Genomic DNA, 56223 nt, shown 5'->3' with positions numbered 1-56223 from the left:
ACGTCCCGCCGTCGTCGCCGGCGGCACGACCTACGACCTGACCGGGCTGACCCCCGATCTCGACGGCGGGTTCCTCGCCGGGGGAGGGATCACGGCGGTGCGGGCCGCGCTGGAGGCCGGTGAGCTGCCGGAGCTGCCGGACGCGGAGTCGCGGCGGGTCGGCTCGCCGGTCGCGCGGCCCGGCGCGATCATCTGCATCGGCATGAACTACGCCGAGCACGCCGCCGAGTCGGGCTCGGCCCCGCCGGACGTGCCGATCATGTTCCTCAAGACGCCCAACACGCTGGCCGGGCCGGACGACCCGGTGACGATCCCGCCCGGCAGTGAACGCACCGACTGGGAGGTCGAACTCGGTGTCGTGATCGGCAAGCGCGCCCTGTACCTCGACTCGCCGTCGCGGAGCCTGGAGCACGTCGCCGGGTTCGTGATCGGCAACGACGTCTCCGAGCGGCAGTACCAGCTCGCCGACTCCGGCGGGCAGTGGAGCAAGGGCAAGTGCGCGCCCGGGTTCAGCCCGCTGGGGCCGTGGCTGGTGCCCGCGGACGAGGTGGACCACACGGATCTGCGGCTGCGCAGCTGGGTCAACGGCGAACCGCGCCAGGACTCCACGACCGCGGACATGATCTTCGGTGTCGAGCACCTGGTGTGGCACCTGAGCCGTTATCTCGCGCTGGAGCCGGGCGACGTGATCATGACCGGCACGCCGCAGGGTGTCGCGTTGTCCGGGAAGTACCCGTACCTGCGGCCCGGGGACGTGGTGGAGCTGGAGATCGAGGGCCTGGGCAGGCAGCGTCAGGAGTTCGTCGCGGCGGAGGTGGCGTGATGGGCGAGTTCGACGGGCTGGTCGCCGCGGTCACCGGCGGGGCGTCCGGGATCGGCGCGGCGGTCGTGGCGGCGCTGCGGGAGCGGGGCGCGCGGGTGGCGGCGCTGGACCTGACCGAGGTCCCGGACGGTCTGCGGGTCGACGTGACCGATGACGAATCGGTGCGGCGGGCGATCTCGGCGGTGGTGGAGCGGTTCGGCGGGCTGGACATCGTGGTGAACAACGCCGGCGTCGGGGCGCAGGGCACGGTCGCCGACAACGACGACGCGGAATGGCTGCGGGTGCTGGACGTGAACCTGCTCGGCATGGTGCGGGTGAGCCGCGCGGCGCTGCCGCACCTGCGCCGGTCCCGCGCCGCGGCGATCGTGAACGTGGGCTCGATCGCGGCGACGGCCGGGCTGCCGCAGCGGGCCCTGTACAGCGCGTCGAAGGGCGCGGTGGCGGCGCTGACGCGGGCGATGGCCGCGGACCACCTGCGCGAGGGGATTCGGGTCAACTGCGTGCACCCGGGCACCGCCGACACGCCGTGGATCGGGCGGCTGCTGGAGCGAGCGGAGGACCCGGAGGCCGAGCGGGCGGCGCTGGAGGCGCGGCAGCCGCACGGCAGGCTGGTGTCGCCGGCGGAGGTCGCCCACGCGGTGGCGTACCTGGCCAGCCCGCTGGCGAGGTCCACGGCAGGCGTGGGAGTGGCGGTGGACGGCGGGATGCAGGACCTGCGCCTGCGGCCCCGGTGAGCGCGGGGGCGAGCCGAGGCCGGTCGCCGCGTGGCGGGCGGTTCGGTGCCCACGGTGAGTGGCGCCCCGGGCGGAGCGGGCGCCCGCCTTCGGTGGGCACCGCCGGGCGCGCACGTTGAGTGGCCGTGCCAGCCTGCGAGTTGCCCACCTTCGGCGGGGCATCCGGGGCGCGCACGGTGAGTGGCCGTGCTGACCCCGCGGGGCGCCCGCGTTCGGCGGGACGTCGTGGTGCGCACGGTGAGTGGGCATCGGCGCGTGGGCGCCTGCCTGGGGCAGGCAGCGCTGGGCGCCTTCGGTGGGTGGCGCCCGTGCTGGCTCGGCGAGTTGCCCGCCTTCGGCGGGGCATCGCCGGGCGCCCACGTTGAGCGGCCGTGCCGGTCCGCGAGGCCCCGCCTTCGGCGGGCGGTGGTTCGGTGCCCGCGGTGAGTGGGCGCCTGTGCTGGCCGCGCGAGTTGCCCGCCATCGGCGGGGCATCGCCGGGCGCCCACGTTGAGCGGCCGTGCCGGTCCGCGAGGCCCCGCCTTCGGCGGGCGGTGGTTCGGTACCCGCGGTGAGTGGGCGCCTGTGCTGGCCGCGCGAGTTGCCCGCCATCGGCGGGGCAGTGCCCGGCGCCACCTGGAGTAGCCGTCTAGCCTCGCGGGGTCGCCCGCCTTCCACCGACGGGCGCGGGAGTGCGGGCCGCCCGGCGCTGGGTTACTCCACCAGCGTCTGGCGCAGCCACTGCTCCACGCCGGCGATGTGCACCGTCGCGGCGGCGCGGGCCACGTCGGGCTGCCGTGCGGTCAGCGCGTGCAGTATCGCGCGGTGCTCGGCCAGCGTGCGCTCCGCCACGCCCTCCTGCGTGATGCCCCGCCACGTCCGGGCCCGCTGCGTGCGGCCGGACAGGCTCTCCAGCAACGAGGCCAGCACCGGATTCCCGCAACCGCCCGCGATGCGCCGGTGGAACTCCAGGTCGTTTTCCACCAGCTGGTCCACCGTCGGCCGGTCGCCCAGCGAGTCGAGCAGCTTCGCGAGGTCCTCGAGGTCGGCATCCGGCATGCACCGCGCCGCCATCTCGGTCACCGCGGGCTCGATCACGCGCCGCGCCTCCAGGAACTGCAGCACCGTGTCGTCGCGGTGGAAGTCCACCACGAACCCCATCGCGTCCATCAGCAGCGACGGCTCCAGGCTCGTCACGTAGGTGCCGTCGCCGCGGCGGACGTCCAGCACGTGGATGAGCGACAGCGCGCGCACCGCCTCGCGCAGCGAGTTGCGTGACAGGCCGAGGCGGTCGGCGAGGTCGGCTTCGCGGGGCAGGCGGTCGCCCGGGCGCAGCTCGCCGTCCACGATCATCTGCTTGATCGCCTCGATGGCGTCGTCGGTGACGGACATGCCGCTCAGCGTTCCACCACATCGGAGGGGATGGACCGGTGCACGGCCTCGTGGTCCGGCTCCGAACCCGGCGTCAACTCCGTGTGCAGCGCGATCTCCGGCATGCCCGCTCCCTGTCTGTCACGTAGGGGCAGGATACATCGGATCTTTCGCCGCACGATGCACCTGCAGCACGCCCGGCCGGGCGGCCACCAGGCCGCAGACGAGTTCGGGCACCACCAGCAGGAGCAGCAACCAGATCGAGGCGTGCCAGCCGCCGGTGAGGGTGTGCAGCAGCCCGAACGTCAGCGGCCCGGACGCGGCGAGGAGGTACCCGCCGGACTGGGCCATGCCGGACAGCCGCGCGGTGGTCGCGGCGTCGGGGGAGCGCAGGTTGAGCAGCGTCAGGGCGAGCGGGAACGCGCTGCCCGTGGCGATCCCGAAGATCGTGGTCCACACCCACCCGGCGCGCGGCGCCAGCAGCAGGCCGCCGAGCCCGATCACCATCAGCGCGGCGACCCCGAGCACGAGCGGCCGCTGGTCGCGCATCCGGGCGGCGACGACCGGCACGACGAACCCGAGGGGGATGCCGATGACGATGATGACCGAGTTCATCGTCCCGGCGGTGGCGGCCGGAACCCCGTGCTCGCGCATGATCTGGGGCAGCCACGAGGTCAGCGTGTAGAACATCAGCGACGCCATGCCCATGAAGACCATCACCGACCACGCCAGCGGCGAGCGCAGCAGCGACAGCTCCCCGTGCTCCGGGGCGGACGGGGGCCCGGCGGCGGGGCGCCGCGCGAGCGGGCCCCACGCCAGTGCCGCGACCAGCGCGGGCACCGCCCACACGACCAGCGCCAGCCGCCAGCCGCCGGCCTGCTCCAGCGGCACGGCCAGGCCCGCCGCGGCGGCGCCGCTGACGGACATGAGCATCATCGCCAGGCCGGTGAGTGTTCCCGCGCGGGTGGGGTAGACGCGTTTGATGACCGCCGGCACCAGCACGTTGCCCGTCGCGATCCCCGCCCCGGCCAGCACGGTGCCGGCGAACAACGCGCCCTTGCCGGGGATCGCGCGCAGCACGAGCCCGGTCGTGAGCACCAGCAGCGCCACGGTGATCGCCGCCTCCGTGCCGATCCGGCGGGCCAGCGCGGGGGCGAGCGCGGAGAACAGGCCCACGCACAGCTCCGGCAGGGTGGTGAGCACGCTGAGTTCGACGCCGCTCAGCCCGAACACGCCCTGCAGCTCGCCCAGGACCGGCGGGACGCCGGTGATGGCCGCACGCAGGTTGAGGGTCAGCAGCACCAGGCTGACCAGCGCCCAGGCCGCCTTCACGGCCGCGACCGGGAGGACCAGCGGGCGAGCGCGGCGGCGACGGCGGTCACCACCACGGTCTCGGCGAGCAACGACAGCCACACGGTGAACATCGGGACACCTCCTGGTTCCACCGTGCGGCGCCGGACCGGGTAGGTCCAGGTTGCGTTTCCGGACATGACCGTGAAGAATCAGCTACATGATCGATCTGCGGAGGCTTCACGTGCTGCGGGCCGTGGACCACTACGGCACGGTGCGGGCGGCCGCGGAGGCCCTGCACTTCACCCCGTCGGCGGCCTCCCAGCAGATCCGCCAGCTGGGCCGGGAGCTCGGGGTGACCCTGCTCGAACCGCAGGGCCGCCGGGTGCGGCTCACCCCGGCGGCGCGGCGGCTGCTGGCGCACGCGGACGACATCCAGGCCCGCTGGGAGCTGGCCGAGCGCGACCTGCGCGCCGACGACGACGAACCCGCCGGGCTGCTGCGGCTGGCGGGGTTCCCGGTCGCGGTCACCGCGCTGCTCGCCCCGGCCGCCGCGGCGCTGGTGACGCGGCATCCGCGGCTGACCCCGCGGATCAGCGAGGCCGAGGCCGGGGAGTGCTTCGACCTGCTGTTCACCGGCGACGCCGACCTGGCCCTGGTGGAGGCCAAGCCGGACGAGCCGCCACGCGACCGCGCCCGGTTCGACCAGCGGTCGCTGCTGGACGATCCGTTCGACCTGCTGGTCCCGGCGGGCCACCGGCTCGCCGCTCGGGAGCGGGTGGACCTCGCGGAGGCCGCCCGCGAGCCGTGGATCGTGCCGAGCACGCCGTGCACGTGCCGCACGCACGTGTTGTCCGCCTGCGGCGCGGCCGGCTTCACGCCGGACGTCGCCCACGACGCGGTGAACTGGGACGTCACGATCGCGCTGGTGGCGCACGGCCTGGGCGTGGCGCTGGTGCCCCGGCTGGCCCGGGTCCCGGCGAGCGCCGCCGTGGTGCGGCTGGCGTGCGAGGGCGAGCCCCGGCGCAAGATCCTGACGGTCACGCGTCCGGGCGGCCGTGCCCGTCCCGCGGTGGCCGCGGCGCTGGCAGAGCTGGAGCGGCTGGTGCCCACCATGCTCGCGGTCTGACGGCGGGCCGCCCGCTGGCGTGAACCGGCCGGCGGCCGGATTGCTCGGCGTGCCACGAGCTGCGGCGTGCGCCGCCGTGGCGTGGCCGGCGCCCCGCGATGGCCGCGTCGCCGTGCGGTGAGCGTGGATGGCCGGTGGTTTCGGCGGGCGGTCCGCCGTGGAACGGCGACCTGCGGCGGGGAGCCGGCCGGGCTGCTCGCCGCGGCCGCTGCCCCCGCGCTGCGGCGTGCGCCGCCGTGGTGCGGGTGGCGCCCCGCAGTGCCGCAGGGCGAGTGGGCCGCCGGTCGGGCGGTCAGCTGTCGAGCGCCGGGAGGTGCTGCGGCAGGCCGATGAGCGGGGCGAGCGGGTCGCCGACCTCGGCGACGCGGTCCAGCACCGTGCGGACCGTCCAGCGGTCCGGGCGCAGAGCAGGATCGTCGAGTTCGTCCCACGTGATGGGGACCGACACCGGCGCTCCCGGCGCCGGGCGCGGGCTGAACGGGGCGACCAGGGTCTTGTTGATCGCGTTCTGCGTGTAGTCCAGGCGCGCCAGCCCGCCGCGCTCGTTCTTGTACCACCGCCAGCTCACCAGGTCCGGCAGGACGCGTCCGACGACCCGGGACAGGGCCTCGACCCAGGCGCGGGTGCCGGCGAAGGTGTAGCCGGGCGCCACGGGCACCCAGATCTGGATGCCGCGCCGCCCGGTGACCTTGGGCGTGCCCCGCAGGTCCAGGTGCTCCAGCGCGGTGCGGTACAGCCGGGCGAGTTCGACGATGTCGTCGAAGCCGGTGGTGGTGCCCGGGTCGATGTCGATCAGCGCCCAGCTGGGCTGGTGCACGTCGGGCAGCCGCGAGGTCCACGGGTGCAGCTCGACGCCGCCGAAGTTCGCCATCCACACCAGCGCCGGCACGCTGTCGAGCACCGCGTAGCACTGGGTCTCGCCGGGATCGGCTTCGGTGTTGTGCCAGCGGGTGAGCCAGTCCGGGGCGTGGCCGGGCACCTCCTTGTGCCAGAACCCGGGCCGGTCGACGCCGTCGGGGTAGCGGTGCGCGTTCACCGGGCGCCCGGCGAGGTAGGGCAGCATGACCGGGGCGATCCGCGCGTAGTAGCGGATGAGGTCCCGTTTCGTCACCGGCGGTTCGGCTTCGGTGCCCGGGAACAGCACCTTGTCCAGGTTGGTGAGCTTGAGCCGCCGTCCGGCGATGCTCCAGGTGCCGGACTTGCCGATCCCGTCGAGCGCGGCCAGCTCGCCGGCCGTCGGCGGGTCCCAGCGCGGGGCCAGGGGCACCTCGGCTTCGGCGGCCGGAACGTCGCTGCGCCACATCGCTTCGGGCGCGGCGGCGACCTCGTCGTTCGTGCGGCCCGATTTGACCGACCGGGGCAGCTCCTCCGGGTCCCAGCCGGGCCGGGCGTGCTCGTCGTGCTTGTGGATCAGCAGCCACTGCTCCTTGCCCCGCCGCGCGGTGCGGACGAGCGCGAACCGCCCGGCCAGCTTCTCGCCACGCAGGTCGAAGTGCAGCTCGCCGTCCTCGATCGCCCGCGCCGGATCGGTGCCCTCGGCCGGCTGCCAGGTGCCCCGGTCCCACACGATCACGTCCCCGCCGCCGTACTGGCCCTTCGGGATGACGCCCTCGAAGCCCGCGTACTCCAGCGGGTGGTCCTCGACGTGCACCGCGAGCTGCCGCACCCCCGGGTCCAGCGTCGGGCCCTTGGGCACCGCCCAGCTGGCCAGCACGCCGTCGACCTCCAGCCGGAAGTCGTAGTGCAGCCGCCGGGCGCGGTGACGCTGCACGACGAAGCGGCGGCCCGGCTCACCGGCCGCGCCGCCGCTCGGCTCCGCGGTCACCGAAAAGTCCCGCTTGGCCCGGTAGGGCGCGAGCCGGTCCGTCGTCCGCCGTGGTGGGCTCACCCCATCCGGGTACCCAGCGCGAGGCAGGATGATCCCTGCCGCGCGGGGCGCCCGCCGTGGCCGGCGGCTCAGCGCGGCGGGTCCAGCATCGGCACGAGGAAGCGGCGCGCGACGTCCTTCAGCTGCTCCTCGTCGTCGAGGTCGATCAGACGGCTCGGGGTGACCAGGAACGACGTGGAGATCCGCACCATCAGCTCCGCGACCAGGTCCACGTCCACCCCGGCGGAGACGTGCCCCGCGGCCTGTTCGCGGCGCAGCTGGCCCGCCACGAAACCCCGCACCGTCGCCATCGTCCGGCCGCCGTCGCCGATCAGGGACGGGACGACCACCTCCGGCTCCACGTCCATCAGCCCGCCGATCAGCGGGTTGTGCCGGATCGCCCGCAACGCGCTCGCGAAACCGAGGACCACCCGGTCGGCCACGCTCTCCGCGCGCCGGATGTCCAGCAGGAACTGGTCGAAGTAGCGGCGGAACTCGCGCTGCACGACCTGCTCGACGAGCGCGTCCTTGGTGGCGAAGCGGCGGTAGACGGTGATCCGCGAAACCCCGGCCCGCTTCGCGACATCCTCCATTGTGGACCGCCGGATGCCCACGCGGCGGAACTGCTCGTAGGCGGCCTCGAGCACGCGCTCGGTGGTTTCGTCGGTGTCCCCGGCGCCGGCCATGGCGTCCACGAAGGCGCGCTCCAGCAGCGATTCCGAGCCCGGAGAGGTCATGAGGGCGGATCGTACAGGTTCCACGCGGGCCCTTCCCGGTTCGAAAACGGCCCCCTTGATACAAGGAACCAAGTGCTGTATCACAGTATCAGTCGATGTCAGCCGACTCGAGGAGGAGTCCGGGCATGGAGCAGCTCAACAGGCGCAACGCGTTGATGGTCGGCGGAGCACTGGGCGCGCTGGGGGCGCTCGGCGTGGTGTCCCCGGCCCAGGCCCGCGCCGCGTGGACGTGGTCCCCGCAGGGCTCGGTCGCCGGCGCCGGAGCGGGCGCCGATCCGCGCGGGGTGTGGGACCCGGAGGCCGACCCCGTGGTCGCCGCGCTGCTGGACTCCGGTGACGTGCCCAGGGTGAACGCACTGCTGCGGACGTGGACGAAGAACGGCCAGCCGCTGCCGGCCGGCCTGCCCGCGGACCTGCGCGACTTCGTCGAAGAAGCCCGGCGGCTGCCCGCGTGGACCGATCACGCCAAGCTGGACCAGGCGTTCTCCTTCACCGAGCGGCGCGGGCTCTACCTCGGCGTGCTGTACGCGATGGCCAGCGGCATGATGAGCACGGTCATCCCCAAGGAGGCTCGGGCGGTCTACTACTCCTACGGCGGCGCCAATATGAAGGACCGCATCTCCAAGACCGCCAAGCTCGGCTACGACATCGGCACCCGCGACGCCTACGACCCGGGCGGCGAGATGATCGTCACCTGCGTCAAGACCCGCCTGGTGCACGCGGCGGTGCGGCACCTGCTGCCGCAGTCGCCGCACTGGACCGACGCCGCGCCCGAGGACATCCCGATCAGCCAGGCCGACATCATGGTCACCTGGCACAGCCTCGCCACCACGGTCATGCAGAAGCTGCTCGAGTGGCAGGTGCCGATCGCGGAGCAGGACTCCGTGGCCTACCTGCACTCGTGGCAGGTGACCGCGCACATGCTCGGCGTCCGCCACGAGTACATCCCCGCGTCCTGGCGCGAGGCCGACTCGCAGGCCGAGCAGGTGCTGACCCCGATCCTCGCGCCGACCCCCGAGGGCAAGAACCTCGCGCACATCCTGCTCGGTCTCGGCGCCGAACTCGACGGCACCATCCTCACCCGGCCGCTGCTCGGCTCGTTCACGCGCTACACCCTCGGCGACGAGATCGCCGGCTGGCTGGAGATCCCCCGGGAACCGGTGTTCGACCCGCTGATCCGGACGCTGTGGCGGCCGTTCATCGCCGCGCGGGAGTTCGGCCTGCACTTCCCCGGCGCGAAGGAGACCTACTGGCTCTTCGAGGAGTTCATCCGCAAGGTCGTGCTCGTCTACCTGTCCGAGGCGCGACCGATCAGCATCGAGATCCCCGTGGTCAACCGTCCCTCCTGAAAGGACTGCCGGACATGACGGACATCAGCAGGCGCAAGGCGTTGCTCTCCGGCGGGGCGCTGGGCGCGCTCGGCGCGCTGAGCATCGCCGCGCCGGCGCAGGCACGCGACCTGGTGTGGACGTGGGCGCCCAGCGGTTCGGTCGCGGGCACGGGCGCCGGTGCCGACCCGCGCTGGGTGCGGGACACCGAAGCCGACGCGCTGCTGGCGTCACTGATGCAGCGCGGGGTCATTCCCCAGGTCAACGAGCTGCTGTGGAACTGGGAGCGCAACGACCAGCCACTGCCCGCCGGGCTGCCCGCGGACCTGCGCGACTTCATGGAACGGGCCCGGCGGCTGCCGGACTGGGCCGACCGCGGCAAGCTCGAACGCGCGGCCGAGTTCAACAAGAGCCGCGGGATCTACCTGAACCTGTGCAACGGCCCGGGCGGCGGGATCCTGGCGACCGCGATCCCGCACGAGGCCCGCGCCGTCTACTACTCGGCGGGCGGCGCGGACATGGAGGACCGGGTCGCGAAGACGAGCCTGTTCGGCTTCGCCGTGGGCTCGCTGAACGCCTACCGCCCGGACGGCAAGTGCGTGGTCGAGTGCGTGAAGACGCGGCTGGTGCACGCGGCGGTGCGCACCCTGCTCCAGCAGTCTCCGCACTGGCGGGACGGGATCCCGATCAGCCAGGAGGACATGCTCGTCACCTGGCACACCCTGCCGACCTTCGCGATGCGCAAGATGCGGGAGTGGGAGGTGCCGATCGGCGACGCCGACGCCGAGGCCTACCTGCACGTGTGGCAGGTGACCGCCCACCTGCTCGGCATCGCCGACGAGTACATCCCGGCCACCTGGGACGCCGCCTACGCGCAGTCCGACCAGGTCCTGCCGCGCAACATGGGACCCACCCCCGAGGGCGTCGAGCTCACCGACATCCTGCTGGGCCAGCTCGCCGAGCAGACCAGCCCGGGCAGCATCAGCCGCCCGCTGTGCAACGCGCTCGCCCGCTACCTGGTGGGTGACCGGGTGGCCGACTGGGACGGCATCCCGCGCGAACCGGTGTGGGACCGGCTGCTCCCGCAGATGTGGCCGCTGCTGGTGAAGTTCCGCGAGGGCCTGGTGCCGCTGCCGCTGGTGCCGGAGGTCGCCTGGACCATCGACGAGGCCCTGCGCCGGTACATCCTGTTCTACCTCACCAAGGGGCAGGAGACGAAGATCGAGATCCCGACTCGCAACCGGCCGGAGTAGGGCGTGGCCGGACCACTGGGCAGGCGGCGGTTCCTGGGATACGTGCTGGCCGCGCCGACCCTGGTGACCGCCGCCGGGCTCGGCCGGTCCCCGGCGGCGGCCCCGCTGCCGTCGCCGGAGATCACCGGGATCGCCGACCTCACCGACCTGATGACCCTGGCGACCCTGCCCACGGCGGGCCTGATCACCGTCGAGGTCGGCCCCGACGGCACGGTGTCCTTCGCGCTCCCGCGAGCCGAGGTGGGGCAGGGGATCACGACCTCGACGGCCATGCTGATCGCCGAGGAACTGGGCACCGGCGTGGACCGGGTGCGGGTCACGCTCGCCGACGCCCGCCCGGAACTGGTGTTCAACCAGCTCACCGGCGGCTCCAACACCACGGTCGCCACCTACACCCCGGTCCGGGTGGCCGCGGCGATCGCCCGGCAGCGGCTGCTCACCGCGGCTTCCCGCGAACTCGGTGTCCCGGCCGGCGAGCTGACCCTGGAGAACGGCGTCATCTCCGCGCCGGGGCGCGGCGGCACCGGCATCGGGGCGTTCGCGGCGCGGGCGGCGAGCGCGCGCACCGAGCCGGTGCGGGTCGGGCTGCGATCCCGCGAATCGTTCACCGTCATCGGCAAGCCGCACAACCGCATCGACGCGCTCGCGGCGGTCACCGGCCGCAAGAAGTTCGCGATGGACCTCGACGTGCCGGACGCGCTGCCGACCATGGTGTGCCGCGCGCCTACGCTGGGCGGCCAGCCCGGCGCGGTGCACAACCTCGCCGAGGTCCGGGCCCTGCCGGGCGTCACCGACGTCGCCGTGATCTCCACCGGGGTCGCCGTGCGGGCGCGGACCTTCGGGCAGTGCATCGACGCGGTGCGCGCGCTGCGGGTGTCCTGGCGTGACGGCACCGCGGCGGGGAAGTCCGACGACACCGTGCTCGCCGAGCTGCGTGCCGCCGAGCTGCCGATCGGGCCGCGGCCCCCGTTCACGCAGACCGTGGACGAGACGTTCACGTTCTTCTTCCGCAGCACCAGCGCGCTGGAAACCAACTGCGCGATCGCCGACGTGCGCCCGGGCCGGGCCGAGATCTGGGCGGGCCTCAAGGCGCCGATCGTGGCGAAGCAGGCCATCGCGGCTCGGCTCGGGCTGCCCCCGGGCGCGGTCACCGTGCACGTCACCGAAAGCGGCGGCTCGTTCGGGCGCAAGCTGTTCTTCGACGCCGCCGCGGAAGCCGCCGAGGCGTCGAAGGCGTTCGGCAAACCGGTCAAGCTCATGTGGCACCGCGCCGACGACTCCCGCCACGGCCGCGCCCACCCGATGGCGACCTCACGTGTGCGGGCCGCCTTCACCGGGAGCACCGTCGTGGGCTACGACCAGCGGCACACCAGCGTCGCGACCGACCTGGGGCACGGGTTCGGCGAGATCGTCACCGCGTTCGCCGCCCGGCTGCCGGTCGCCGACCGCGGGTTCGCCCAGGTGTTCTTCCAGCTCTCCCAGGAGATGTCCTACGACTTCGGGATCAGCACGCGGCTGCTGTCCGAAACGGATCGCGGCTTCCACACCGGCAGCATGCGCAACGTCTACTCGCCGGACGTCACCTGCGCCCGGGAACTCGTCGTCGACCGGCTCGCCGCCCGCATGGGCAAGGACGCCTACCGGTTCCGGCGCGAGTTCCTCCGCGACGACCGGTCCCGGGCCGTGCTCGACGCGGCCGCCGAAGCCGGTGAGTGGGGCCGCGCGCTGCCGGCCGGGGTGGCGCAGGGGATCGCCTTCCACGCCGAGTACAAGTCGGTCAGCGCGTGCCTGGTCGAGCTGGACTGCCGGCCGGAGACGGTGAACCGCGTCGTCCGCGACGCGGTGACCGGGCCACGGGTGACCAGGGCGGTGATGGCCGTGGACGTGGGCCTGGCGGTGAACCCGCGCGGGCTGGAGGCGCAGATGACGGGCTGCGTCATGGACGGCATCGCGCTGGCCCTGACCTCCAGCCTGCACCTGCGCGACGGCTACTTCCTGGAAGCCAGCTGGGACAACTACTTCTACACCCGGCAGTGGAACACGCCACCGGAGGTCCGGGTCGTCGTGCTGCCGGACACCGGCGACCGGCCCGGCGGTGCCGGCGAGCTCGGCGTCGCGGCCTCGTTCGCCGCCGTGGCGTGCGCCTACGGCCGCGCGACCGGCGCCACGCCCCGCAGCTTCCCGATCAACCACGGCGTGTTGTCGTTCGAACCGAAACCGACCGTGCCGCCGGTCCCGCCGTCGCCTGCCGACGGCCTGAGGTGAGGAGTTCCGTGCCCGAACACACCTTCCGCGTCAACGGCGCCCAGGTCACCGTCGACGTCGACAGTGACGTCCGGCTCCTGTGGGTGCTGCGCGACATCCTCGGCATCACCGGGCCCAAGTACGGCTGCGGCATCAACGTCTGCAAGGCGTGCACCAGCCACCTCAACGGGAAAGCCGTCAACCCGTGCGCCATCCCGGTCGGCGACCTCGGGCCGGCGGACGAGGTCACCACCATCGAAGGCCTGGCGGCCACGGCCGGCCAGGAGCTGCACCCGATGCAGCAGGCCTGGCTGGACCACGACGTCGCGCAATGCGGCTACTGCCAGCCGGGCCAGATCATGGCGGCGGTCGCCCTGGTCCAGCGGGTCGCCGCGGAGGGCCGCACGATCAGCGACGCCGACCTGGACGCGCTGCGCAACATCTGCCGCTGCGGCACCTACCCCCGCATCCGCGCGGCGATCAGGTCGGCGGCGGCGAAGATGTGACCTGCCCGGCGCGTGCCGCGTCCAGCACGTACCCGGGCGGGTTCCTCGGCGCAGGCGCGTCACGGCCGGTCAGCATCGCGTCGTGGCGGGCGCACAGCCGGGCCGCCTCGTCTCGCCGGCCGTCCGTGCGCGCCAGCGTCGCCAGGCATCGGGTTGCGGATCCGCTCGAACAACTCCCGGGCGTTCGAGCAGCTCGCGCAGGTCGCCGCGGGCCGCGACCAGGTGCTCCACGTTGCCGGCCACCAGCGGCATCCGCTTGCCGGACAGTCGCTGGGCCAGCGGGGCAGCCGCGCGTTTCGCCCAGCCCGACCCCGCGGGTGATGGGGAAGGCGGCCGCGGCCCGCTCCAGCACCGCGAGCGCCACTCGCGTCTTGCCCACGCCGCCCGGTCCGGTCAGCGTGCGCAGCCGGGTCTCGCCCGCGCCGAGCAGTTCGGCCACCGTGCCGACGACGCCGTCCCGTCCGATGAGCGGCGTCAGCGGCCGGGGAGGCCAGCTCCTCCTGGTGCGGCGGGTGCCCGACGGCCACGCCGGACGTGCCGCGATCGCCATCCCGGTCGCGAGCCTCGTGCCATCGGGACTGGACTCTTCCGAGACGACGACATAGTGTCGGCCTCAGCCGCGGGAGAAGTCCGATGGGCAGACGGCTTTTCCCGATCGCGGCGCGGGCCACCGCTCCGGACCTCGGCGGTGCCACCCGGACTGTCCCGAAAGGAATTCGCGTTCGCTGTCCACTGTGGAGCGCACGGTCCGGGTCCGGTTGCGGGCGTTACCGGAGGAGGCGCACGACGTTGACCACCGTTTCCCACGAGCCAGCCAGGGACACCGCCGGGAGCCGGCCACCCGCCGAGCGTGAGCCGTGGTTCCCGGTCTACGGGGACGGCGGGCCGCCAGGTGCCGCCCGGGACCCGGAGTCGCTGCGCGCGACCCTCGCCACGGTCGCCGAGACCGCGGCCGAGCTGACGGCGCTGCTCGACGGCCTGCGCCGGGAGCAGACGCGCGAGCCGGCCATCCGGCAGACCCCGGTGTGCGTGGAGCTGGACCAGGCCGCGGCGGCCGCGGACGACCTGCGCGCCGCGGCGGAGAGCGCCGCCAGGGCGGTGGCCGGGTTCGAGCGCCGGGCGCCGCAGGTGCGGCTCCCACGCCAGGAGACGCCGCGATAGGCCCGTGCCGCCAGCCTGAGCGGAGGGAGGCTCGACAACGGCTTGCCCGGCCGGGTCCCGGGTGTCTGGACGCGGGCCTGGCGGACGGCTCGCCTGCCGGCGCGCGGCTACCGGGGCCGGGCGTTGGCGGCGAAGCGGGCGGGTGCCCGTGATGCGGGCCGGGCGGCGCCGCGAGGGGCTTGCGGGGGGATCGTCTGGCCGCGGAACCCGCCCGGCGGCCACGGCGAACCGGCGGGACCCGCCGGCGCCCCGCTACCCGCCGGCCGCGCGCTCGTACACCTTCCGGCCGGCGAACCACGTCTGCTCCGCCCGTGTGCCCGCCAGCCGGTCCGCCGGGACGGCGAACGGGTCGCGGTCGAGCACCACGAAGTCGGCGGACTTGCCCGGCTCCAGCGAACCGGTCACGTCGTCCACGCCCATCGCGCGGGCCGCGCCCAGCGTGTAGGCCTGCAGGGCCTCCTCGAGGGTCAGGGCCTGCTCCGGCCACAACCGGCCGGGGTGGGCGCCCGTGGGATCGGCCCGCGTCACCAGCCCCTGGATCCCCGGCCACGGGTCCGGCGAGGGCACCACCGGCCAGTCCGAACCCCCGGCCACCAGCACGCCCGCGTCGACCAGGTCGCGGTTCGGGTGCAGCCGCTCCGCCCGCTCCTGCGGCACGCACGCGCAGATCGCCTCGAAGATGACCCCCGGGAACCACAGCGCGGGCGACAGGTCCGCGATCACCCCGAGTCCGGCCATCCGCGGCACGTCCTCCTCGGCGACGTACTGGCCGTGCGCGATGTGGAACTTCGCCGCGCCGAACCCTTCGGCCCGCACCGCGGCCACCGCGTCCAGCGTCATCCGCACCGAGGCGTCCCCGGTGCAGTGGATCTTCGCCGACAGGCCCTGCCCGGCCACGCGCAGCAGCCAGCCGGTCAGTTCCTCCGCGGTCATTGTGGTCTCGCCGCGCCAGGACGGGCCGTGCACGTCGTCGGGCAGGTACGGCCGCAGGAACGCGGCGGTCTTCGACGTCGGCACCCCGTCCAGGAAGATCTTGACGAAGTCCGGGCGGTGGTGGCGCCCGCGGTAGTCCTCCCGCACGTCGATGAGGTCCTGCCCGAGCGGGTGCGTGCCGAAGATCTTGTCGTTGACCTGCAGCGACGTCACCACCCACGCGTCCAGCCGCCCGGTGTCGTCCAGGTGCTTGAGCGCCCGCAGCATCGGCAGCGACGCGGCGGCGTCCTGGAAGGCGGTGACGCCGAACGAGTGCAGGATCTCGATCCCCCGCAGGCACGCCTGGGCATCCTGTTCCACAGTGGACGGCGCCGAGGCCGCATATGCCCGCTCGACCGGGATCAGCGCGGACTCGATGAGCAGCCCGGAGCCGGGGGAGATCCCGGCGAGCGCCAGCGCGGCCGAGGACACCCAGCGGTTGTGGCAGCTGTCGTCGCGCAGCAGCACCGGCCGCCCGCCGGCCGCGTCGTCGAGCGCGGCCAGCGCTTCCGGCGTGGACAGCTCCGGGATCAACGTGCTGCCCCACCCGCCGCCGACCACCCAGCCGTCCGGCGGCAGGTCCGCCGACCAGGCCCGGATGGCGGCCAGTAGCCCGGGCAGGTCCTCGGTGCCGTCGAACTTCAGCTCGAACAGGTCGGCCCGCCCGGCGGTCAGGTGGTGGTTGTGGACGTCGGCGAGCGCGGGCATCAGGAACGCGCCGCCGTGGTCGACGACCTCGCCGTCGTACGACGACAGCAGCTCCTCGCCGCCGACGGCGGTGATCACCCCGTCGGTGACGACGAGGACCGCGGCTCGCGGCCGCGCCGGGTCGAGCGTGCGGATCCGGGCGTTGCGGTGGATCTGAACGGACATCGGGGTTTCTCCACTCAGTCGCAGCAGTGTGATCCGGCGGCCCGCGGCACGTCGAGGGCGGGGTTGCGGTCGAAGAACCCGACCGGCCTGAGCTTGAACCCGGTGTAGTCGACCGGCATGATCGGCCAGTCCTCCGGGCGCGGGAAGTGGGTGAGCCCGAAGGTGTGCCACACGACGAGGTCCTGCCCGTCGATGTCCCGGTCGTCCGCCACGTAGGCGGGCAGCCCGGCGCCGCCGGGGTGCTGGTTGACGAAATCACCGGCGGCGTAGCGCTGCGCGGGGTCGTAGCGGGTGACCCACAGGTGCTTGGTGGCGAAGGTGGCGCGGCGGTGGATCGAGGACTCCTCGTCGGCGAGCAGCTCGGGATTGCCCTCGGGGATCAGCGCGTAGGCGACCGGATCGCCGAGCCGGTTGCGGGAGCCGGGGTTGGTGATGTGCCAGACGCGGCCGCGGCGGGGGCCGGCGAGCCGCTGCGCCTCGGACTCGCGCCGCAGCGGGGTCCGCCGGTGGGTGAAGGCGTTGCCGCGCGGGTTGTCCGGCCCGATCGGCACCCGCTCGACCTCGACCTCTTCGACCAGGTTCGCCGGCCCGTCCACGGCCATGTCCAGGCGCGCGCTGAACAGGTGCTGGTGGTAGGGGGCGCCCAGGCCGGGGGCGAGTTCGGCGGCGTAGGGGTAGCCCTTGCCGGGGTAGGCCGAGGTGAACACCACGCCGGTGGCCTTGACCTCGCACTCGATGGTGCCGTCGAGGTAGAGGTACCAGTAGAAGCCGTAGTCGTAGTTGCCGATGGTGGTGAAGAAGGAGATCACCATGCGGCGCTGGCGGCGGGTCTCCGACGAGCCGGCCCACAGGTCGGTGTGCTTCCAGAGGATCCCGTAGTCCTCCTCGTGCAGGCAGATCGCGTTCGGCAGCACGCGGGGGTGGCCGAACTCGTCGGCGATCACCGCGTCCAGGTAGGTGATCTCGCCCAGGCAGTCGCAGCCGAGCTCGAGCGCGTTGGCGTAGCGGCCGACGAGGTATTCACCGGTGTCGAAGTAGTTCTGCCACGAGCGGATGGGGGAGGGGTCGGCGTAGGGCACGACCATCTCCGAGATCGAGGCCCGGTGCACGATCGGCCGGTCGCGGCCGCCGTCGCGGAAGGCGATCCCGTGCAGGACCAGCCCCTCACGCGCGTCGAAGCCGATGCGCAGCGACCAGTTCTCCCACCTCAGCAGGTTCCCGTCGAGGGTGAAGCTGGGGCCCTCGGGCTGGGTGATCTCCAGCGGTTTCTGCGAGGTGCGGAGCGGACCGGTGACCGCGGGGTCGTCGAAGTTGCCCGGCTCGGCGGGAACCGGGACCGGCCCCAGGTCGATCACCCGGGTGACCTCCCGGGCCGTGACGTCCACGTAGCCGACGAGCCCGTCGACGGGGTGGGCCCACGCGTGGTCCCGCGGGTGCTCCTGGACGAAGGCCAGGCCGCGCAGGATGCGCCGCCCGGTCTCCTCCGGGTAGCCGAACACCCCGGCCGACAGCGGCGCCACGCGCACCTTCGCCACGTCCAGGTCGCGGGCGGCCAGCGCGGCCAGCCACCGCTCGTCCCTGGCGAGCACCTCCTCGACCAGGGCGAACTCCTCGTCCAGCACGGGCAGCTGCCCGTCCACGGCGGGGTCGAGCGTGCGCTGCGTGAGCACGGACTCCGCGGTGAGCGACACCAGCACGTCCCGGCCACCGGTGACGTCGTGCAGCAGGACGCGCACCACGCGATCGGGGCGGACCGCGTCCTTGGCGGGCTCTTCGAGCCCCAGGTAGGCGACCCGGGCGGTGCCGGGGAAGAGGCCGGCGCTGGTGAGGATTCGGCGGGCGGTGGTGATCTCGTCGGCGGTCAGCGGCGCGAGCGGGTGGGCCGGAGGCATCGTCGGACTCCTTTTTTCTCCACGTGTAGACGAAAGGGTGAGGCATCGTCGCCGCGAGCGCAAGGGGCCGTTACCGTGAAGGCATGCCGAAGCAGGTGGACCACGACCGGCGGCGCGCGGAGATCGCCGGCGCCGCGTGGCGCGTGATCGCCGAACGGGGCATCGACGCGGCCACCATGCGGGCCATCGCCGGGGAGATGGGCATGGCCAACGGCGCGCTGAAGCACTACTTCCCGGGCAAGAACGCGCTCATCCGCACCGCGTTCACCCGCGTGGTCGACAACACCGACGCCCGCGTGCGGGACCGCCTCGGCGAGGCGACGGGACTGGCGGCCCTGCGCGTGTTCTGCCACGAGGTCATGCCGGTCGAGGACGTCACGCGGCTGGAGGCCCGGGTCGTCCTGCCGTTCTGGCAGCGCGCCCTCGCCGACGCCGAGCTGGAGGCGGTCTACGACGCGGCGATGACCGCGTGGCGGGCGCGGATCGGCGGGTTCCTCCGCGACGCCCGCGCCGCGGGCGAGGTCCGCACCGCCGTCCCGGACGAGGTGATCGTCGAGCAGCTGCTCGCCATGCTCAACGGGGTGCAGGCCCTGGCGCTGCTCAGCCCGGGCACGACCACGCCGGAGCTGCAACGGCGGATGATCGACGCGTTCCTGGACGGGCTGGCGTAGGGGAATCCTTCAGCGGGCGAAGGGAAACACCCAATGTCGCCCGGAACCGCCCGTGATTAGCGTTTTTCAGCAACGCTGGCGAAAATCACGGGAGGCGTTCGTGCCGTTGGACGAAGACCTGTTGCCCGAAGCGCGGAAATCGTATCGTTACCAGTGGTACGTGGTGGCGGTGTGCATGGTCGCCTACGTGTTCTCGTTCGTCGACCGGCAGATCCTGTCGCTGATGATCGAGCCGATCAAGCGCGATCTGCACCTGTCCGACACCCAGTTCAGCCTGCTCAACGGGCTGGCGTTCTCCCTGCTGTACTCGGTGATGGGCCTGCCCATCGCGATTCTCGCCGACAAGCGCTCCCGCCCGCTGATCATCTCGATCGGGGTCGCGTTCTGGAGCCTGGCCACCGCCGCCTCCGGGCTGGCGAAGGGATTCGTGCACCTGTTCCTCGCCCGGATCGGCGTCGGCGTGGGCGAGGCCGCGCTGTCGCCCGCCGCGTATTCCATGTTCAGCGACATGTTCCCGAAGAGCAAACTCGGGCGCGCGTACGGGATCTATTCGCTGGGCTCGTTCATCGGCGGCGCCGCCGCGTTCATCATCGGCGGTTACGTCATCAACCTGCTCAAGTCGGTCGACACCGTCGCGCTGCCGCTGATCGGCGAGGTGCGGGCGTGGCAGCTGACGTTCCTGATCGTCGGGCTGCCCGGGGTCGTCCTGGCGCTGCTGGTGTTCCTCACGGTGCGCGACCCGCGGCGCCGCGGGCTGCAGCGCGACGCCGACGGCGGCGTGCGCAAGGTCGCGCTGCGTCACGTGTTCGCGTTCCTGTGGGCCCACCGCCGCACGTTCACCGCGCACTACCTGGGGTTCTCGCTCTACGCGCTGGTGCTGCTCGGGATGATGGCGTGGACCCCGGCGTTCTACATCCGCACCTTTTCGCTGACCTCCACGCAGGCCGGTTACCTGCTCGGCGTGGTGGTGCTGGTCGCCAACGGCAGCGGCGTGCTCTTCGGCGGCTGGCTGGTCGACCGGCTCGCCCGGCGCGGCCACACCGACGCCGGGATGCGGGCGGGGGTGATCGGCGCGCTGGGCATGATCGTCCCGGTCGTCGCGTTCACCCAGGCCGGGCAGCTGTGGCTGTCGCTGGTGCTGCTGGCCGTGGCGATGTTCTTCGCGTCCTTCCCGATGCCGGCCTCCACCGCCGCCATGCAGGTGCTCAGCCCCAACCAGATGCGCGCCCAGGTGTCGGCGATCTTCCTGCTGATCTCGAACCTGATCGCGCTCGCGCTGGGCACCACCCTCGTCGCGCTGGTCACCGACCGGGTCTTCGGCGACCCGAAGATGGTCGGCTCCTCACTGTCCATTGTCTACGGTCTCGCCTCCGTGGCGACCGTGCTGCTGCTGTGGCGCGGGTGCCGGCACTTCCGGCACAGCCTCGCGGCCGAGCGGGAGACCGGGGAACGCGCCGCGCAACCGGAAGGAGTCAGCTAGATGAGGATCGCAGTGCTGGGCGGTGGCCACGGGTGCTGGGCCGCGGCGGCCGAACTGGCCGAGCACGGGCACGACGTGCGGTGGTGGCGACGCGACACCGCCGCGCACCAGGCCCTGCGCGACGCCGGTGCGATCACCGTGCGCGACCACCGCGGCACCCGGCACGTGCGGGTGGGTCAGCTGGTCACCGGCCTCGCCGAGGCGGTGCGCGAGGCCGAGCTGATCGTCGTCCCGCTGCCGTCGACCACCCACCCCGACCTGGCCGCCCGGCTCGCCCCGCTGCTCACCGACGGGCAGGTGGTGTTCCTGCCGCCGGGCACGCTCGGGTCGGTCCTGTTCGGCAAGGCGCTGGCCGACGCGGGCAACCCCGCCGACGTCGCGTTCGCCGAGACCGGCACGCTGCCCTACCTGGCCCGCCGCCACGGCGACACCGAGGTGGTGATCAGCGGCTACGCGACCCGGCTGCCCACCGGCGTGTTCCCGGCCCGGCTGGCCGGCAAGGCGTTCGACGTGCTGCGCGCGGCCTACCCGAGCGTGGAGGAGAGCGAGGACGGGCTGAGCGGGGCCCTGATGAACGCCGGGCCGGTGATCCACCCGCCGCTGATCCTGATGAACGCCGGGCCGCTGGAGCACTTCGACGCCTGGGACATCCACAACGAGGGCACCCAGCCCGCGATCCGGCGGGTCACCGACGCCCTGGACGCCGAGCGGATCGCGCTGCGCGAGGCGCTGGGCTACGGCGCGCCGCACTTCCCGCTGGCCGACCACTACGCCACCGACGGCGACGAGTGGATGTACGGCCGGGCCGCGCACGAGAAGCTGACCGACAGCGGCGACTGGCGGGAGAAGATCGACCTGCTCACCCACCGCTACATGCTGGAGGACACCCGGCTGGGCCTGTCGCTGCTGGTGTCGGTGGGCCGCTGGGCGGGGGTGCCGACGCCGGTCGCGGCCGGTCTGCTGAGCCTCGCCTCCGCCGTCACCGGGCGCGACCTCTACGCCGAGGGCCGCACCCTGGAGAGCCTCGGGCTGGCCGGGCTGTCCCGGCCGGAGCTGGCCCGCCTGCTGCGGGAGGGTTTCACCTCGTGAGCGACGACATCGCCGTGGTCGGGGCCGGCCGCATGGGGGAGGGCATCGCGCTCACCTGCCTCGCGGCCGGTTTTCCCGTGGTGCTGGCCGACGTCAAGGACCGCGCCGGAGACGAACGGAACGCCTACGCCGGCCGGGTCCGCGCGCGCCTGGCCGGGAAGCTCGGCGAGGACGCGCTGGCCCGGTTGACCGTGTGCGGGCGGGAGCCCGGGACGCTGTCCGGCGCGGCGGTGGTGTTCGAGGCGGTGCCGGAGGTCCTGGAGATCAAGCGGGACGCGCTCGCCTGGGCCTGTGCGCAGGTCGCGGGGGACGCGGTGATCGCCTCGACCACGTCGACGTTCCTGGTCACCGAGATCGCCGCGCTGGTCGGGCGGCCGGAGCGGGCGGTCAACGCGCACTGGCTCAACCCCGCCGACGTGATGCCGCTGGTCGAGGTCAGCCGCAGCGACGACACCGACCCGGCGGCGGTCGCCCGGCTGACCGGCCTGCTGGAGCGCCTCGGCAAGATCCCGGTGGTGTGCGGGCCCGCGGCGGGCTACATCGTGCCGCGGCTGCAGGCGCTGGTGATGAACGAAGCGGCCCGCATGGTCGAGGAGGGCGTGGCGAGCCCCGCCGACATCGACCTGGCCGTGCGGGCCGGGCTCGGCCCGCGGTTCTCGGTGCTGGGGCCGCTGGAGTTCATCGACTGGGGCGGCGGCGACATCCTCTACTACGCCTCCCGCTACCTGACCGACCGGCTCGGCGACCGGTTCCGGCACCCGGACGTGATCGAGGAGAACATGACGGCCGGCCGCCGCGGCCTGCGGGACGGGACCGGGTTCTACGCCTTCGACCCCGGCCGGGTGGCGGAGTACCGGGCGGCGCGGATGCGGGAGTTCGCCGAGCTGTTCCGCCTGCGCGAGCCGGAGTTGCGGCACGGCACCGAGGTACCGACGCGGGACTGAGCGGACGGGGCTCGTCGCGAGCGCGACGGGCCCGTCCTGCGGATCCGGGATGCGCCGCGATCAGCCGGCGAGGTTGCGCAACTCCGCGCCGAGGGAGTCGAACACGGAGGTCCTCCCGCGACGGCACTGCCTCTGCGCCCCGGGCGGGGGAGTACAGCCACCAGAAATTGCCCCACGGGTCGCGCAGGGTCCTCACCGCCGAAGAACGGCGCTACCTCGGTGACCACCACGGCGCCTCGCGCGGTGGCGCGATCGGGCACCGAGTCGCCGATCGCCACCTCGGCGTGGATCTGCAGCTCGACCGGTTCGGCCTCGCTTGACCCCGGGTACCGGTCCGGCGCCCGCGACGGCCAGGCGCGTAATGATTCGCCACCCCTGGCGACTCCCTTCGGTCACCGTGGGAAAGGGGACGACCGATGCCGCTCTACCTGTCCAAGTTCAGCTACACGCCGGAGACGTGGGCCCGGCTGGTCCGCCACCCCGAGGATCGCCGGACGGCCACCCGGTCCTACATCGAGTCCGTCGGCGGGACGCTCCACGGGTTTCTGGTACGCCTTCGGCACGCATGACGGGCTTCACCCTGTGGGAGGCTCCGGACAACGTGTCCATGGCCGCGGTCGCGCTGGCGCTGAGCAGCGGCGGGGCGATCAGTTCGCTGGACACGACGGTCCTCCTGACCGTCGACGAGACAATGGAGGCGATGAGCCGGGCCACCCAGGTGGGATACCGGCCTCCCGGGGCGTAGCCCTGGCGCCGCTCACCCGCCCGCGGCCGGACGCCGGCTGATCCTCACCGGCTCGCCTCCGGGACCGCCGCGGCCCGGCGGTTCGCCCGGAGCGCGCGGGCCGGCGCGGTCTCCGGCAGGCAGAGCAGGCACACCAGCGACAGCACCAGCAGCGCGGCCAGGTAGAAACCGACGTTCACCGCCTCCCCGGTGCCGGCGACGATCCGGTTGGCGATCATCGGCGAGATGCCGCCACCCAGCACGGCTCCGATGTGGTAGCCCACGCCCACCCCGGACTGGCGCTGCTCCCGCGGGAACAGCTCGGAGAAGAACGTGTACATCGGTCCGAAGAGGACACCGGTGGCGCAGAACCCGATGATCACCGCGGTGTTGACGGCGGCGGCCGTGCCCGCCGAGCTGAGCGGGAACATCACCAGCGCGGAGGCCAGCGACAGCACGGCACCGGCCAGCATCACCGGCTTGCGGCCGACCCGGTCGGACAGCCACGCCGCGCCCACGTTGCACAACGCGTGGCAGACCAGGGCGATCATCGAGCCGTTGACGATCGGCTGGCGGGGCAGCCCGAGGCCCTCCGGGGCGCGCGCCGTCGCGTAGGACAGCATGAACGTGGCCAGCGCGAACGTGCTGGCGGTGAGCCCGATGTTGACGCCCGCGATCAGGCCGAGCCGCCGCCAGTTCGACTTGACCACCGCCAGCAGCGGCGCCTTCGCGCGGGCGCCCTCCTGCTCGGCCATCTGCCGGAACACCGGGCTCTCGGCGACGCCCTTGCGGATCCACAGCCCGACCACGAGCACCAGGCCGCCGGCGAGGAACGGGATCCGCCAGCCCCAGCTCAGGATCGCGTCGTCGGGCACCAGCAGCACCAGGGTGAAAGCCAGGTTGGCCAGGATCGTGCCGACGGGCGATCCGATTGCCACGAAGGACCCGTACAGGCCGCGGCGGCGCTGCGGCGCGTGTTCGATCGCCAGCACCGCGGCGCTGGAGTTCTCGCCGCCGCGCGCCAGGCCGTGGCACAACCGCAGCAGCACCAGCATGACCGGCGCGGCGACCCCGACGGCCGCGTAGGTGGGCAGCACCCCCATGCCCAGCGTCGCCAGGCCCATCAGGACGAACGCGCCGAACAACGCCGTCTTGCGGCCGCGCCGGTCTCCGAGCCAGCCGAAGACGGCGCCGCCGAGCGGGGCGGCCACGAAGCCGATCGCGAACGTCGCCAGGCTCATGAACGTGCCGAACCACGCGTCCCCGGTCGCGAAGAACACCTGGCCGAACACCAGGGCGGCCGCGGTTCCGTAGATCTGGAAGTCGTACAGCTCGAGCGAGGTGCCGACCGCGGCGGCCACGCCGATGCGCGGCAGGCTGGGCCGGGCGGGATCCTGTGTGGTCATGGACCGTCCTCATCGTCCGTGGGAGTTCCCGCTACGGTAGGAAAACGCCGGCCGTGCCTCCCAGTCGCAAATCCCGCAGCCGCGTAGGGAAAACCCGTAGCACGCTTGACAAGGTTCGCGCCGGTGACAGATGGTGTGCGGCATCGTGCCTCCCGCTCGGAGAAGGAGAATCTCGTTGACCGACACCGCTCTCGAAGCACTCGCCCGGCGGGTCGACGTTCTCGAGGCCGAAGCCGACATCCGCCGGCTACAAGCTCGTTACCTGTTCCTGTGCGACACGCCGCTGCCCGAGTACGGGGTCACCGGCGACGCGGAGCGCATCGAGCTGATCCTCCAGCTCTACACCGAGGACGCGGTGTGGGAGGGCGTCGGCGAGTACTACGACGGCCAGTTCGGGCGGGCCGAGGGCAAGCAGGCCATCCGGGAGCACTTCGCGCGGTTCTGGGGCGAAAAGCGGGACCCGGCGCTGGTGCTCAACGCGCACTACCTGACGTCGGAGCAGATCCACGTGCACGGCGACACCGCCGACGGGCAGTGGATCCACATGCAGCCGTGGCTGTTCTCCGACGGGTCGGCGCTGCTGCGGTCCAGCCGGCTCAACAACGCCTTCCGCCGGGACGGCGGGGTCTGGCGGATCACCCGCACCCGCACCGAGAACGTGTTCGTGGCGCCGCTGCCGGACCGCTTCGCCAGCGACCACCCGTCGGCGTCGGTGCTGCTGAAGCCATGACGGGCGAAGCGGTGGTGCACATCGTCGACGACGACGAGGGGCTGCGGCAGTCGCTGGCGTTCCTGCTGGAGAGCGTGGGGATCCAGGCGCTGACCTACCCGGACGCACCGGCGTTCCTGGCCGAGTTCGACCCGGACGAGCCGGCGGTGGTGATCGTCGACGTGCGGATGCCCGGCATGAGCGGGTTCCAGCTGCAGGAGGAGCTGACCGCGCGCGGCTACCCGGCGCCGGTCGTATTCTGCTCGGCGCACGGCGACATCCCGATGTCGGTGCGCGCGCTCACCCGCGGCGCGGTGGACTTCCTGGAGAAACCCTACGAACCGCAGCGGATCCTGGAGGTGGTGCAGCGCCAGCAGCAGCACGCGTGCCGCCGCTTCGCCCGCGACGCCGCGCGCCGGGCCGTGCAGCAGCGCCTGAGCCAGCTGACCCAGCGGGAACGCGAGGTCCTGCGGCTGGTGGTGGAAGGGGTGTCCAGCCAGATGGCGGCCAACCGCCTGGGCACGAGCGTGAAGACGATCGACGTGCACCGGGCCCGCATCAAGGCGAAGACCGGCGCGGAGAGCCTGGGCGCCCTGGTGCACGACATCCTCACGCACCGGGTGACGGTGTAGAACGCATCCGAGCGGCGCGTTGCACCCGGGCGACGGGTGGTCGGCCGCGCAAGTCGCCCGGGTGAGCCTCACCCCGCCAGGGTGCGTTCCACCCAGCAGCCCGTCGCCAGCAGTGCCGTTTCCTCGCGTGCTCGGCCGATCAGTTGCAGCCCCAGCGGCAGGCCGTCCGCCGTGGACAGGCCGGGCACCGCCAGCTGCGGGGCGCCCAGTGCCTGCCACGGGCGGCTGAGCACCGGGTCACCCGTCGCGGCCAGGCCGGCCGGTGCGGGGCCCGGTGCGGCGGGGCCCAGGATCGCGTCGCAGGACCTCAGCAGCTTCGCCACCGTCCCGGCGGCTGATCGCACGACCTCCTGCGCCCGCCGGTACTCCGCCTCCGGGGTGCGGGCGCCCGTCCGCAGCAGGTTCGCCAGGGGTGCGCTCAACTCCGGCGCCCGCGCCAGCTCGTCGACCAGCTCCCGGGCCGCCTCGTAGGCCATCACCACCGGGTGCGCGGCCGTCACCTCCGCGATCAGCCGCTCCTCCGGGAACGCCTCGACCACCGCTCCGGCCGCGACCAGGCGATCACGCGCGGCGGTGAGCGCCTCCCGCATCGCGGGGCCGGCCGTCCCGGTCCACAGCAGCAGCCGCGGCGGAACCGGCGGCGCCGCAGCCGCGTCCGGCTCGCCCGTCAGGGCCGAGAACGCCAGCGCGAGATCCCCCACCCCGGCCGTGTAGAAGCCGTGGCTGTCCAGGCTCGGGCTCAGCCCGGTCACCCCGTCGACCGGGAACCGGCCGTGGCTGAGCACCAGCGCCGCGACCCCGCAGAACGCGGCGGGCCGGATCACCGACCCCGCGGTCTGCGACCCCAGCGCCAGTGGCACCTGACCCGAGGCGACCGCGGCCGCGGACCCGCTGGACGAGCCGCCCGGCGTGTGACCCGGCGCGCTCGGGTTGTCCGTCGGGCCGGGGGAGAAGAACGCGAACTCGGTGGTGATGGTCTTCCCGACCGGCACCGCCCCCGCCCGCCGCCACGCGGTGACGATCGCCGCGTCCGCCCGGGCCGGCGGGGCGCCGGCGCGCAGCGGGGAACCGCACCGCGTGGGCAGGCCGGCGACGTCGATGATGTCCTTCACCCCGAGCGGCACCCCGCCGAGCGGACCGGACACGACGGGCTCCGGCGCCTCCGCGAACTCCACCCAGGCCCGCAGCCTCGGCTCGGTTTCCGCGATGCGTTCCCGCGACCGCCGCAGCGCCCCGTCCACCGGGCCGGTCACGAGTTCACGCAGCGACCACGGCGCGCGCAGCGGGTTCACGCGTCCTCCCAGGCGGCCTCGGCGACCCAGAAGTCCATGCCGCTTTCGCTCACCCCGTGCCGCCACTCCGAGATCCGCCGCAGCGTCGGCTCGACCTTCGCGGTGACGGCGTCGGCCGCCTCCGGGCCGTCCTCGGGCACCTGCCAGTGCACCCAGCTCAGCTCGCGGCCCTGCGCGTCGTGGACGAACAGGTCCACGTGCCGCCAGCCGTAGCCGTGCGTGTCGGTGTAGCAGGTCAACGTCATCCGTTCCATGCGCGCTCTCCTAGGCGGCCGTGGTGCCGAGGCTGTGGAACCGGCGCCGGAAGTACACCAGCGCCGCCGGATCGTCCCCGGTCAGCACGGTGTCGACCTCGACGAACAGCACTGAGTGCGACCCCGACGCCTGCTCGCCCACGATGGTGCCGATCACCGACGCGCACGCCCCGGCGAGCACCGGGACCCCGTGCGTGTCCAGATCCCACCGCCCGTCGGTGAACCGCTCGGCGGTGGGCACCCCGGTGGCGCCGGCGAAGTGCAGCGCCAGGTCCTCCTGGCCGGCGCCGAGCACGTTCACCGCCAGCCGGCCGTTGCCGAGCAGCACGTCGTGCGAACGGGCGGTGCGGTTGACGCAGACCAGCACGGTGGGCGGCGAGTCCGTCACCGAACAGGCCGCGCTCACGGTCAGGCCGGCGCGGCCGCGGGGGCCGTCGGTGGTGATGACGGTGACCGCCGCCGAGAGGGTGGCCATCGCGGCGCGGAACTCGGTCTGCCGCCGGGTCAGCTCGGGCACGATTCCTCCAAACGATCGCCGGACAGCTCGACCGTACGCGCGCGCCGGGGCGGGCGGAAATTGCGACTTCTTCCCGCCCCGGTAAGGGTTTCCCTTACTCACCGTGGAGTTCCGCGAGGGGCAGCGCGAACCCGAACCGGGACCCGCCACCGTCACGCGGCTCGGCCCAGATGCGGCCGTGCTGGCGCGTGATGATCCGGTGCGACAGCGCCAGGCCGATCCCGCTGCCGTGCTCCTTGGAGGTGAACGACTCGGCGAACGGGTCGCGCGGCAGGCCACGTCCCCGGTCCTCGACCGTCAGCACGCCCTCGCCGCCCTCGGCGTGCGTGGTCAGCACGATCTCGCGGCGCTCCGGATCACAGGCCGCGACCTCGTCGATGGCGTTGAAGCAGAAGTTGAGCACCACCTGCCCGGTCAGCACCCGTTCGCACCGCACCGGCACCGGGCCCGGGTGCTCGCGCACCACCACCGCGACCCCCGCCGCGTCGGCGCGCAGCCGCACGAAGTACAGGCACTCGGCGACGATGTCGCCGAGGTCGGCCACCTGCCGCACGTGTTCCAGGTGCCCGACGAACGCGCGCAGGGCGGCGACGATGGCGCTCGCCCGGTCGATCTGCCGGACCGCGCTGTCGATGCCGAAGGTCACGTGCTTGGCCGCGGCCTCGCCGGCGGCCGCCAGCGAGGCGGCGTGGCGGGCGGCGCCACCCAGGAAGTTGCCCGCCGCCGCGAGCGGCTGGCCCAGCTCGTGCGCGATCGCCATCGCCATGTCGCCCATCGCGTGGTAGCGGGCCAGGTAGTTCTCCTGCTGCAGCTCGCGTTCCCGGCGCAGATCGGCCCGCACGCGCCCGGACACGTCGTGCAGGATCATCAGCAACGCGTCCCCGCCGGTCTCCTGGAGCCGTTCCAGGCTGCCCTCCAGCCACACCGGCTCCTCCGCGGCGGTGACCGCGAGCTGCACCGTGGTCACCGGATCGGCCCGGTCCAGGACCTCCGGCCAGGACACCGGGCGCCCGGCGAGCCGCAGCGTGCCGTAGCGCTCCAGCGGGCCGAGCGGCTGCCCGCTGTCCGCGCCGATCACCTCCAGTGCCGTGTCGGTGGCGAACCGGAGCACCCCGGCGCGGTCCAGCATCAGCGCGATCGTCGAGGTGCGGTGCGCCAGCGCGTCCATGTAGGACGCGGTGCGCCGCAGCTCCTGCTCGACCTCCTGCTCGCGCTCGATGTCGCGGAACTGCACCATGACCGCGGTGCCCTGCGCGAGTTCCACGCGGATCGCGATCGCCTCGGTCGGGATCACCCGGCCGGTGCGCGACCGGTAGTGCCACTCGATGCTGTTGGTGCCCTTCTCGACCGCCTCCTGCAGCCACGCCCGGCCGATCACGCGGTCGTACTGGCGGGCCGTGCTGCTCATGTGGTGCGCCTTGAGCGGCCGCAGCTCGGCCACGCTCCACTCGAGCATCTCGCACGCGGCGGGGTTGGCCCACAGGATGTTCTTCGTCGCGGCGTCGTGCACGAGCACGCACATGCGGCTGGCGTTGAGCATCGCCACGAAGTCCTCGGTGACCAGTTCGGGCGCGCGGGGATCCACCTGCATCCCGCCAGCGTAGGCCGGGCGCGCCGGCGTCGCGCTGAAGGAATCCCCTACCCGGGGCCGCAGAACCACCAATTCCGCGCGGTGTCCCCGGCTGCCTACCGTCGGGAGGCAACCTGCGACGAGGAGGAGGCGCGATGGTGCACACCCCGGAGGGCGTCGGGTTCGGCGACGTCCTCGCCGAGCTCGCCCGGCGGCGGCAGGAGTTCCGCGAGCAGCGCTACGTGCCGAAGGACTTCATCGACCGGCTCAAGCGCATCGGCATCTACCGCGCGGCGACGCCGAGCAAGTTCGGCGGGCAGCCGCTGCCGCCTGCCGAGTTCTGCCAAGCCGTCGAACGGATTTCGGTGGTGGACGGCTCGGCCGGCTGGGTCGCCAGCTTCGGCTCCGCCCAGATCTACCTGGCCGCGCTGCCGCTGGAAACCCAGGCCGAGCTGTACCGCGACGGCCCGGACGTGGCGTTCGCGGGCGCGTTGTTCCCGATGCAGCGCGCCGCGGCCACCGAACGCGGCTACCTGGTCGACGGGCACTGGAAGTTCGCCAGCGGCTGCATGGGCGCCGACGTCATCGGGGTCGGCCTGCCCGGTGACGACGACTCCGGCGGCAAGCCCCGCACCGCCGTGCTGCGGCCGGACCAGGTCGAGATCGTCCAGGACTGGGACGTGGTGGGCATGCGGGCCACCGGCTCGTTCGACATCGTCGTGCGCGGGGTCGAAGTGCCGCGCGAATGGACGTTCATCCGCGGCGGCGCGCCGACCGTGGACGAGCCGCTCTACCACTACCCGACGATCGCCTACGCCTCCCAGGTCCTCGCCGTGGTCGGCGCGGGCGTGGCCCGTGCGGCGCTGGACCACGCCCGGCAGGCCGGCGGCGGCTACACCGGCGTCACCGGCGCCCCGAAACTCGCCGACCGGGCCTACTACCGCACCGAGGTCGCCCGCGCCGAGGCGGAGCTGAGCTCGGCCCGCGCCTGGTTCTACGACCTCAGCGACCAGGTGTGGCAGCACGTGCTGCGCGGCGACACCGCCACCGACGAGCACAACGCCCGGCTGCGGCTGGCCTCGGCGCACCTGGCGCGGGTGTCCTCGCAGGTGGTGGACCGGCTCGTGGAGATCTCCGGCACCGCCCCGATCTACACCGCCCACCCGTTGCGCGACCTGGCCGGTGACGCGCTCGTGCCCAAGCAGCACGCCTTCCTCGGCCCGGCCATCTTCGACTCCGCCGGCGCCGTCCTGATGGGACTGGCGCCCACCAGCCCCGGTTTCCGCTGACCCCCCGACGAGGAGGACCGAGATGAGCGCACCCCCGCTGCGCGTGCTGTTCTGCATCGGCATCAACCAGAACTTCTTCGACCTGCCTGCCGGCGGCATCACTCCGGGCCACGTGTGGCAGGCGTTCGTGTCCATGATGGACGGCATCAAGGCGTTGCCCGGCGTGGACTTCATCGGCGACATCGACGACGACTCGCACATGGTCGGCCCCTCCGACGGATGGCCGTGGACCGCCTACATCCTGGCCGATGTGGACACCGCCGAGACCGTCAAGGCCGCCTGCAACCTGTTCCGCACCACCCCGGTGGGCGACGGCGACGCGAAGCTGTGGCGCTTCGCCAAAGTCGAAGCCCGCATCGGCCGCGCGCTCACCGTGCGCGACGACGTCGAGCTGCCCGGCTGAGGAGAGGACACCATGACCGACGACATCTTCGCCGAGGCGCCCGCGGACCTCGTCCGGCCGGACCGGGTCGCCGGCCGCCTCTACACCGACCCGGAGATCTTCGAGCAGGAGATGACGAAGATCTTCGAGCGCACCTGGGTGTGGGTGGCGCACGACAGCGAACTGCCCAGGCCCGGCACCTTCAAGTCCACCTACGCGGGCCGCCAGCCGGTGATCGTCTCGCGCGACCGCAAGGGCACCCTGCACACGCTGCTCAACCGCTGCCGCCACCGCGGCGCCAGCCTCTGCGAGAAGCCGCGCGGGCAGGCCAACGGCTTCACCTGCCCCTACCACGCGTGGTCCTACGGCCTGGACGGCACGCTGCGCGGCATCCCCTACCCGGACGGGTACGAGGGCGTGGTGGACAAGAAGGACCTGTCGCTGCGCAAGCTGCGCACGGAGTCCTACGGCGGCATGGTCTTCGCGACGTTCGACCACGACATCGAGCCGCTGGAAGACTTCCTCGGCGACGCGAAGCTGTGGCTGGACCGGTTCATGAAGCAGGGCGGCGGCTACCCGGTCAAGGTGCTGGGCCGCCACCAGTTCCGGTTCCGCGGCAACTGGAAGATCCAGCTGGAGAACACCACCGACGGCTACCACTTCCCGATCGTGCACCGGTCGTGGATGGCGTCGGTGGACGCCGAGACCGCCGACATGATGTCGTTCATGACCGATCCGGCGGCGATCACGCACGCGCTGGGCAACGGTCACAGCGTCATGCAGATGGTGCCCGAGCACTCCGACCTCGACGCCGACGACGGCACCGAACCGCTGCAGGCGCGCTTCGGCCACGTCGTGGCCGAACTGTCGAAGACCCTCGACGACGCGCAGGTGCGCAAGCTGGTGCGCGCCATGCACGGCACCGGGTTCAACCTCAACCTGTTCCCGAACGTGTCGATGTCGGCGGCGTTCTTCCGCGTCCTGCGGCCGGTCTCGGTCGACGAGACGATCATCGAGCACATCGCGATCGGCCCGGACGGCCCGCCCGAGCTCGACGTCGTCAACCGCGAGCGGCTGCGCATCCACGAGCACTTCCAGGGCCCGTTCGGGTTCGGCACCCCGGACGACGCCGAGGGCTGGGACCGGGTGCAGCGTGGCGCCCAGGCGGCACCGGGCATGCCGATCCTGGTCAACCGCGGCCTCGGCCGGGAGAAGGCCGACGAGCACGGCTGGCCGACCTCCCACGTGACCGACGAGACCGGCATGCGCGCCGCGTACTCCCAGTGGAAGCAGATGATGAGCGATGACTGAGGCGACGATCATCCCGGCGGCCGACGCGCGCGTCACGCGCGCGATCGAGCTGGTCTGGCGCGAAGCGGAACTGCTCGACCGCAAGGACTACCTGGTGTGGCAGGAGCTCTACACCGATGACGCCTACTACGTCGTCCCGATCGACCCGGACACCGAGGACTTCGCCGGCTCGCTCAACATGATCTACGACGACGCGCGCATGCGGCAGGCGCGCGTGGCCCGGATGACCGAGGGCTACGCGATCGCCGCGGTCGACGCCGCCCGGACCGTGCGCACCGTGTCCCGGTTCGTGCCGGAATCCGTGTCGGACAGCGAAGTCGTGCTGCGGTCGGCGCAGGTGCTGATCGCGTACAAGCGCGGACGGCACGACATCTGGGCCGCCGACGTGCGCCACCGCATCCGGCTGTCCGAGTCCGGCAACCGGATCGCGGAGAAGGTCGTGCGTCTGGTCGACAGCGAGGACGCCGTGCCCGCCGCGGGATTCCTGCTGTGAGCGCGCAGACCGCCGTGGTCACCGGTGGTGCCCACGGCCTAGGCGAGGCGATCGTGCGGCGCCTGCGCGCCGAGGGCTACCGCGTCGCCATCGCCGACCTCGACGGCACCGCCGCCGAGGCGCTGGCGAAGGAACTCGGCGAGGCCAAGGGGTACGCGGCCGACGTCGCCGACCGCGCGGCCCTGGAGGGGCTGCTCTCGGCGGTGCTGGCGGATTTCGGGTCGGTGCACGTGCTGGTCAACAACGCCGCCCGCACCCAGGCGAAGAAGCTGATGGACATCACGGCCGAGGAGCTGGACGCGGTTCTGAAGGTCAACCTGGGCGGCACGTTCAGCGCCTGCCAGATCTTCGGCGCGCACTTCGCCGCGCAGGGCTACGGGCGGATCGTGAACATGGCCTCGCTGGCCGGGCAGAGCGGCGCGACCGCGACCGGCGGGCACTACGCGTCGTCCAAGGGCGCGATCCTGGCCGCCACCAAGGTGTTCGCCCGTGAACTGGCACCGCACGGCGTGACGGTCAACGCGGTGTCGCCCGGACCGCAGGACAGCCCGATGGTCCGGTCCATAGTGGACGATCTGGACGGGTTCGTGCGGACCATCCCGGTGGGCCGGCTCGGCGACCCGGCGTTCGTCGCGCGCATGGTCGCCCTGCTCGCCGCACCCGAAGCCGCCTCGGTCACCGGCGCCTGCTGGGACGCCAACGGCGGGCTGTACCTGCGCTGACCCCGAGGGAGGGACGATGACGACAACCGTGGTCCGCGTCGCGGAGGTCACCGAGGAGGCCACCGGGATCCGCAGCCTGCGCCTGGTCCGCGACGACGGCGCCCCGCTCGGGCCGTACGAGGCCGGCGCGCACGTCGACGTCACCGGCCCGACCGGTCTGGTGCGCCAGTACTCGCTGTGCTCGCCGCCGCACGAGACTTCGTCGCTGCTGATCGCGGTGAAGAAGGAGGCCGGCTCGCGCGGCGGCTCGGAAGCCCTGCACACCGTCGAGGTGGGCGACACGCTGCAGATCGGCGAACCCCGCAACCTGCTGCGGATCGCCGACGCCGACCGCCACGTGCTGGTGGCCGGCGGCGTCGGCGTGACCCCGCTGCTGAGCCTGGCCTACGAGCTGGACCGCCGCGGCGCGGAGTTCGAGCTGCACTACTTCGCGCGGTCCCGGGAGCAGGCCGCGTTCGCCGGGCTGGCGGAAACCGAGTTCGGGGCCCGGCTGCACTTCGGCGTCCCGCGAGCCGACCACCCCACCCTGCTCAAGGAGGTGGCCGCCGGCCTGGACCCGCGCGCCCACCTCTACACGTGCGGGCCCGAGGGGTTCATGGCGCAGGTCACCGCCGTGTTCGCGCCCGTCGTCGGCGAGGAGCACGTGCACGTCGAGCACTTCGTGGCCGCGGAGATCGACACCAGCGGAGACCGGCCGTTCACCGTCGAGCTGGACACCGGCGAGGTGTTCGAGGTGCCCGCGGGCAAGTCGATCCTGTCCGTGCTGGGCGAGAACGGCATCGACGTGTTCTCCTCGTGCGAGGAGGGGATCTGCGGCTCGTGCGTGTCCGGGGTGCTGGACGGCGTGCCGGAGCACCGGGACAACTGCCTGTCGGCGGCGGACCGCGCCGCCGGGGACCAGATGGCGCTGTGCGTCTCCCGCGCGAAGACGCCCCGGTTGAAGATCGAGCTGTACTGACCCGCTCGTGCCGGAGCAGCGGCAGTGGCGCCGCTGCTCCGGCACGGGCCGTTCAGCCCAGGGCGGCCCGTGCCGCGCGGGCGATTCCGTCCGCGTCGAGGCCGTAGTGCCGGTACAGGTGGGTCGGCGGCCCGATGAGGGCGTACTCGTCCCGGATCCCGTGCCGCACCACCCGGGCCGGCAGGCCCCCTTCGGCGACGACTTCGGCGACCGCGCCGCCGAGCCCGCCCAGGATGTTGTGCTCCTCGACGGTCAGGATCACGCCGGACCGGGCGGCCGCCCGCGCCACCGCGTCGGCGTCCAGCGGCTTGATCGTGTGCATGTCCAGCACGCCGGCCGAGATCCCCTCGGCCTCGAGCGCCGCCGCCGCGGCCAGCGCGGGGTGCACCATCGATCCGGTGGCGATGATCGTCAGATCGCTGCCCGCCGAATGCTCGATCGCCCGCCCGATGGTGAATTCCCGGTCGCCGCGGTCGTAGACGTCGGGATCCTGCCCGCGCCCGATCCGGAAGTAGATGGGTCCCGGCCAGGCGGTGGCCGCCCGCAGCGCGGACCGCAGCTGCGCCGCGTCCGCCGGGGCGATCACGGTCAGGCCCGCGATGCTGCGGGTGATGGCGAGGTCCTCGGTGGCGTGGTGGGACGTGCCGTAGTAGCCCAGCGTGATGCCGGCGTGGTGGCCGATCAGCCGGACCGGGAGCCGGGTGTAGGCCACGTCGGTGCGGATCTGCTCGCACGCGAGCAGGGCCAGGAACGAGGCGAAGGTGGCCACGTGCGGCTGCCAGCCGGTGGTGGCCAGGCCCGCGGCGGCCGACACCATGTGCTGCTCGGAGATGCCGAACTGCACGTAGCGGTCCGGGTGGCGGTCCTGGAAGCGGATGAGGCCGTTGGAGTACTTCAGGTCCGCGGTGCCGGCGAGGATCGGGTGTCCCTCGTCCACCAGGTCGCCGAGGGTGTCGGCCAGCGCGTGCAGGCCGGGGGCGCGGTCGAGCAGCGTCAGCAGGTGCCAGGATTCGGGCTGCAGCCCGGGTGCGACGCTCATCGGCCCCTCCGCAGTTCCTCGATCGCGTTGCGCTCGTCCTGCTCGGCGAGCCAGCCCAGGTGCCAGCCGAACTCGGCCTCCATGTAGGAGATGCCCTTGCCCTTCACGGTGTCGGCGATGATCACCGCGGGAGCGGTGCGCGTGGTGTCCGCGACGACGTCGCGCAGGAGGCCGAGCAGCGCGGCCACGTCGTGGCCGTCGACCCGGTGGGCCTGCCAGCCGAAGGCGCGCCACTTGTCCTCGAGCGGCTCGATCCCGGTGACGGTGTCGATCCGGCCGTCCAGGGAGTGGTCGTTGCGGTCGACGATCGCGATCAGGTTCGACACCCGGTGGTGGGCCGCGCCGAGCGCCGCCTCCCAGATCTGGCCCTCGTGCAGCTCGCCGTCGCCGAGGAGGACGAAGACGTTCGAGTCGTAGCCCCGCATCCGGGTGCCCAGGGCGATGCCGGTGCCGGTGGAGAGCGCGTGGCCCAGCGATCCGCTGCTGAAGTCGATGCCGGGGATCCGGGTCATGTCGGGGTGATCGCCGAACGCGTTGCCCAGCCGGGTGTAGGAGTCCAGCTCGCGGGGGTCGAAGAACCCCCAGTCGGCCAGCAGCGGGTACAGCGTCGCCGCGGCGTGGCCCTTGCCGAACAGGAAGCGGTCCCGCTCGGGCCAGTCCGGCTCGCCGCGCTTCAGCCGCATGACGCCGTAGTAGAGCGTGGCGAGGATTTCCGCGCAGGAGAAGCCGGAGGCGTAGTGGCCGGTCTTCGCGATGGAGATCAGCCGGACGGTTTCCAGGCGGGCGTGCAGCGCGCGCTCGCTGATGGTGTCGATGAGGTCCGCGAGCCCGGGCCGCGGATCGGGTTTGACGACTGTCATGAGACGGCAAAGTACCGCCTATCGGGCATGCTGTCCATAGAACGAGATTCCTTTCTGATGGTCGTCGTGTCCGCACAGCGGTAAGATTCCGAGGTGGCGAATGACGGAAGCGTGATGCTGGTGCGCAAGGTGGCGCAGGTGCTCGACCACCTCGCGCAGGGAGAGGCGACGGCGGCGGAGCTGGCCGAGGCGCTGGGGGAGCCGCGCAGCTCGGTCTACCGGCTGCTGTCCAGCCTGCAGGCCGAGGGCCTGGTGGAGCACGGATCCCGGCGCGGGCAGTTCCGCCTGGGGTTCAAGCTGCTCACCCTGGGCACCGCGGTGGTCGCGCGGTTCGACGAGCGCGAGTTCGCGCAACCGGTCCTGGAACGGCTGCACCACCTGACCGGGGAAACGGTCTTCCTGTGCGTCCGCCGGGGGGACGCCGCCGTGTGCATCGAACGGCTCGCCGGCAAGCGGGTGCAGTCGCTGGCCTTGCAGCTGGGCGGGTCGCTGCCGCTGCACGCGGGCGCGGCCTCCCGCGCGCTCCTGGCGTTCGCGCCGGAGACCGAATGGGAGGCCTACCTCGAGCGCAACGTGCCGTTGCCGCGCTTCACCGGGTCCACGCCCGCCGAGCCCGGCGCGCTGCGCAAGCTGCTGCGGCAGGCCCGGGAGGACGGGTTCGCGCTCAGCGACCAGGACGTGACGGTCGGCGTGGCGGCGATCGGGGTGCCGGTCGTGGACTACCGGGGTGAGGTCCGCGCCGCGGTGTCGATCAGCGGTGTGCGCGAGTCGATCCTCGGCGAGGACTTCCCCCGCTGGCGCGACCTGCTGCTCGACGCGGGGCAGGAAGTGTCGCGCGCGCTGGGGTCGGAACTCGCGGGCAAGAACATCGCGCGGTTCGACTGACGGCGCTCGCCCGGTCGCGCTCGACCTGAAATTCTCACCTACTAGACGAGTCGTCCTTTGTGTGAGAATGTGTCTCCCAACGCGGGGCGCTCCAGCCCCTGCCTGACGGCTGAGGGAGGCCAGTCATGGTCGACGGTGACCTGTCCGGTCGGGTCGTGGTCATCACCGGCGCGGGCGGCGGGATCGGGCTCGCCTGCGCCCGGCGCGTGCTGGACGCGGGCGCCCTGGTCGTGGGTGCCGACCTGGAGACCACGCGGCTCGAGGAACTCGCCGGCCCCGACCGGGTGCGGGCCGTGCGCGCCGACCTGCGTGCACCCGGCGCGGCGGAGGAGATGATCGCGGCCGCGCTGGAGGCGTTCGGGCGCGTCGACGTGCTGGTGAACAACGCCGGGGTCGCCCCGGTGCGGGACGGTTTCCTCGGCATCACCGACGACGACTGGGCCGCGACACTCGAGCTGAACCTCATGGGCTACGTCCGGGCGGCCCGCGCCGCGGTGGCGGTGATGCGCGACGCCGGCTCGGGCGTGCTCGTCCACATCGCCTCGGAAGCGGCTCGCATGCCCAACCCGCGGCTGCCGGACTACAGCGTGTCCAAGGCCGCTGTGCTGATGCTGTCCAAGGTGCTCGCCGCCGAGTTCGCGCCGTCCGGCATCCGGTCCAACGTGGTCTCCCCGGCATTCGTCCGGTCACCCATCTACGACCGTCCCGGTGGTCTCGCCGACAGCCTCGCCGAAGAGTTCGGAGTGGACCGCGAGACCGCGCTGCGGCGATACGTCGAGCTCAACGGCATTCCGCTCGGGCGGCTCGGCACCGTCGGCGAGGTCGCCGAGATGGTGGCGTTCCTGGCCTCCGACCGCGCGGGTTTCGTGACCGGCGCGAACTTCTGCGTCGACGGCGGCGTGACCCCGGTCGTCTGACGATCCAGCCGATCCCTGCCCCTCCGCGAACAGACAAGGAATCAACGATGATCCATCGCATGCTGCCCTCGTGGCGGCCGCTGCGCCGCGCCGGCGCACTGGCCGCGGCCGGGCTCACGGTCCTCGCCGCACTCACCGGCTGTGCCGCCGGCGCCGGTTCCGGCGACGGCGGTCTCACCGTCGGCGTGACCCTCAACGCCGCGTCCAACCCGTTCTTCCTCGCCGAGGGCAAGGCGATCGAGGAGGCGGCCGGCCCCGGGGTGCGCGTCACCGTCCAGTACGCCAACGCCGATGTGGCGACCCAGAGCAACCAGATCGACGCGTTCATCCGCCAGCGCGTGGGTTCCATCGTGGTCGACGCGGTCGACTCGGACGGGATCGGGCCCGCGGTGCTGCGCGCCAAGCAGGCCGGCATCCCGGTGGTGGCCATCGACGTCGCCGCCGCGGGCGCCGACGCCACCGTCGCCAGCGACAACGTCCAGGCGGGCCGCGACGCGTGCGCCTACCTGGCCGAGCAGCTCGGCGGCCGGGCGAAGATCGCGATCGTGGACGGCTCGGCGGTCTCGGCCATCGCCGACCGCATGACCGGCTGCCGCCAGGCTCTCGCGCAGGCGCCCGGGATCGAGGTCGTCGCCACCCAGCGCGCCGACCTGACTCGGGACAAGAGCATGACCGTGGCGAGCAACATCCTCACGGCCCACCCCGACGTCGCCGGGTTCTTCGGCGTCAACGACCCGACCGCGATCGGCATCGCGCTCGCCGCGCAGCAGAAGGGCGCCCGCGTGAAGGTCGTCGGCGTGGACGGCGCCCGCCAGCTGACCGACCTGTTCGGCGAGGGCCTGATCATCGGCACCTCGGGGCAGGACCCGGCGAAGCTCGGACGCACCGGCCTCGACCTGGCCACCCGCCTCGCGCGCAAGGAGCAGGTGCCCTCCGCGCCGGTGCTGATCCCCACCGTGCTGGTCACGCCGCAGACCCTCGGCGCCTACCCGAGCTGGGGCTGACATGGCAGTCCACAACGACACAGCCGACACAGCCGTGGTGCGGCTGGAGGACGTCACCAAGTCCTTCGCGGGCAACCCGGTGCTGCGCGGTGTCTCGCTCGGCCTGACCCCCGGCGAGGTGCACGTGCTGGCCGGGGAGAACGGGGCGGGCAAGTCCACGCTGATCAAGGTGCTGACCGGTATCCACGCCCCGGACAGCGGCCGCGTCCTGGTCGACGGCGTGCCGGTGACCTTCACCGGCCCCGGTGACGCCCGGCAGCGCGGGCTCACCGTGGTGCACCAGGAACTGAGCCTGGTGCCGGAGCTGACCGTGGCCGAGAACATCGTGCTCGGCCGGGAGCCGCGGCGGCGCGGCGGACGGTTCGACCGCCGCGCGGCCCGGGCACGGGCCACCGACGCGCTGGCCCGGGTCGGCGCGCCGCTCGATCCGGACGCCCGCGTGGCCGACCTGGGCACCGGGCAGCAGCAGCTGGTCGAGATCGCCCGCGCCCTCGCCGACCACCCGCGCGTACTGGTGCTCGACGAGCCCACCGCCGCGCTGTCCGACGAGGAGGCCAACGCGCTGCTGGGAATCGTCGCGGAACTGCGCGACGCCGGCCTCGGCCTGCTCTACATCAGCCACCGGATGGCCGAGATCGACCGGATCGCCGACCGCGTCACGGTCCTGCGCGACGGCCGGGTGGCCGACACCATGTCCCGCGCCGGGATGAGCGAGGACCGGATCGTGACCTCGATGGTCGGGCGGCCCGTCGCGAACCTCTACCAGCACGGTGAGCGGCGCCCGTCGGCGGAGGTGCGGCTGCGGGTGGAGCGGATCAGATCGCGGGACGTGCGGGAGTGCTCGTTCCAGGTGCGGGCCGGTGAAGTGGTCGGGCTCGCCGGCATCGTCGGCGCCGGCCGCAGCGAGCTGTGCCGCCTGATCGCCGGGTTCGACCGCGGCGACGGAGGCGTCGTCACCGTGGACGGCCGGCCGGTCGACACCCGGCGGCCCGCGTCCGCCGCGGCCGCGGGCATCGTGATGCTGCCGGAGAGCCGCAAGAGCCAGGGCCTGTTCCCGGCGATGTCGGTGGCGGACAACGTGTGCGCCGGCACCCGCCTGGGCCGGCGCCCGCTGGGCCGGACCTCGGCGGGCGCACGCAGGTCCGCCGCGCGCGCCTACGCCGACCGGATGCGGATCAAGGCGGCCGGCCTGGACCAGCGCGTCGCCGAACTGTCCGGCGGCAACCAGCAGAAGGTCCTGCTCGCCCGGTGCCTGGCGCGCCGCCCCGCGGTGCTCATCCTCGACGAGCCCACCCGCGGCGTCGACATCGGCGCCAAGGCCGACATCTACGCCCTCGTCAACGAAGTCGCCGCGCGCGGCGTCGCCGTCGTGCTCATCTCCTCCGAACTGCCCGAGGTCCTCGGCCTCGCCGACCGCGTCCTGGTGATGAGCGGACGGTCGATCGTCGCCGAGCTGTCCGGCGCGGCGATGACGGAGGAAGAGGTCATCCGGCACGCGACCGGCCCGGCCGACGCGGCCGCCGAACTCACCCGGAGGTGATCCGATGGAAACCACGTCAGTGACCGAAGCCGTCCCGCGCGAGCGCCCGGACCCGCGGCGCAGGCCGCGCGGACGGGCCAGCGTGACCGACTGGCTGGGCGTGCTGTCCGCGTTGCTCGTGCTCGTCGTCGTGTTCGCGATCGCGGCGCCCTACTTCTTCACCGTGCCCAATCTGCTGGACATCGCCCGGCAGATCGCCGTCACCGCGATCCTCGGCGCGGGCCTGACCTTCGTCATCATCACCGCGGGCATCGACCTGTCGGTCGGCTCGGCCGTGGGCGTCACCGCGTTCGTGGCGGTGTCCCTGTCGCTGGGAGGCGTGCCGGCGCTGGTCGCGCTCCCGGTGGCGCTCGCGGCCGGCGTGGCCATCGGGCTCGTCAACGGCGCGCTCGTGGCCGGTCTCGGGCTGGCCCCGTTCATCGTGACCCTGGCCGCGCTCACCTACCTGCGGGGCGTGACCTACGTGGGCACCGACGGGACCACGCTGTTCTCCACCGACCTGAGCTACGCGACGCTGGGCAGCGGGGCAGTGCTGGGCATCCCGACTCCGGTGCTCGTCATGGTCGCGGTGTTCGCGATCGGCGGCTACCTGCTCAACCGCACGGTGTTCGGCCGGTGGGTGTTCGCCGTGGGCGGCAACCCGGAAGCGGCGCGGCTGGCCGGGATCCCGGTCCGGCGCGTGCTCGTGTGGGTGTACGTCCTGTCCGGACTGTGCGCGGCGATCGGCGGCGTGATCGCCTCGGCCCGCCTGCAGAGCTCGGTTCCCGACCTCGGCAGCGGCTACGAGCTGTCCGCCATCGCGGCCGTGGTGCTCGGCGGCACCTCGCTGATGGGCGGGCGCGGCTCGCTGACCGGAACCTTCCTCGGCGCCGCCATCATGGGTGTGCTGGTCAACGGCATGACGCTGCTCGACGTGTCGTCGTTCTACCAGCAGATCATCCAGGGGGCCGTCATCGTCGTCGCCGTGGCGCTGGACCGCCTGCGGTCCCGCCGCACCGGAGCGGGCCCGGCCTGAGCCGGATCCACGAAACCACTGGGAGAGAACAACAGTGACAACTCGGACCACACTCGTCGTCGGTGCGCACGGCGTGATCGGCGGGGCGGTGGCGCAGCGGTTGCGCGACCACGACCGGCCGGTGGCGACGCTGGCGCGCCGCGGCCCGGTCACGCTCCCCGACGGCAGCGTGATCGACGACCACGTGCAGGTCGACCTGCTCGACCCCGCGGCCACCGCCGCCGCGCTGGCCGGCCGCGCGGACATCACGGAGGTCGTGTTCGCCGCCTACGTCGAGCGCGAGACCATGGCGGCCACCGTCGGCCCGAACGTCGCCATGCTGCGGAACCTCCTGGACGCGCTGCACGCGAGTGCGTCCGCCGTGCGGCACGTCGTGCTCATCGGCGGCGGCAAGTCCTACGGGGAGCACCTCGGCCACTACAAGACCCCGGCCAAGGAGAGCGATCCGCGCTTCCTCGGGCCGATCTTCTACAACGACCAGGAAGATCTGCTGTGGACGGACGCGGAACGGGCGGGGTACACCTGGACGGTGCTGCGGCCGGACGGGGTGCTGGGGGTCAGCCTCGGCTCGCCGATGAACCTCGTCACCGGGCTGGCCGTGTTCGCCGCGGTCAGCAAGCACCAGGGCGTGCCGCTGCGGTTCCCGGGCACGCCGCAGGTGTGGACCGCCCTGCACCAGGCCACCGACGCGCGGATCGTCGCCGGCGCCGTCGAGTGGGCCCTGGACAGCCCGGCCGCGCGCGGTGAGGTCTTCAACGTCACCAACGGCGACCACTTCCGCTGGCAGCACCTGTGGCCCGACATCGCCGGGTTCTTCGGGATGCCCGCGGCCCCGCCGCAGCCGATGCCGCTGGCCGAGCAGATGGCGGACAAGGGCGCCACCTGGGGCGCCCTGGCCGCCGCCCACGAGCTGCGGCCGCTGCCGTTGTCCGCGCTGGCGTCGTGGCCGTTCATCGACGGCTGGCTCGCCAACGGCGCCGACATGGTGCAGAGCACCATCAAGATCCGCCGCGCCGGGTTCACCGAGTGCATTGACACCCACGACAGCTTCCTGGACAACCTCGACCGGATGCGCGCCCTGCGCCTGATCCCGTGACCGCCCGCGACCCTCAGGAGACGATGATGACGACGCCCGGCCCGGAGACGATCGCCGCCAGCTGGCTCGACGAGTTCGGCAACCTGCTGACCCACGGGGCCGATCTGTCGCCGCTGTTCGCCGGCGAGTGCTACTGGCGCGATCTGGTGGCGTTCACCGACGACATCCACACGGTCGCGGGGGAGCGGGTGCCCGCCGAGCTGGCCGCCCTCCAGCCGGTCGCGAAGGCGTCCGGATTCCGGGTCGCGGCCGGCCGCACGCCGCCGCGGTTCGTGGAGCGCAACGGGATCCGCACCCTGGAGGCGATCTTCGAGTTCGAGGTCACCGCGGGCAGCGGCGCGGGCGTGGTGCGCCTGGTCGAGGAGCCCGGGCGCGGTCACGTGGCGCGGACCCTGCTGACCACGCTGGACCAGCTGGCCGGCTACCCGGAGCCGGTCGGCGAGAACCGGCCGGTCGGCCAGCGCGACTCGGCGAAGTTCGGGGGCCCGAACTGGCTCGACCGCCGGGAGGCGGCGCGCGCCTACGCCGATCACGAGCCGGACGTGCTCATCGTGGGCGGCGGGCAGAGCGGGCTGGCGCTCGCCGCGCGCCTGGGACAGCTCGACGTCGACACGCTGGTGGTCGACACCCACGAGCGCCCCGGCGACAACTGGCGCAAGCGCTACCACGCTCTCACGCTGCACAACGCGGTGTGGCTCAACGACCTGCCGTACCTGCCGTTCCCGCAGACCTGGCCGGTGTTCGTGCCCAAGGACAAGCTGGCCGGCTGGTTCGAGTCCTACGTGGACGCGATGGAGATCAACTTCTGGGGTGGCACCACCTTCGAGGGCGCCGCCTACTCCGCCGCGAGCGGCACCTGGGAGGCCCGGGTGCGGCGCGCCGGCGGCAGCACGCGCGTGCTGCGCCCGAAGCACGTCGTGATCGCGACCGGGGTGAGCGGCCTGCCGTTCGTCCCGGACCTGCCCGGCCTGGGCGAGTTCGCGGGGGAGGTGGTGCACTCCAGCGCCTACCAGGACGGGGCCGCCTACGCCGGCCGCCGCGTCATCGTCGTCGGCACCGGCAACAGCGGCCACGACGTGGCGCAGGACCTGCACGCCAACGGCGCGTCGGTGACCATGATCCAGCGCAACCCCACGACGGTGGTGAGCATCGAGCCGAGCGCCGCGCTGGCCGACGCCTCCTACCTGACCGCGCCGACGCTGGAGGACAGCGACCTGATCGGGCTGTCGGTGCCGTACCCGGATCTCGTCGTGGGCGCCAAGCAGCTCACGGCGCGGATGAAGGAGCTGGACCGGGACCTCGTCGCGGGGCTGAACCGGATCGGGTTCCGCACCGACTACGGCCACGACGAGACCGGGCAGCAGATGAAGTACATGCGCCGCGGCGGCGGGTACTACCTCAACGTCGGGTGCTCGGACCTGCTGATCTCCGGCGAGATCGGCCTGGTGCAGTGGGCGGACGCGGACCGGTTCACCCGCGAGGGCCTGCGCATGTCCGACGGCTCGGTGGTCGAGGCCGACCTCGTCGTGCTCGCCACCGGGTACCAGAGCCAGCAGGAGGGCCTGCGGCGCCTGATGGGGGACGAGGTCGCCGACACCGTGGGACCCATCTGGGGCTACGACGACGAGGGCGAGGTCCGCAACATGTGGCGGCACACCGCGCAGCCGGGGCTGTGGTTCACCGCGGGCAACTTCCAGATGTGCCGGACCTACTCCAAGGTGCTCGCCTTCCAGCTGCGGCGCAGCCTGGACCAGGCGGGGTGAGGCGAGCGGTCAGCTCCGCGGGGGCTCGGCCGGCGAGCCGGGCCAGTCCTGGCCGCGCGTCCACGAGTCCAGCACGATCAGCGTCTTCGTGCTGGTGATGCGGTGGCTGCGGCGCAGCTCGTCGACCGTGCGTTGCAGGTGCTGCACGTCGCGCACCCGCAGCCACACCAGGGCGTCGGGGTCGCCGGCGATGGTGAACACCGCCTGTGCCTCCGGCATCCGCGTGGTCGTCTGCACGATCTCGTCCACGTTGGTGGTGCCGAAGAACCGCAGCTCGGTGAAGGCCTCGATGCCCCAGCCGAGCTTGGCGTGGTCGACCTGCACGGTGAACCCGGTGATGACGCCGGTCTCCCGCAGGCGGTCGACGCGCCGCTTCACCGCGGCCGTGGACAGCGTGACGCGGGAGGCGATGTCGGACAGCGTCCGGCGGGCGTCCTCCCGCAGCAGGGCCAGGATCTCCCGGTCGGTCCCGTCGATCAGTTCGTCGGCCATGGCGCGTGATCGTACGCAACAGATGTGAGCCGGTGCACTCCTCGCCGGAGGATCTTTGCGTGCTGCGCCGAGCAGGACCGCTCGTTGTTGCGCCGCCGCACGTCCTTGGCTGAAGTGATCCACGTCCCAACCGGCGTGACGCGAAAGGCCCGGCATGACGACCTTCACCCTGGACGAGCGGTACGTGCGCGACTCGGGAACCGTCTACCTGACCGGCGTGCAGGCCCTGGTGCGGGTCGTGCTGGACCGCGTCCGGCTCGACCGGCGGGCCGGGACGGACACGGCCGCCTTCGTCTCCGGCTACGAGGGCTCGCCGCTGGCCGGGTTCGACCTGGAGCTGGCGCGGCGCTCCGCGCTGCTGGACGAGCACGCGGTCGTGCACCGGCCCGGGCTCAACGAGGAGCTGGCCGCCACGTCGGTGATGGGCAGCCAGCTGGCCGCGAACCTCGGCGCGCTGCGCCCGGACGGCGTGACCGGCTGGTGGTACGGCAAGGCGCCGGGCCTGGACCGCGCCACGGACGCCCTCCGGCACGCCAACCTCGCCGGCACCCACCCGCGTGGTGGCGCGGTCGCGCTGGTCGGGGACGACCCGAACGCCAAGTCCTCGACCGTGCCGTGCGCGTCCGAGCACGCGCTGGCCGACCTGGCGATGCCGGTGTTCTTCCCGGCGGACTCCCAGGACGTCCTGGACCACGGGCGGCACGCGGTGGAGCTGTCCCGCGCCAGCGGGCTGTGGTCGGCGATGAAGATCGTCGCGAACGTCGCCGACGCGGCCGCCACCGCGGTGGCCGGCCCGGCGTGGTCCGCGCCGGTGCTGCCCGAGGGCGCCTACGGCCACCGCCCGAGCGGCCGCCTGGTCGGCCCGGAACTGGCCACGCTGGAGCACAGCCTGCACCGGGTCCGGCTGCCGCTCGCCCTGGAGTACGTCCGGGCCAGTGGGGTCAACCGGATGCTGCGGTCCGGCCCCGGGGACCGGATCGGGATCGTCACCGCCGGGAAGTCCTATCTGGACGTGCGGCAGGCGCTGCGCACGCTCGGCCTGGACGACGACGCACTGGCCCGCTACGGCATCCGCCTGCTCAAGCTGGGCGTGATCCACCCGGTCGAGCCGGGGATCGTCACCGAGTTCGCGCGCGGCCTCGACCGGATCGTCGTGGTGGAGGAGAAACGCGCGCTCGTCGAGCCCGCCGTCAAGGAGATCCTCTACGGCCACCCGGGCGCGCCGCGGGTGCACGGCAAGACCGGTCCGGACGGCCGGACGCTGTTCAGCGAGCTGGGCGAGCTGGACCCGGACGCCATCGCCCAGGGCCTGGCCCGCGTGCTCGGTGACATCGAGCCGGTGCGGGCCTGGCGGGGGCGGCGCCGCCGGGAGCGGATCGCGGTGCCGCTGCTGGCCCGCACCCCCTACTTCTGTTCGGGCTGCCCGCACAGCTCCTCGACGAAGGTGCCCGAGGGCACGCTCGTGGGGGCCGGCATCGGCTGCCACACGATGGCGTTGTTCATGGAGCCCGAACAGGTCGGCGACGTCGTCGGCATCACGCAGATGGGCGGCGAGGGCGCCCAGTGGATCGGGATGGCGCCGTTCGTGGCGACGCGGCACCTGGTGCAGAACATCGGCGACGGGACCTTCACCCACTCGGGCAGCCTCGCCGTGCGGGCGGCGGTCGCGGCGGGCGTGAACATCACGTTCAAGCTGCTGCACAACTCGGCGGTGGCGATGACCGGCGGGCAGGACGCGGTCGGGGCGCTGCCGCTGGACAAGCTCGCCGCGCTGCTGCTCACCGAGGGCGCCGCCAGGGTCGTGATCACCTCCGACCAGCCGCGCCGGCTGCGCCGCCTGCGGTTCCCGCGCGGGGTGCAGGTGCGCTCCCGCGACGACCTGCTGCGCACCCAGGAGGAGCTGGCCGCCGTCCCGGGCGTCACGGTGCTCATCCACGACCAGGAGTGCGCGGCGGAGAAGCGGCGCAAGCGGCGGCGCGGCAAGCAGGAAACCCCGGCGACGAAGGTGTTCATCAACGAGCGGGTCTGCGAGGGCTGCGGGGACTGCGGGGTGAAGTCCAACTGCCTGTCCGTGCAGCCGGCCGACACCGAGTTCGGCCGCAAGACCCGCATCCACCAGGCTTCGTGCAACGTCGACTACTCGTGCCTGAAGGGCGACTGCCCGTCGTTCGTGACGGTGGTGCCCGGCGACCGCCCGCGGCGCCGCGAGCTGCCGCCGCTGGACGCGGCGGCCCTGCCCGAACCGGTGGCCGCGTCCGGTGACGTGGCGGTGCGGATCACCGGGATCGGCGGGACCGGCGTGGTGACCGTCGCGCAGATCCTGGCCACCGCCGCGGTGCTCGACGGGCGGCACGTGCGGACCCTCGACCAGACCGGGCTCGCGCAGAAGGGCGGCGCGGTGGTCTCCGACGTCAAGATCACCACCGGGCCGGTGGAGCAGGCGGCCAAGCTCGCCGCGGGGGAGTGCGACCTGTACCTGGCCTGCGATCCGCTCGTGGGCGCCGACCCCACGTACCTGGCGGTCGCCGACCCGGCCCGCACGGTCGCCGTGGTGTCCACTTCGGAGGTTCCCACCGGGCGGATGATCGCCGACACCGCGGTGTCCTTTCCGGACCGGTCGTCGATTCAGTCCGCTTTGGACGGTGCGACGGCCCGCGGTCACTACCTGGACGCGCGCGCGGCGGCCGAGGCCCTGTTCGGCGACGACCAGTTCGCCAACATCCTCCAGCTGGGCGCGGCGTACCAGACCGGCGCGCTGAACGTCAGCGCCGCGGCCATCGAGCGGGCCATCGAGATCAACGGCACCGCGGTGCCGGCCAACCTGCAGGCGTTCCGCCGCGGCCGGCAGCTGGTGGCCGACCCGGACGCGCTGGCCGCCGAGCCGGCCCCGGAGCCGGCCGTCGGTTCGGTGGATGCGGCCGCGGTCCGCCGGGTGCGGTCGCTGGTCCGCACCGAGGGCGGCGAGCTGGCGCGGCTGCTCGACGTGCGCGTGCCGGACCTGATCGCCTACCAGGACGAGGACTACGCGCGTGGCTACGCCGAGTTCGTCGAACAGGTCCGCGCCCGCGCCGGCGACGGCCCGGTCGCTGAGGCGGTCGCCCGCAACCTCTACAAGCTCATGGCCTACAAGGACGAGTACGAGGTGGCGCGCCTGTCGCTCGACCCGGCGCTGGCCGCCGGGATCGAGGCGCAGTTCGGCCCCGGCGCCCGGTACGCGCTCCAGTTCCACCCGCCGGTGCTGCGCGCGATGGGGCTCAACCGCAAGATCGGGCTCGGCCCGTGGGCGCGGCCGGTGCTGCGGCTGCTGCGGGCCGGACGGCGCCTGCGCGGCACCCGGTTCGACGTGTTCGGCCACGCCGAGGTGCGGCGCGTGGAACGGCAGCTGATCACCGACTACCGCGCGGCGATCACCCGCGCGCTGGCCGGCCGGGCGCCCGAGCCGGTGCTGCTCGAACTCGCCGAGCTGCCGGACGTGGTGCGCGGCTACGAGGAGGTCAAGCTCGCCGGGGTCGCCGAGTACCACCGCCGCCAGGCGGAGCTGCTGGAGCGGGTCGATCACGCGGGCAGCGGCCGCACGCCGGTGGCGTGAGCGGCGGCTGGGGCCCGGGCTGGGCGGGGCTGGTGCTGCTCGAATTCGCCGGGGTTGCCGAGTACCGCCGCCGGGACCCGGGTCAGGCCGGCCGCGCGAGGAAATCCGCCACCAGGTCGCTCGCCTCGGGGCGGCACTCCTCGAAGTAGGCGTGCCGCGCTCCCGGGAACACGTGCACCCGCGCGCCGGGGATGCGTTGCGCGATCAGGGTGGCGTTCACGGCGGGGGTGAGCTGGTCGTCCTCGCCGTGCAGGACCAGCGTCGGCGCGGTGATGCGCGGCAGCGCGTCCCACGCGTCGTGCTCGTTGCTCGCCCGCAGGTGGTGCTTGCGGGCGTGCGCGGGCATCGACGCATCGCCCAGCGTGCGGTACGGCCCGGGGTGCGCGGCCCGCCAGCCCGGCGTGTACATCAGGTCGGCCAGCGTCTCCGCGGCGTCCGGCCGGAGCAGCGCCCGGCGCACCTCCGCCGAGCGCTCGACGGCGTGCTGCCCGCCCGGCGAGGCGCAGCCCAGCACCAGCCGGTCCACCCGCTCCGGGTGCCGGATCGCCAGCCACTGCGCGACCCGCCCGCCCATGGAGGTGCCGTACACGTCCGCCCGCTCGATGCCGAGCCCGTCCAGGACCGCGACGACGTCGTCGGCGAACAACCGGGTGGAGTAGGGCGCGTCGGGTTTCCCGCTCGCCCCGGTGCCGCGGTAGTCCATGGTGATCGTGCTGTGGGCCGGGTGGAAGTCGCCGCGGGTGGAGTCCCACCAGGTGTGGTCGTTGGCCTGGCCCGCCAGCAGCACGAGGGGACGCCCCGTGCCCTGCCGCTGGACCGCGAGCGTGGTTCCGTCCGCCGCGATCACCTGGTCGGTCATGACTCTCCGTTCTCCCGTGGTCGTACCCCCAGTCTCTCACCGGATCGAATGGGGTGACGCTCCTTGCGGCCGCTGTCACAGCCGTGGTGCGATCACGGTGTCCGAAAAGGACCGGCGATGGGGGAGGACCATGGCGCGTGCCCGGCGGTTTCCGCGTGTTGTCCCAGTGGCTGCCGTGCTCGTCCTGTCGGCGCTGGTTCCCGGCGTGGCGAACGCCGGCACCGCGGAGGTCGCGCCCGGGTGCGTCCGCCTCGACCAGTGGGAGACGCAGGACGTCAGCGACAAGGAGTGGAACTCGTGGGCGCGGATGACCAACCACTGCGACCGGACCTTCACGGTGCGGATGATCTGGTCGTGGGCGCGGGACGGCGAGTGCCGGATCCTCGACCCGGGCACCTCGTGGACCGAAGGCCGCCTCGGGCCGCACCCCTCGGTTTCGGAGTTGCGGCGCTGCTGAAGGGAGTCGGCTCGTGAGACACCGGCGATGGGCGGTCGTGCTGGCCGCCACGGCGGGATGGGCGACCGCGGCCACCACGGCCGAAGCCGCCCAGCTCACCCCCGCGGAAGCCGCCCCGGCGTGCTTCTCGCTGCGCCAGTGGGACGACTGGACGATCACCGGGTTCCGGTCCCACGCCGAGGTGAAGAACAACTGCCCGCGGGCCTACCGGGTGCGGCTGATCTGGGACGACGACTTCGACGGATCGTGCAGGTCCATCCTGCCCGGCACGGGTTTCACCGAATGGCGCGTGGGCAAGATGCCCTCGGTGGAGGAGATCCGGCTCTGCTAGGGGCCTCCGCGCGGTCTCGTGTCATGCTGTCTGCCGGACAGCCGCCACGACCGAACGGATGCGAGAGTGACCGACCACGCCACCACCACCTTCGACGGCGTCAGCCGGGTCGAGGAGATCGCGCCGGGCCGCTTCGCGGCGCAGGCGCATCCGGACTGGACCATCGGCGGCAAGCCCAACGGCGGCTACCTGCTGGCGATGCTCGGGCGCGCCGCCACCCACTCCGCGTCCCACCGGGACGTGCTCGCGGCCAGCGCGCACTACCTGCGCGCGCCGGAACCGGGTCCGGTGGAGGCGGCCGTGGAGGTGTTGCGGACCGGCCGCTCGGCGAGCCAGGTGCGGGCCCGCCTCACCCAGGGCGACCAGCCGTGCGTGGAGGCGATGTTCACCCTCGGCACGCTCGACGCGGAGTCCAAGCCGTACTGGAGCGAGGGCATGCCCGAGCCGGAGGGGCGCGAGTATGCCGAGTGCGTGCCGGTCACCGGCCCGGCCGGTGGCGGCCCGGGGCCGGCGATCATGGACCAGGTCGACCTGCGCATCCAGCCCGAGGACCTCGGCTTCGGCCGGGGCGCCCCGAGCGGGGCCGGCGTGCTGCGCGGCTGGCTGGGCCTGCCCGGCGGCGCGGACTTCGACCCGCTGGCCCTGCTCTACGCCGTGGACGCGTTCCCGCCCGCGACGCTGGACATCGCGCTCACCGGCTGGGTGCCGACGCTGGAGCTGACCGCCTACGTGCGCGCGCTGCCGGCCCCGGGCCCGGTGCGGGTGCTGCACCAGGCGCGGCTGATCGAGGACAACCGCGTGGACGAGGTCTGTTTCGTGTGGGACAGCCGGGGCCGTCTGGTGGCGCAGGCGACTCAGCTGGCGGGTATCCGCCTGGACCCGCCTGCCTGAGTGTGGGTGCGGTGATCCGCCTGGCCTCGCGAGCGCCGTTGGTGAGCATGTTTGTGGTGCAGCCGGGGCCGTCTGGCGGGTATTCGCCTGGGTCCGTCTGCCTGAGTGTGGGTGCGGTGATCCGCCTGGCTTGGCGGGCTCGCCGGGCGGTGTGGGACAGCCGGGGCCGTCTGGTGGCGCAGGCGACTCAGCTGGCGGGTATCCGCCTGGACCCGCCTGCCTGACTGTCCGTTTCCGGCCACCGCCCTGGCCCGGGCGAGCCGGACGGGCACACAATCGCCGGGTGTCCGCGAACCCGGCCGGAGGTGGCCCCGTGACGACCGATCCCGCCCTGCTGGGCGCGGTGCTGCACCGTTACCGCGTCTCCCATCTGCGACTGGTGCCGGTCGCCGCGGCCGCGCTGGTCGTCGCCGTGGTCGTGGGCGCCGGCACCGTGCTGATGATGCGCTCCGGCTACTCCTACCGGTACACCACCAGTATCAGCTTCGGCATCGTCGTGACCGCATTGGCCGCGCTGCTCGCGCTGTTCTTCGCCGGGCGCCTGATCCGGCGGGGGCCGTCCGAGACGTTCGAGGTGCGCGCCGCGGGCCTGGTGCACACCGCCAAGGGACGCACGCGGGCCTGGCCGTGGCACGCGGTCACCGCGGTCACGCCGTTCCGCCCGCACCGCAGCACCGTCCTGACCCGCCTGCTCATCCGCGACTACAGCTGCGTCGTCACCTTCGCCGACGGCGCGAAGATCCGGTTCACCGGCGGCCTGGACGGGCACGAGCTGCTGGAGCACACGATCCGGAGCAACTCCACAGTGGACCCTCAAGCGCCGAGGAGGTAGCCCACGCCGCGCACGGTGTGCAGCACCGGTGGCGGCCCGAGCTTGCCGCGCAGCCCCGCGATCAGCACGTCGAGCACGTTCGAGGCGGGCGGCACGAACTCGTCCCACGCCGCGGCGATCAGCTCGGCCCGGCGGACCGGCCGCCCACCCGCGGCGACCAGCCGCTCCAGCACCACGAACTCCTTCGCGGTCAGGGTCAGCAGGGTGCCGGCCCGCCGCGCCTCGTGCCGTCCGGCGTCCAGCTCGACGTCCCCGTGCCGCAGCACCGGGGCGGGCGGCGCCGCGCCGCGGCGGCACAGGCTGCGCACCCGCACCACCAGCTCGGCCATCGCGAACGGCTTGACGAGGTAGTCGTCGCCGTGGGCGAGCCCGGCGATCCGGTCGCCGACGGTGTCCCGCGCGGTCAGGAACAGCACCGGCACCGGCCAGCCGCGCCGCCGCAGCCCCGCCACGTACCCCAGGGCGTCCCCCGAGGGCAGCATGCGGTCGAACACCGTGCAGTCGTAGGAGTTGACGCTCACCGCCTCGTCCGCCGCGGGCAGGTCGGCGGCCACGTCCACCGCGAACCCGGACCCCCGCAGCGAGGCCTCGACGGCCACCCGGAGGTTCTCGTCGTCCTCGGTGACCAGCACACGCACCCCGCCACGGTATCGCCTCACCACGGCCGGTTCCTGCCAATACCCGCAAACCGGGCGAACGAGATCCGGGGGCACGCTAAGCTTCCGTGCACACGCTCCCCGTGATGAAGGATCCGCCGTGTCCGCACCTGTGACGACCCAGCCCCGGGTGCTGGTGGTCGAGGACGACGAGGACCTGCGGGTCGCGGTGACCGCGGAACTGTCCGCCGCCGGTCTCCGGCTGGACGCCGCCGCGAGCCTCGCCGAGGCCTCGGCCGCCCTCGCCGCGGCCGGGCACGCCTGCGTGGTGTTCGACCGGATGCTGCCCGACGGCGACGCGATCGGCTACGTGCACCGGCGGCGGCTGGCCGGATGGGCGGTGCCGGTGCTGTTCCTCACCGCGCGCGACACGGTGCAGGACCGCATCGCCGGCTTCGAGCACGGCGGCGACGACTACCTGGTCAAACCGTTCGCCCCGGCCGAGCTGGCCGCCCGGGTGCTCGCGTTGTGCCGCCGGTCCGGCAGCGGGCGGCCGTCGGTGCTCCGGCACGGCGGCCTGGAGGTCGACTGCGCCCGCCGCGAGGTGCGCCGCGATGGCGTCCTGGTCACGGTGTCCGGCAAGGAGTTCGCCGTGCTGGAGTACCTGATGGCGCGGCCGGATCAGGCGGTGCGGCGGGAGGAGCTGATCGAGCACTGCTGGGACTCGAGCACCGACCCGATGTCGAACGTGGTGGACGTGGTGGTGCGGCGGCTGCGGGGGAAGCTGGGCGAACCGGACCCGGTGCAGACCGTGCGCGGCGTCGGCTACCGGATGGCGCCGTGAGCGGCCCGCGTCCCGGTTCGGCGGCCGAGCGGCTGCGGCGCCTGCGGTGGGTGCTCACCGGCCTGTTCACCGCCCTGAACGCGGTCGGCCTGCTGGTGTTCGCCATGCTCGTGGTGCAGGCCGACAAGGACCGGGGCGAGCAGGCGCTGGACGGGGAGCTGCGCCGCGTCACCTCCACCATGTCCCGGGTGCTGCAGTACGACGACGCGCTGGTCACGGCGTTCCTCGCGGAGGACGAGCTGAGCACCAAGTGCCCCCAGTTCGCGGTGCTGCCCAGCGGCGTCGAGCGGTTCGACCCGTTCTTCAGCCAGCGCGTCTGCGTGCCGGTGGACAACGCGGTGCTGGGTGGCCTGGCCCAGCGCGCCGCGCAGTCCGGCACCCTGCTGAAGGGCAACGTGCGTGCCACGGACGGTCGTCTGGTCCGGATCGGCGCGGAACCCTTCCGCAACCCCAGGGGCCAGTACGTCGGCGCCGTGGTCGCGGTCATGGACGCCGAACCGGAGCAGTCGCGGCACGAGCAGATGGTGCTGATGGTGATCGGCGGGTGCGTGCTGCTGCTGGCCGCGGTCGGGGTGGCCGGGCACCTGCTGTCCGGGCGCGCGATCCGCCCCGCGACCGCCGCGCTGGAGCAGCAGGAGGTGCTGCTCGCCGAGACCGCCCACGACCTGCGCACCCCGGTCGCGGCGCTGCGGGCGCTGGCCGAGACCGCGACCCGGCACCCCGACCAGGGCGCCGAGCTGCTGCCGCGCACGGTGCGCCTGGCCGGGCGGATGGGCAGCATCATCGACGGCCTGCTGGTGCGGGCGCGGCTCGCGGCCGGGGTGGAGCGGCTGGCGATCCAGCCGGTGTGGCTGGACCAGCTGGTGACGGGCGTGGTCGCGGAGACCCCGGCCGAGGACGCCCAGATCACCGTGACCGCCGCGCCGACCCGGGTCGACGCGGATCCCGCGCTCGTCCAGCGCGCCATCAGCAACCTGCTGGACAACGCGATCCGCTACGGCAGGCAGCCGGGCGCGCAGGCGCAGGTGCACATCACCGTCGCCGGCGGCCGGGTCACCGTGGCCGACCACGGCCCCGGGATCGACCCGGCGGTGGCCGCGGAGAACTTCGACCGCTTCAGCAGCGGCGGCGGTTCCAGCGGGCTCGGGCTGTCGATCGTGCGCTGGGTCGCGCAGGCGCACGGCGGTGTGCTCCGCGTGTACAACGCCGAGGAGGGCGGCGCCATCTTCGAACTGGTGCTGCCGCTCAGCGACGCCGCCCACCCCGGTTTCGGCCGGCCCGGCTCCGGTCAGCCCGGTTTCGGCCAGCCCGGTTTCGGTCAGCCCGGTTTCGGTCAGCCCGGTTTCGGTCAGCCCGGGGCCCCGTCCTGGTTCAGCGAGCATCGGGGGTAGATCCGCATGGACGAGCGAGCTTCCCGGTCCGGCCTGCGCCGCCGCCTGCCGACGGCGCTGCTGGTGGCGGTCGTGGTCGCCGGGGTCGCGGTCGCGGTGTCGGCCGCGGGCCGGCCGCTGCCCGGGCTGAACCTGGCGCAGGGCGGGCACTGGATCGCCTTCCCCGGCCTGGACCGGGTCTTCCACATCAACGGCTCGGCCCGCACCGTGGACGCCTCCGCGGAGGTACCGGGCCTGGAGCCGGGCAGCCAGGTCGTGCAGGGCGAGACGAGCGGGTACGTGGTGGGGCGCTCGCGGATCTACGAGTTCGGCAAGTCCGATCTCAGCGTGGAGCGCAGCTACGTCCCGCCCACCGGCGAGGTGCCGGTGGCGATCGAAACCCCGGGCGGCCCCTACCTGGTCTACCGCGAGGCCGGCCGGGTGGTGCGGCTCGGCGACGGGGCGGTGACCATCCCGGCGGGCGGCGTGCTCGGCGACCCGGTCGCCACCCCGGACGGCACGGTGTGGTTGCACCGCCTGGATTCCGGGGTGCTGTGCCGGCTGCCGCGCGACGCGGAGCAGGTGTCCTGCCCGGTCGCCGCGCCCGCCGGGCACACCGGCGGGCTGACGGTGGTCGGCCGGGACGCCGCGTTCGTCGACACCACGTCGGACGTGCTGCGCCCGGTGACCGGGGACGGGTTCGGCGAGCCGGTGCCGGCGCGGATGGACCTGCCGCCCAACGCCCGGATCGCCCCGGCGGACGCGGACGGCCGGGTGGCCGTGCTCGACCCGGCGACCCGGCGCCTGCACCTGGTCGACTCGGCCGGCCTGGACGAGCGGCGGGCGCCCGCGGCGCCGATCAGCCTGGCGCTGGCCGACGGCGACTACGCCGGGCCGACGGTCAGCGGATCGTCGGTGGTGCTGCTCGACCTGACCCGGAGCACGGTGCTGACCTACAGCAGCCAGGGCGATCCGAAGCGGACGATGCCGGTGCCGCCGGAGGCCGGCGAACCGCGGCTGGCGCGCGGCGAGGACGCCCGCGTGTACGTGGACGGCGCCGAGGGACGGCACGTGCTCGTGGTCGACCACGACGGCGCGGTGAACCAGGTGCCGGTGGTCGGTGCGCAGCGGCCGGACGAGCCGGGCGCGCCGGTGGCCCCGCCGCCGGAGGCGCCCGTCACCCAGCCCCAGGACCGGCCCCAGAACGGGCCCCAGAACGGGCCCCCGACCGGGCCCAGCGT

53 protein-coding genes and 1 pseudogene (1 of these 54 only partly in view) are annotated in these 56223 nt (G+C 73.3%); 37 read left to right on the top strand and 17 right to left on the bottom strand.

The window, feature by feature from the left end:
• Both D0D15_RS12860 and D0D15_RS12855 read left to right on the top strand, forming a co-directional pair.
• Nucleotides 1-823, top strand: the 3' portion of a protein-coding gene (locus D0D15_RS12860; RefSeq protein ID WP_115944455.1) for a fumarylacetoacetate hydrolase family protein. It extends 35 nt beyond the left edge of the window; only the last 823 of its 858 coding nucleotides appear in the window; its start codon lies off the left edge, out of view; it ends in the stop codon at nt 821-823.
• Nucleotides 823-1557, top strand: coding sequence for an SDR family NAD(P)-dependent oxidoreductase (locus D0D15_RS12855; protein WP_094005379.1), 735 nt, complete (start codon nt 823-825; stop codon nt 1555-1557). Before D0D15_RS12860 ends, D0D15_RS12855 begins: the two co-directional genes overlap by 1 nt.
• Before the next feature lie 693 nt (nt 1558-2250).
• Here D0D15_RS12855 and D0D15_RS12850 read toward each other — a convergent pair.
• From D0D15_RS12850 to D0D15_RS35905, 3 genes are all read right to left on the bottom strand, one after another.
• Entirely contained in the window at nt 2251-2928 is a 678-nt protein-coding gene (locus D0D15_RS12850) for a FadR/GntR family transcriptional regulator (RefSeq protein WP_094005380.1), read from the bottom strand.
• 120 nt (nt 2929-3048) lie between these two features.
• Complete coding sequence (locus D0D15_RS12840) at nt 3049-4239, bottom strand: CynX/NimT family MFS transporter (protein WP_094005381.1); 1191 nt, start codon at nt 4237-4239, stop codon at nt 3049-3051.
• The gene (locus tag D0D15_RS35905; RefSeq protein WP_158224424.1) at nt 4236-4397 is read right to left on the bottom strand and encodes a hypothetical protein; all 162 of its coding nucleotides are present in this window, start codon (nt 4395-4397) and stop codon (nt 4236-4238) included. Before D0D15_RS35905 ends, D0D15_RS12840 begins: the two co-directional genes overlap by 4 nt.
• A gap of 20 nt (nt 4398-4417) precedes the next feature.
• On the opposite strand from D0D15_RS35905, the gene D0D15_RS12835 reads away from it, so the two are divergent.
• Nucleotides 4418-5326, top strand: a complete 909-nt coding sequence (locus D0D15_RS12835) for a LysR family transcriptional regulator (protein ID WP_094005382.1) — start codon at nt 4418-4420, stop codon at nt 5324-5326.
• Between the two features lie 292 nt (nt 5327-5618).
• Here the strand turns inward: D0D15_RS12835 and D0D15_RS12830 are convergent, their stop codons facing one another.
• Both D0D15_RS12830 and D0D15_RS12825 read right to left on the bottom strand, forming a co-directional pair.
• Entirely contained in the window at nt 5619-7214 is a 1596-nt protein-coding gene (locus D0D15_RS12830; protein ID WP_115944454.1) for a non-homologous end-joining DNA ligase LigD, read from the bottom strand.
• A gap of 68 nt (nt 7215-7282) precedes the next feature.
• A complete protein-coding gene (locus D0D15_RS12825) occupies nt 7283-7930 on the bottom strand; it encodes a TetR/AcrR family transcriptional regulator (protein ID WP_094005384.1) in 648 nt (215 codons plus the stop codon).
• 125 nt (nt 7931-8055) lie between these two features.
• Between D0D15_RS12825 and D0D15_RS12820 the strand changes: the two genes are divergently transcribed.
• The 5 genes from D0D15_RS12820 to D0D15_RS12795 all read left to right on the top strand — a co-directional run bounded on the left by D0D15_RS12820 (nt 8056) and on the right by D0D15_RS12795 (nt 14422).
• Nucleotides 8056-9279, top strand: a complete 1224-nt coding sequence (locus D0D15_RS12820) for an oxygenase MpaB family protein (protein ID WP_094005385.1) — start codon at nt 8056-8058, stop codon at nt 9277-9279.
• 14 nt (nt 9280-9293) lie between these two features.
• The gene (locus D0D15_RS12815) at nt 9294-10511 is read left to right on the top strand and encodes an oxygenase MpaB family protein (RefSeq protein WP_094005386.1); all 1218 of its coding nucleotides are present in this window, start codon (nt 9294-9296) and stop codon (nt 10509-10511) included.
• A gap of 3 nt (nt 10512-10514) precedes the next feature.
• Nucleotides 10515-12776 carry a molybdopterin cofactor-binding domain-containing protein gene (locus tag D0D15_RS12810; protein WP_094005387.1) on the top strand — a complete coding sequence of 754 codons (2262 nt, stop codon included), beginning with the start codon at nt 10515-10517 and terminating at the stop codon, nt 12774-12776.
• An 8-nt stretch (nt 12777-12784) separates the two neighbouring features.
• Entirely contained in the window at nt 12785-13261 is a 477-nt protein-coding gene (locus D0D15_RS12805; RefSeq protein ID WP_094005388.1) for a (2Fe-2S)-binding protein, read from the top strand.
• 789 nt (nt 13262-14050) lie between these two features.
• A complete protein-coding gene (locus D0D15_RS12795) occupies nt 14051-14422 on the top strand; it encodes a hypothetical protein (protein WP_094005390.1) in 372 nt (123 codons plus the stop codon).
• A 252-nt stretch (nt 14423-14674) separates the two neighbouring features.
• Here D0D15_RS12795 and D0D15_RS12790 read toward each other — a convergent pair whose 3' ends face one another.
• Both D0D15_RS12790 and D0D15_RS12785 read right to left on the bottom strand, forming a co-directional pair.
• A complete protein-coding gene (locus D0D15_RS12790; RefSeq protein ID WP_094005391.1) occupies nt 14675-16267 on the bottom strand; it encodes an amidohydrolase in 1593 nt (530 codons plus the stop codon).
• A gap of 14 nt (nt 16268-16281) precedes the next feature.
• Nucleotides 16282-18159 (bottom strand): primary-amine oxidase, encoded by a 1878-nt coding sequence (locus tag D0D15_RS12785; RefSeq protein WP_115944453.1) that lies wholly within the window; start codon nt 18157-18159, stop codon nt 16282-16284.
• Between the two features lie 83 nt (nt 18160-18242).
• On the opposite strand from D0D15_RS12785, the gene D0D15_RS12780 reads away from it, so the two are divergent.
• From D0D15_RS12780 to D0D15_RS36565, 6 genes are all read left to right on the top strand, one after another.
• Nucleotides 18243-18830 carry a TetR/AcrR family transcriptional regulator gene (locus tag D0D15_RS12780; RefSeq protein WP_094005393.1) on the top strand — a complete coding sequence of 196 codons (588 nt, stop codon included), beginning with the start codon at nt 18243-18245 and terminating at the stop codon, nt 18828-18830.
• A gap of 100 nt (nt 18831-18930) precedes the next feature.
• Complete coding sequence (locus tag D0D15_RS12775; protein ID WP_198958215.1) at nt 18931-20310, top strand: spinster family MFS transporter; 1380 nt, start codon at nt 18931-18933, stop codon at nt 20308-20310.
• The gene (locus D0D15_RS12770) at nt 20311-21399 is read left to right on the top strand and encodes an NAD/NADP-dependent octopine/nopaline dehydrogenase family protein (protein WP_094005394.1); all 1089 of its coding nucleotides are present in this window, start codon (nt 20311-20313) and stop codon (nt 21397-21399) included. It abuts the gene before it with no gap.
• On the top strand, nt 21396-22343 hold the full coding sequence (locus D0D15_RS12765; RefSeq protein ID WP_094005395.1) for a 3-hydroxyacyl-CoA dehydrogenase NAD-binding domain-containing protein: 948 nt from the start codon (nt 21396-21398) through the stop codon (nt 22341-22343). Before D0D15_RS12770 ends, D0D15_RS12765 begins: the two co-directional genes overlap by 4 nt.
• Nucleotides 22344-22759: 416 nt before the next feature.
• Entirely contained in the window at nt 22760-22912 is a 153-nt protein-coding gene (locus D0D15_RS36570) for a hypothetical protein (protein ID WP_198958216.1), read from the top strand.
• Complete coding sequence (locus D0D15_RS36565) at nt 22909-23088, top strand: GYD domain-containing protein (protein WP_198958217.1); 180 nt, start codon at nt 22909-22911, stop codon at nt 23086-23088. Before D0D15_RS36570 ends, D0D15_RS36565 begins: the two co-directional genes overlap by 4 nt.
• A 44-nt stretch (nt 23089-23132) precedes the next feature.
• Here the strand turns inward: D0D15_RS36565 and D0D15_RS12755 are convergent, their stop codons facing one another.
• The gene (locus D0D15_RS12755; RefSeq protein ID WP_115944452.1) at nt 23133-24473 is read right to left on the bottom strand and encodes an MFS transporter; all 1341 of its coding nucleotides are present in this window, start codon (nt 24471-24473) and stop codon (nt 23133-23135) included.
• A gap of 175 nt (nt 24474-24648) precedes the next feature.
• Between D0D15_RS12755 and D0D15_RS12750 the strand changes: the two genes are divergently transcribed.
• Nucleotides 24649-25203 (top strand): nuclear transport factor 2 family protein, encoded by a 555-nt coding sequence (locus D0D15_RS12750; protein WP_094005397.1) that lies wholly within the window; start codon nt 24649-24651, stop codon nt 25201-25203.
• Entirely contained in the window at nt 25200-25814 is a 615-nt protein-coding gene (locus D0D15_RS12745) for a response regulator transcription factor (RefSeq protein WP_094005398.1), read from the top strand. The genes D0D15_RS12750 and D0D15_RS12745 overlap by 4 nt, the downstream gene beginning before the upstream one ends.
• A 68-nt stretch (nt 25815-25882) precedes the next feature.
• On the opposite strand, the gene D0D15_RS12740 is transcribed toward D0D15_RS12745, so the two are convergent.
• The 4 genes from D0D15_RS12740 to D0D15_RS12725 form a co-directional block, all read right to left on the bottom strand.
• Nucleotides 25883-27106 (bottom strand): amidase, encoded by a 1224-nt coding sequence (locus D0D15_RS12740; RefSeq protein ID WP_115944451.1) that lies wholly within the window; start codon nt 27104-27106, stop codon nt 25883-25885.
• Nucleotides 27103-27360: a hypothetical protein gene (locus D0D15_RS12735; RefSeq protein WP_094005400.1), complete on the bottom strand. Its 258-nt coding sequence runs from the start codon at nt 27358-27360 to the stop codon at nt 27103-27105. Before D0D15_RS12735 ends, D0D15_RS12740 begins: the two co-directional genes overlap by 4 nt.
• Before the next feature lie 10 nt (nt 27361-27370).
• Nucleotides 27371-27877 (bottom strand): flavin reductase, encoded by a 507-nt coding sequence (locus D0D15_RS12730; protein ID WP_094005401.1) that lies wholly within the window; start codon nt 27875-27877, stop codon nt 27371-27373.
• A 94-nt stretch (nt 27878-27971) separates the two neighbouring features.
• Nucleotides 27972-29468, bottom strand: coding sequence for an ATP-binding protein (locus D0D15_RS12725; protein WP_094005402.1), 1497 nt, complete (start codon nt 29466-29468; stop codon nt 27972-27974).
• A gap of 134 nt (nt 29469-29602) precedes the next feature.
• On the opposite strand from D0D15_RS12725, the gene D0D15_RS12720 reads away from it, so the two are divergent.
• The 6 genes from D0D15_RS12720 to D0D15_RS12695 are packed head-to-tail and all read left to right on the top strand — an operon-like array spanning nt 29603 to nt 34602.
• Nucleotides 29603-30736 carry an acyl-CoA dehydrogenase family protein gene (locus tag D0D15_RS12720; RefSeq protein ID WP_094005403.1) on the top strand — a complete coding sequence of 378 codons (1134 nt, stop codon included), beginning with the start codon at nt 29603-29605 and terminating at the stop codon, nt 30734-30736.
• A gap of 22 nt (nt 30737-30758) precedes the next feature.
• Complete coding sequence (locus D0D15_RS12715) at nt 30759-31139, top strand: hypothetical protein (protein WP_094005404.1); 381 nt, start codon at nt 30759-30761, stop codon at nt 31137-31139.
• Between the two features lie 12 nt (nt 31140-31151).
• On the top strand, nt 31152-32429 hold the full coding sequence (locus D0D15_RS12710) for an aromatic ring-hydroxylating oxygenase subunit alpha (protein WP_094005405.1): 1278 nt from the start codon (nt 31152-31154) through the stop codon (nt 32427-32429).
• Nucleotides 32422-32922: an aromatic-ring-hydroxylating dioxygenase subunit beta gene (locus D0D15_RS12705; RefSeq protein WP_094005406.1), complete on the top strand. Its 501-nt coding sequence runs from the start codon at nt 32422-32424 to the stop codon at nt 32920-32922. The genes D0D15_RS12710 and D0D15_RS12705 overlap by 8 nt, the downstream gene beginning before the upstream one ends.
• Nucleotides 32919-33644 (top strand): SDR family NAD(P)-dependent oxidoreductase, encoded by a 726-nt coding sequence (locus tag D0D15_RS12700; RefSeq protein WP_115944450.1) that lies wholly within the window; start codon nt 32919-32921, stop codon nt 33642-33644. Before D0D15_RS12705 ends, D0D15_RS12700 begins: the two co-directional genes overlap by 4 nt.
• A gap of 16 nt (nt 33645-33660) precedes the next feature.
• A complete protein-coding gene (locus D0D15_RS12695) occupies nt 33661-34602 on the top strand; it encodes a PDR/VanB family oxidoreductase (protein ID WP_094005408.1) in 942 nt (313 codons plus the stop codon).
• Nucleotides 34603-34654: 52 nt separating this feature from the next.
• Here D0D15_RS12695 and D0D15_RS12690 read toward each other — a convergent pair whose 3' ends face one another.
• Nucleotides 34655-35641, bottom strand: coding sequence for a transketolase family protein (locus tag D0D15_RS12690; protein ID WP_094005409.1), 987 nt, complete (start codon nt 35639-35641; stop codon nt 34655-34657).
• Entirely contained in the window at nt 35638-36501 is an 864-nt protein-coding gene (locus D0D15_RS12685) for a transketolase (protein WP_094005410.1), read from the bottom strand. The genes D0D15_RS12690 and D0D15_RS12685 overlap by 4 nt, the downstream gene beginning before the upstream one ends.
• A gap of 93 nt (nt 36502-36594) precedes the next feature.
• Between D0D15_RS12685 and D0D15_RS12680 the strand changes: the two genes are divergently transcribed.
• The 7 genes from D0D15_RS12680 (at nt 36595) to D0D15_RS12650 (ending at nt 44721) form a co-directional block, all read left to right on the top strand.
• Nucleotides 36595-37386, top strand: coding sequence for an IclR family transcriptional regulator (locus tag D0D15_RS12680; protein WP_094005411.1), 792 nt, complete (start codon nt 36595-36597; stop codon nt 37384-37386).
• Between the two features lie 125 nt (nt 37387-37511).
• Nucleotides 37512-38303: an SDR family NAD(P)-dependent oxidoreductase gene (locus tag D0D15_RS12675; protein ID WP_094005412.1), complete on the top strand. Its 792-nt coding sequence runs from the start codon at nt 37512-37514 to the stop codon at nt 38301-38303.
• A gap of 47 nt (nt 38304-38350) precedes the next feature.
• Complete coding sequence (locus D0D15_RS12670) at nt 38351-39307, top strand: substrate-binding domain-containing protein (RefSeq protein WP_094005413.1); 957 nt, start codon at nt 38351-38353, stop codon at nt 39305-39307.
• Nucleotide 39308: 1 nt separating this feature from the next.
• Entirely contained in the window at nt 39309-40847 is a 1539-nt protein-coding gene (locus tag D0D15_RS12665; RefSeq protein WP_094005414.1) for a sugar ABC transporter ATP-binding protein, read from the top strand.
• A 4-nt stretch (nt 40848-40851) separates the two neighbouring features.
• Nucleotides 40852-41862 carry an ABC transporter permease gene (locus D0D15_RS12660; RefSeq protein WP_094005415.1) on the top strand — a complete coding sequence of 337 codons (1011 nt, stop codon included), beginning with the start codon at nt 40852-40854 and terminating at the stop codon, nt 41860-41862.
• A gap of 34 nt (nt 41863-41896) precedes the next feature.
• Nucleotides 41897-42958, top strand: a complete 1062-nt coding sequence (locus tag D0D15_RS12655; protein WP_094005416.1) for an SDR family oxidoreductase — start codon at nt 41897-41899, stop codon at nt 42956-42958.
• 26 nt (nt 42959-42984) lie between these two features.
• The gene (locus D0D15_RS12650) at nt 42985-44721 is read left to right on the top strand and encodes a flavin-containing monooxygenase (RefSeq protein ID WP_198958218.1); all 1737 of its coding nucleotides are present in this window, start codon (nt 42985-42987) and stop codon (nt 44719-44721) included.
• A gap of 9 nt (nt 44722-44730) precedes the next feature.
• Here D0D15_RS12650 and D0D15_RS12645 read toward each other — a convergent pair whose 3' ends face one another.
• Nucleotides 44731-45213: an Lrp/AsnC family transcriptional regulator gene (locus D0D15_RS12645; RefSeq protein ID WP_094005417.1), complete on the bottom strand. Its 483-nt coding sequence runs from the start codon at nt 45211-45213 to the stop codon at nt 44731-44733.
• Between the two features lie 154 nt (nt 45214-45367).
• Between D0D15_RS12645 and D0D15_RS12640 the strand changes: the two genes are divergently transcribed.
• Nucleotides 45368-48802: an indolepyruvate ferredoxin oxidoreductase family protein gene (locus D0D15_RS12640; RefSeq protein WP_094005418.1), complete on the top strand. Its 3435-nt coding sequence runs from the start codon at nt 45368-45370 to the stop codon at nt 48800-48802.
• A gap of 82 nt (nt 48803-48884) precedes the next feature.
• Here the strand turns inward: D0D15_RS12640 and D0D15_RS12635 are convergent, their stop codons facing one another.
• The gene (locus D0D15_RS12635) at nt 48885-49661 is read right to left on the bottom strand and encodes an alpha/beta fold hydrolase (RefSeq protein WP_094005419.1); all 777 of its coding nucleotides are present in this window, start codon (nt 49659-49661) and stop codon (nt 48885-48887) included.
• Nucleotides 49662-49827: 166 nt separating this feature from the next.
• Here D0D15_RS12635 and D0D15_RS12630 point away from each other — a divergent pair, with 166 nt between their 5' ends.
• From D0D15_RS12630 to D0D15_RS12615, 4 genes are all read left to right on the top strand, one after another.
• Nucleotides 49828-50118, top strand: a complete 291-nt coding sequence (locus D0D15_RS12630) for a hypothetical protein (protein ID WP_143266186.1) — start codon at nt 49828-49830, stop codon at nt 50116-50118.
• 13 nt (nt 50119-50131) lie between these two features.
• Nucleotides 50132-50449 carry a hypothetical protein gene (locus D0D15_RS12625; RefSeq protein WP_115944449.1) on the top strand — a complete coding sequence of 106 codons (318 nt, stop codon included), beginning with the start codon at nt 50132-50134 and terminating at the stop codon, nt 50447-50449.
• Nucleotides 50450-50515: 66 nt separating this feature from the next.
• Nucleotides 50516-51340 (top strand): thioesterase family protein, encoded by an 825-nt coding sequence (locus tag D0D15_RS12620; RefSeq protein WP_094005422.1) that lies wholly within the window; start codon nt 50516-50518, stop codon nt 51338-51340.
• A gap of 313 nt (nt 51341-51653) precedes the next feature.
• A complete protein-coding gene (locus D0D15_RS12615) occupies nt 51654-52172 on the top strand; it encodes a hypothetical protein (RefSeq protein WP_094005423.1) in 519 nt (172 codons plus the stop codon).
• On the opposite strand, the gene D0D15_RS12610 is transcribed toward D0D15_RS12615, so the two are convergent.
• Nucleotides 52154-52810, bottom strand: coding sequence for a winged helix-turn-helix domain-containing protein (locus tag D0D15_RS12610; RefSeq protein WP_094005424.1), 657 nt, complete (start codon nt 52808-52810; stop codon nt 52154-52156). The genes D0D15_RS12615 and D0D15_RS12610 overlap by 19 nt on opposite strands.
• Before the next feature lie 118 nt (nt 52811-52928).
• Here D0D15_RS12610 and D0D15_RS12605 point away from each other — a divergent pair, with 118 nt between their 5' ends.
• The 3 genes and pseudogenes from D0D15_RS12605 to D0D15_RS12595 all read left to right on the top strand — a co-directional run.
• Complete coding sequence (locus tag D0D15_RS12605) at nt 52929-53612, top strand: response regulator transcription factor (protein ID WP_233157252.1); 684 nt, start codon at nt 52929-52931, stop codon at nt 53610-53612.
• Complete coding sequence (locus D0D15_RS12600) at nt 53609-55003, top strand: sensor histidine kinase (protein WP_115944448.1); 1395 nt, start codon at nt 53609-53611, stop codon at nt 55001-55003. The genes D0D15_RS12605 and D0D15_RS12600 overlap by 4 nt, the downstream gene beginning before the upstream one ends.
• A 6-nt stretch (nt 55004-55009) precedes the next feature.
• Nucleotides 55010-56223: pseudogene (locus D0D15_RS12595) on the top strand (fibronectin type III domain-containing protein); the annotation flags it as partial.

This window comes from Amycolatopsis thermalba (assembly GCF_003385215.1).
In the GTDB taxonomy this organism is placed as follows: domain Bacteria; phylum Actinomycetota; class Actinomycetes; order Mycobacteriales; family Pseudonocardiaceae; genus Amycolatopsis_E; species Amycolatopsis_E thermalba.
The sequence above is the reverse complement of the archived record's forward strand: the minus strand, read 5'-3'. Positions and strand labels throughout refer to the sequence as shown.

Bases quoted from the DNA above. Each gene is read 5' to 3' on its own strand.
- D0D15_RS12645 (WP_094005417.1), bottom strand. From the start codon at position 45,213: ATGGCCGACGAACTGATCGACGGGACCGACCGGGAGATCCTGGCCCTG.
- D0D15_RS12640 (WP_094005418.1), top strand. From the start codon at position 45,368: ATGACGACCTTCACCCTGGACGAGCGGTACGTGCGCGACTCGGGAACC.
- D0D15_RS12705 (WP_094005406.1), top strand. From the start codon at position 32,422: ATGACTGAGGCGACGATCATCCCGGCGGCCGACGCGCGCGTCACGCGC.
- D0D15_RS12690 (WP_094005409.1), bottom strand. From the start codon at position 35,641: ATGAGCGTCGCACCCGGGCTGCAGCCCGAATCCTGGCACCTGCTGACG.
- D0D15_RS12785 (WP_115944453.1), bottom strand. From the start codon at position 18,159: ATGCCTCCGGCCCACCCGCTCGCGCCGCTGACCGCCGACGAGATCACC.
- D0D15_RS12725 (WP_094005402.1), bottom strand. From the start codon at position 29,468: ATGCAGGTGGATCCCCGCGCGCCCGAACTGGTCACCGAGGACTTCGTG.
- D0D15_RS12665 (WP_094005414.1), top strand. From the start codon at position 39,309: ATGGCAGTCCACAACGACACAGCCGACACAGCCGTGGTGCGGCTGGAG.
- D0D15_RS12815 (WP_094005386.1), top strand. From the start codon at position 9,294: ATGACGGACATCAGCAGGCGCAAGGCGTTGCTCTCCGGCGGGGCGCTG.
- D0D15_RS12780 (WP_094005393.1), top strand. From the start codon at position 18,243: ATGCCGAAGCAGGTGGACCACGACCGGCGGCGCGCGGAGATCGCCGGC.
- D0D15_RS12715 (WP_094005404.1), top strand. From the start codon at position 30,759: ATGAGCGCACCCCCGCTGCGCGTGCTGTTCTGCATCGGCATCAACCAG.
- D0D15_RS12755 (WP_115944452.1), bottom strand. From the start codon at position 24,473: ATGACCACACAGGATCCCGCCCGGCCCAGCCTGCCGCGCATCGGCGTG.
- D0D15_RS12790 (WP_094005391.1), bottom strand. From the start codon at position 16,267: ATGTCCGTTCAGATCCACCGCAACGCCCGGATCCGCACGCTCGACCCG.
- D0D15_RS12685 (WP_094005410.1), bottom strand. From the start codon at position 36,501: ATGACAGTCGTCAAACCCGATCCGCGGCCCGGGCTCGCGGACCTCATC.
- D0D15_RS12770 (WP_094005394.1), top strand. From the start codon at position 20,311: ATGAGGATCGCAGTGCTGGGCGGTGGCCACGGGTGCTGGGCCGCGGCG.
- D0D15_RS12660 (WP_094005415.1), top strand. From the start codon at position 40,852: ATGGAAACCACGTCAGTGACCGAAGCCGTCCCGCGCGAGCGCCCGGAC.
- D0D15_RS12835 (WP_094005382.1), top strand. From the start codon at position 4,418: ATGATCGATCTGCGGAGGCTTCACGTGCTGCGGGCCGTGGACCACTAC.
- D0D15_RS12825 (WP_094005384.1), bottom strand. From the start codon at position 7,930: ATGACCTCTCCGGGCTCGGAATCGCTGCTGGAGCGCGCCTTCGTGGAC.
- D0D15_RS12720 (WP_094005403.1), top strand. From the start codon at position 29,603: ATGGTGCACACCCCGGAGGGCGTCGGGTTCGGCGACGTCCTCGCCGAG.
- D0D15_RS12850 (WP_094005380.1), bottom strand. From the start codon at position 2,928: ATGTCCGTCACCGACGACGCCATCGAGGCGATCAAGCAGATGATCGTG.
- D0D15_RS12710 (WP_094005405.1), top strand. From the start codon at position 31,152: ATGACCGACGACATCTTCGCCGAGGCGCCCGCGGACCTCGTCCGGCCG.
- D0D15_RS35905 (WP_158224424.1), bottom strand. From the start codon at position 4,397: ATGTCCGGAAACGCAACCTGGACCTACCCGGTCCGGCGCCGCACGGTG.
- D0D15_RS36570 (WP_198958216.1), top strand. From the start codon at position 22,760: ATGCCGCTCTACCTGTCCAAGTTCAGCTACACGCCGGAGACGTGGGCC.
- D0D15_RS12855 (WP_094005379.1), top strand. From the start codon at position 823: ATGGGCGAGTTCGACGGGCTGGTCGCCGCGGTCACCGGCGGGGCGTCC.
- D0D15_RS12650 (WP_198958218.1), top strand. From the start codon at position 42,985: ATGACGACGCCCGGCCCGGAGACGATCGCCGCCAGCTGGCTCGACGAG.
- D0D15_RS12695 (WP_094005408.1), top strand. From the start codon at position 33,661: ATGACGACAACCGTGGTCCGCGTCGCGGAGGTCACCGAGGAGGCCACC.
- D0D15_RS12820 (WP_094005385.1), top strand. From the start codon at position 8,056: ATGGAGCAGCTCAACAGGCGCAACGCGTTGATGGTCGGCGGAGCACTG.
- D0D15_RS12675 (WP_094005412.1), top strand. From the start codon at position 37,512: ATGGTCGACGGTGACCTGTCCGGTCGGGTCGTGGTCATCACCGGCGCG.
- D0D15_RS12635 (WP_094005419.1), bottom strand. From the start codon at position 49,661: ATGACCGACCAGGTGATCGCGGCGGACGGAACCACGCTCGCGGTCCAG.
- D0D15_RS36565 (WP_198958217.1), top strand. From the start codon at position 22,909: ATGACGGGCTTCACCCTGTGGGAGGCTCCGGACAACGTGTCCATGGCC.
- D0D15_RS12670 (WP_094005413.1), top strand. From the start codon at position 38,351: ATGATCCATCGCATGCTGCCCTCGTGGCGGCCGCTGCGCCGCGCCGGC.
- D0D15_RS12735 (WP_094005400.1), bottom strand. From the start codon at position 27,360: ATGGAACGGATGACGTTGACCTGCTACACCGACACGCACGGCTACGGC.
- D0D15_RS12745 (WP_094005398.1), top strand. From the start codon at position 25,200: ATGACGGGCGAAGCGGTGGTGCACATCGTCGACGACGACGAGGGGCTG.